The sequence below is a fragment of the Erythrobacter sp. W36 genome, from assembly GCF_057364935.1.
This window is the reverse complement of sequence record NZ_CP200281.1, coordinates 3079629-3136052: the sequence shown is the minus strand read 5'-3', so window position 1 is coordinate 3136052 and position 56424 is coordinate 3079629. Positions and strand designations below refer to the sequence as shown.

Genomic DNA, 56424 nt, shown 5'->3' with positions numbered 1-56424 from the left:
CGAAAGAGCGTCTGGATGAAATTCGCAACGCTCTGCTAGAGGCGGCAAGTGATGAGAAACAGCGCCAGTTGGAGAAGGTTTGAGGTTGGCTTGAGCTAGGCGCCTCAGCCACCAAACTAACCGCGCGCCATCACCAATAGCAGAGCGATTTTGCGGCAATCAAAGCCCACGAAAGCCCATTCAAAGGTCGCATCAGAAATCGGGTTCCATAGTCCGTCAAACCGATTGCTCAGAACCGTGCGCTGCGCTGGTTGAAAGGCGTTGATGAACGCGTTTGCGCAAGTCCCTGCTCGCTCTGCGCCCAGCCAAGTTTGCCGCTGAACCATCTCGCGTTCAAATGCATCTGACATCACTGTGGTCGCGGCTCTTGCACCGCTGGCATCCTCGCTCGCATCGAGCATTTCCCAGTTGAAGCCGATTTCCTTGAAGCCAAATTGAGCGACCAACCTGTCGGCAATCACGCTCGGCGCATCGAAGCATTCCTCTAGCGATGCATATTCAAAGCGGACATCCGCCTGCGCGCCAAGCGGCTCCAGCCAGTCGGCACCAAAGGCGATTAGCTCAGACAGTTCGTCGGGCGCTGCGGCACTCATGGCGCTTTAGCCCCCGCGCGCGCCAAACAGGGCCGTGCCAACGCGCACATGGGTCGCGCCCAATTGCACGGCTGTCTCATAATCGCCGCTCATCCCCATCGAGAGTCCTGCGAGATCATTGTCCTGCGCAAGCTTATGCAGCAGCGCAAAGAACGGCGCGGGCTCAATGTCCGCTGGCGGCAAGCACATCAGGCCCGCGACCGGAATACCCGCGTCGCGCGCCTTGGCGAGCAGATCCGGCACATCAGCAATAGCGCAGCCGCCCTTTTGCTCTTCAGCGCCAATATTGACTTGGATAAAGCACGGTACTTTCCTGCCCGTCTTGTTCATCGCCTTGGCCAAAGCCTTCAGCAGGCTTGCCCGGTCGAGGCCGTGAATACAGTCGAACAGCTCCACCGCATCCTCCGCCTTGTTCGATTGCAATTGGCCGATCAGATGCAGTTCCACATCAGGATATTGGTCACGCAGGGCGGGCCATTTGTCCTGCGCCTCTTGCACACGGTTTTCGCCAAACACGCGCTGCCCCTCTTCAAGCAGCGGCACAATCCGCTCTGCTGGATGGGTTTTGCTGACCGCGATCAGGGTCACATCCTCGGTCTCGCGCCGAGCGATCTTGCACATCTTGGCAATTTTGGCCTGCACTTCGCCAAGCGGTGTTTGAGCTATTTCCATATCGTCTTGTCCTTTGCCCGCGCTATAGCGGAGCCATGGCGTCACACCAGACCATCGCTGCTCAGCTTGCCCAATTTGTGGCTCATTTCTGATGCCCGCAATGATGCCGGGCTGGAGCAGGCGCTCAGCGCATTGCCGCGCGGCAGCGGGTTTATCTATCGCCATTATCACTTGGATGATCCGGCGCGGTGGGAGCGTTTTTGCGCGCTCCGCAACGTCGCAAAAGCGCGCGAGCATGTGATCATATTGGCCGATAGCGCTTTAACTGCGCGGGAATGGGGCGCGGATGGCATTTACGGCCCGCCCCGATCACTGACCCCGCGCCGCTCAGACATACTGCATCTCGCCACCGCGCATGACCTCCATGAGATTGGCCTTGCGAACCGCTTTGGCGCGGACGCGGTGCTGCTTTCGCCAGTGTTCCCAACCCGCTCTCATGCCGCAGCGGCAAAGTGCTTGGAACCGCTCGTTTTCAACGCCTTAGCCAGTATTGCCACGCGCCTGTCATTGCACTCGGCGGAATGAACGCGCAGCGGGCAAAGCGGCTTACATGCCGCAATCGTCCGGCCCGCTGGGCCGCGATCGACGGGCTATCTTGAAGCAATAGCCACTGGCCCCCGCCGTCGGCGCCCTCCAACAGTTTCACCGCACTATCGCTCTTGGCTTGACCCCGAGTCCTCGCTCTGCGATTCTTGGGCGACCAATTCAAAGGACGCGAGAATATGGCGACACGGGCCATCAATACCAGAAAAGCCAATCCAGACTGGCGGGCCGCTTTCCGCCGGTCGATGCGCCGCTTTGCGCAGATGACTGGCGCGGCCGCGCTGATCGGGACGCTCGGCTTTCTCTCGCTCTCGCTCGCCAGCTACACGCAAACCGACCCCAGCCCATCCACCGCCGCCGCTGCCAATGAAGTTAGCAATTGGATGGGCGTATGGGGCGCATGGGCGGCCGACCGGGTGCTGTTCGCATTTGGCCTCACCGCAATCCTGCTCTTGCCGCTGCTCTATATCTCGGCGCGCAAATTGTGGCTCGATGTTGAAAACGGCGATGAAGAAGAGACCACGCGCTGGTGGCTGCCGACCGGGCTACTGCTGATCGCAATGGTCCTGCTCTCAACCGTGCTCTCGCTAGCCTTTGACGGGACAGGCGGCACTTTGCCGGCGCAATTGGGCGGTGTTTCAGGCCTGCTCGGAGCCTCCGCAATCGAGGCCGTCGCGGCAAGATTTGGCGAGGGCGCGGAAGGCTGGGTCATCCTCGGCCTGGCGCTCGCCTCGCTCGCCGCCGGTGTTGCGCTGCTCACGCGTATCTTCGCGATTGATTGGCGGGCGCTGCTGACCCTGCCAGACTTTGTGCGGGGCAAATTGCTCGCGCGCGTGCCCGGCTTTGGAGCCTTACCCGATGGGCCGGACCTGTCGCTGCCCAAGCTTTCTGGCGAGCCCAAAAAGGCCAAAGCCAAGGGTAAGGACAAGGCCGAACCGATCATTGAACCATCCCCGCGCCGCGCACCAGAAATCACCGATCCCTCCGCTCCGCCGAAGCGCGCGGCCATGGCCAAGACGAAACAGCGCGACATGTTCGCGACTTACGATCTGCCCAGCCTCGATCTGCTCACTCCGCCGCCAGAAGACTTTGCGCCCAAGCTCGATAAGCTGGCGCTGGAGCGCAATGCGCGCCTGCTCGAAAACGTGCTCGACGATTTCAACGTGAAGGGCGAAATCACTGCCGTTCGCACTGGCCCCGTCGTCACCATGTACGAGCTGGAACCTGCACCGGGTATCAAGGCCAGCCGCGTTGTTGGCCTGGCCGAAGATATCGCGCGCAACATGTCGGCCATTTCGGCCCGCGTTTCGCCGATCCCGGGTAAGACCGTAATGGGCATTGAGCTGCCCAATGCAGACCGCCAAATGGTGATGCTGAAAGAGCTCGCCGCCTGCGCCGATTTTGCTGAAAGCAAGGGCGCTTTGCCGATGATCCTGGGTAAGGATATCGCCGGTGAGCCGATCATCGCCGACCTTGCCGCCATGCCGCACCTGCTGGTCGCAGGCACCACCGGCTCGGGTAAATCGGTTGGCCTCAACTGTATCCTGCTCTCGCTGCTTTACCGCTTCACGCCAGCGGAATGCCGCATGATCCTGATCGATCCTAAGGTGCTGGAGCTGGCGAGTTACGACGACATCCCGCACTTGCTATCCCCCGTGGTGACAGAGCCGCATAAGAGCGTGCGCGCGCTTAAATGGGCGGTTGAGGAGATGGAGCGGCGTTATCGCATGATGTCCTCGGTCAACTCGCGCAATATTGGCAATTTCAACGAAAAGGTCAGCGCGGCTGCCGCCAAGGGGACGCCGCTTGGCCGCCGCGTACAGACCGGGTTTGATCCAGAAACCGGCGAAGAGCTGTATGAAGAAGAACAGCTCGATTATGAGCCATTGCCGCTGATCGTGATTATCGTCGACGAGCTCGCTGACTTGATGGTCACCGTGGGCAAAGAGATCGAAGTTCTGATCCAGCGCCTCAGCCAGAAATCGCGCGCCGCCGGTATCCATCTGATCATGGCCACGCAGCGCCCATCGGTCGACGTCATCACCGGCGTGATCAAAGCCAACTTGCCGACCCGCATCAGCTTTAAGGTCACCAGCCGGATCGACAGCCGCACCATTCTGGGCGAGCAAGGCGCAGAGCAACTGCTGGGCAAAGGCGACATGCTGTACAAGCCGAACACTGGCGCGATGATCCGGGTCCATGGTCCGTTTGTGTCGGACGAAGAGGTCGAGGCGGTAGCCGATTTCTGGCGCGCTCAGGGCAAGCCTGACTATGTCGATGCGGTCACCGAAGAGCCGGAAGACGGCGGCGGATTTGCCTTTGAAGACGAGATGACAGCCAGCGATGATCCGGCCGAGCGCAAATATCGCCAGGCCTGCCAAGCGGTGTTTGAAGCGCAAAAGGCCAGCGGTTCGTGGCTGCAACGGCAAATGGGCGTCGGCTACAACACGGCGGCGAAATGGATCGAGCGGATGGAGAGCGAAGGCCTGGTCGGCCCGGCAAACCATGTCGGCCGGCGTGAGATTTACCGCGATCAGGACGGCAACCCGCTCTAAGGCGGCTGACCATGCCCGATGAAACCACGCAGCTGGGCGAGCGGGGCCACGCGATCATCCTGTTCGATGCTGAATGCGTGCTGTGCTCAGCCAATGCGCGCTTCGTCCTGAGGTTCGACCGCGCGGCTCATTTCCGCCTCGCCTCGATGCAAAGCGATGTCGGCGCCGATCTGTTTCGGCGTTTCGGCATTGATCCAAGCGATCCCGACACAATCATCGTGGTCGAAGAGGACAAAGCTCGGCGCGACAGCGATGCGGTGATCGCTATCTACGAAGGGCTGGGCTGGCCATGGAAGGCCGCAGCAGCGCTGCGCATATTCCCGCGCGCGCTGCGCGACCCGGTCTACCGTCTGATCGCGCGCAATCGCTATAAAATCTTTGGCAAGCGCGAGACCTGCTGGCTGCCGCCAGAGCATTTGCGGGACCGCATGCTGTGAAGCGCGCGCTGATAATCGGCGGCCTTTCGTAACCCCCAAAAGCAAAGGGCACGGTCCGGCGTCATGCTAGACCGCGCCCCAAGTGCATATTGTGTCGCTGATTACTCGCCTGCTGGCGCTTCCAGTTCAGCCTTGGTCAGTGTCAGAAGGTCGGTTACCCGCGCTTCGTTTGCTGCCATCACGTCAGCTGGTGATGCGACCAGGCCGATCTTGGCAAGCGGGCCGTCAGCTTTCCAGTTCTTCACCCACTCGGCGAGGTACAGGTCGAGGCCTGGGATCGCGTTCATGTGGTTCTTCTTCACGTAAACATAGAGCGGACGCGCACCGGGATAGGCGAAGCTGGCGATGTTGTCGTAGGTTGGATCGACATTGTTCATCGGCAGGCCTTTGACCTTGTCGGCGTTCTCTTCGAGGTAAGAGAAGCCGAACACGCCAACCGCGCCCGGATCATTTTCGATCTTTTGAACGATCAGATTGTCCTGCTCGCTCTGGTCAACATAGGCGCCGTCGCTGCGCACTTCGGTGCACACTTGCTGATGCTTGTCTTTGTCTTCTGCCTTCAGCGCTTCCATTTCTGGATTGCTGTCACAGCCAGCCTCAAGCACCAATTCCTTCAGCGCGTCGCGCGTGCCGGAGGTTGATGGCGGGCCGTAAACCAGGATCGGTTCCGCTGGCAGCGATGGATCAACATCGGCCCAGGTCTTGGCGGTCTGTTCGCCGCCATATGGGCTTTTCGCCAGCGCTTCGTAGACAATCTTAGGCGTGAGGTTCAGCGAGATACCGTCTTGCGCAGCGGCAAAAGCAATCCCGTCGAGGCCAACTTGCAATTCGATAACGTCAGCAACGCCGTTCGATACGCAGGTCTCAAACTCGCTGACCTTCATACGGCGCGATGCGTTGACCATGTCTGGTGTGCTGGCGCCTTCGCCGGTGCAGAACAGTTTGATGCCGCCGCCAGAGCCGGTGGATTCGATCAATGGTGATTTGTAATCAGGGTTCGAGCGAGCGAAGCTTTCAGCCACTTGCTTAGCGAACGGATAGACCGTCGATGAGCCAACCGCGCGGATCGAATCGCGGGCACCGCCAGCGCCGCCTCCGCTTTCGCTGCAACCAGCGACTGCGACCGAGGCCATAAGAGAGATTGCAATTGTTTTAGTGAGTTTCATCAGGATGGTCCTTGATAGAAGAATTCATGGGCGCGCTATGCGGCCTATGTGACATGCTTATGACAGCAGCAGGCAGGGCGCCGATACGCGCCGCGCCGTGCCGCCGCCGCGAAATTAAAAGTCGATCTGAGCGCGAACGCCGAAGGAATCGACCCCGTAGGACGTATCGCCCGTTGCCGTTGGCAGAACCGCATCATTGTACTGCAGGCGGCCATAATTTGCGAGCAGCATGGTGTAATCGGTCGGCTTCCACACCAGCGACAGGAAGTATCCGTCTTGCGTGCCGCCAAAGACACCGCCATCATTCAGATCAAGCCGGTCATAGCGGGCGTTAATCTGCAGCGAACCCATACCGCCTTCACCAACCGGATTGGCCGGTTTGGTGCGGTCAAACTTGCCGCCCTTATAACCGCGTGTATCGCCCGAGGTGAGAAAATAGCCAACCTCGGCATAGCCGCCGAAGAAGCTTGGATCGTCCATGCCAACCGGCATTTCGAGGTTCTGCCAATATCCCTCTACCGCCGCGTGGAAGCGGCCCGAGATAATGGCGCTTTCCAGGCCAAAGCCGGTTTCGCTTTCTGCGCCCAGATTGCCGGTGTTGATGAAGCGTTCGCTGGTGAAGCCAACGAGTGGACGCTGGCGATAGCGAACCGTGCTGCCATCTTCATAAGAGCGATAGTGCAGTGAGCCGCCAAGGTGCAGCTGAGCATCGCCAAGCTTTGGCATGTAGACCACGCGGCCATCGGCGCTCCAATTCTGGTTGGAGAGGCGGTCCATATTATCGGTGAACACGCCGCCTTGAACCAGAACATCGCCCGCGCCGTAGGTGACGCCGACGCCGACGCGGCGGATGAAGTTGAACGCATCGGTGTAGGCCGCACGCTCAATGAAAGAGGTGTGCAGGCTGCTGGTTAGCTCTTCCAGCCCTTGGAAATTGTTGAACTGGCCGACCTGAATATCAACGTCGCCAGCTTCGTAAGAGATGATTGCGTCGGTGACGGTGAGATCGCTGTTGGCGACATCGACTTCGAACTTATAGCCAAATCCGCCCGGCATATCGCCAGAAATGCCAAGACGCGCGCGGCGCACATCATTGCCAAAGCCTTCTTCGGCTCCGGTTGAGTTCGGCGCGTTGATGAAGCCCGCATCATATTGCAGGCGCCCGCGCGGCTTAAAGCTCCAGCCGCCATCCGCTTTGATCTGCGGCGTGCCTTTAAACTCAATGCTGGCTGCGTCTTGCTCTTTCTGGGTCTCTTGGACCGCAGCAATTGCTGTGCCGGCAGATACTGCTTCGGCTTTTGCCGCGACGGCCTCGGCCTCGACATCTTCCAGCTCACCTTCGAGCTGATCAATGCGAGCGGCCATTGCCGCCATTTGCTCGCGCATTTGCGCCATTTCTTCGCGCAGATCGCCGCTGTCTTGAGCGCTGGCAGGGGCGGAGACCACCATGGCGCCAGCCAGTGCAATAAGTGAAACGTTACGTGTCATCGGATTCCCTAACCTTTGCAGATTCGAGACGCGTCTATGACCGGTATGCGACGGATTAGTGACAATCGCCGCCGTAACTTTTCAACAGGGCGAATAATGCGGCGGCGCTGCACGGCTGACCGGTGCAAAGCGCCCCGCGCCACCTGAGCGCAGCCCCACTAAACCAATACTTGCGAATACTTATACGCACTCAAAAAAACGTCGGATTTTCTTACAAGGCTTTAACCTGCTCTAAGGGGTTTTACCGTAGTTAACATCTCGTGACACGGGTTTGGGTTAACGATCTTTTCTTGGCGCTGATTTTCGCGCTGGTCGCCGCGCTGGGCATATCACCTGCCGCAGCGGCAGAAACGCGTGCGCCCTGCATCGTCTCGGGTGTCCTGGTTGACGCGTCGGGCGAAACTCCAAAAGTTAACGCCGCAGCGAACACGGAGCAGAACTGGAATTGCAAACCCTTAACCAATGAGCCCGCTGGCGGCGATTGGACATTGCGGTTCGACGTCGCGGAGGGCGAAACCGCTCCCACAGTGCTCTACACCCGTCTCGGCCATTTCGATCAGCTCGATCTGGCGGTGCAAGACGCCAATGGCCGCTGGACTTATGAAACCAAGACGATGGCCGACATGGAAAGCGCCATCGGCTCTCCTCACATCTACACGGACCTACCCAGCAGCGCCGCGCCGCCGCGCCGAGTGCTCGCGGCCTTCACCGGCAATGGGCACGGGCCGACGCTCACCCGGGCCGAGCTGCTCGATGAAGCGCCGGGCCTTAGCGAGAGCGATGTCGCGGCCCTACTCGCATTGGCCGCCTTGATCGGCGTGCTGCTGATCCCAATCGCGCTCGACGGGGCGTTTTTGCTCGTTTTGCGCCAATCCTTCCTCGCCTGGCACATTGCCCTCTCGGTGGTGTTCGCAGTGATGATTGCGACGCGGGCCAATCTGTTTGGCCTGCTGATGCCGATGAGCGCCGAGGTTCTGCGCGTCAGCCTGATCATGAGCATGGGATTGGGCGTGGCGGTCGCGCTGATGTTCACCCGCAGCTTTATCGAGCCGGGCAAGATCTCCGCCAAGCTCCACCGTATCATTCCCTATGCCGCCGTTTGGACCGTCGCTGTCAGCATCATCCATGCGGCCTCTTTCGAAGTGCTTCGCCCGCTAGGCGGAAACTTCCATTCCTTCAGCATGGCCGTGCCGATCATCGTATTGGTCATGGCCTTGGTCGACGCCTGGCGCCGCGGCAGCCGTTCGGTGAAGTTCCAGCTGTTCGGCTGGGCACCGATGTTCTTGGCGACCTTCATTCAGATTGTGACCCACGTCTTCCCGCTTGGCGTGCAGCAAGACGCGCTGCCGATTTTCTACATTGGCATTTTGTCAGAGGGCATCGGCACTGCGCTGGGTGTGGCCGACCGCTTCCTGCAAATCCGCCGCGAGCGCGACCGCGCGCTGCGCGATGCGCGAGAGCTGACACACCTGTCAGAACATGATCCGCTCACCGGCCTGCTCAACCGCCGCGCGGTGGAGACCCGCTTTGATGATCTGCGTGAACAAGGCTTTGACACCTTTGCATTGCTTGATCTCGACCGCTTCAAACAGGTCAACGACAAATACGGCCACCAGATCGGCGATGCCGCTCTAACCGCCTGCGCCGATGCCATTCGCGGCGGCGAAAATCGCGATTCCATAGCGGTGCGTCTGGGCGGCGAGGAATTTGTGATCCTGCTGCGCGGCAAGAACACGCGCCAGCGCGCCGAGGCTTTCCGTGAAGCCGTGCCAGTGCGTATCATGCACGATGTTGCAGGGCTAGACATGCCGGTCACCGCCAGCATGGGCCTTATCGAATTGCCGCGTCATGACACGACCATGATGACCTTCCACGACATGTATGCGCGCGCCGACATGCTGCTGTATGAAGCGAAGGCCGCTGGTCGCAATCGCATGAATTATGAGCGTCTGACCCTGTTTGCAGGCTCGCCCAACAGACGCACGCGAAAGAGCGCGGCCTAGCTGGCGCTTGAGGCTCGCCACGCACGGTAGCGCTTCGCCCGCTGCGCCGCGCGCCATTGATCGGCCAGCAGTGCCTTCACCGGCCAGCCGCCATCGCCCGGTGGTTTAGCCTTCGCCATGTTCTCCAATTGCGCCTTAGTCAGCGCCATTGTCGCCAGCGCTTTTAGCGTATCGCTCGACCAATTGGCCTCTGGCAAAGTCACATCAGCGTTCTGTTTGGTTTGCCAGTGGTTGGGCAAAGCCGGATCAGCAGCCATCGCCCGCGCAATGCCGAGCAGCTCCACACCAAAACCGTTCTCGTCCAGCGCCAGCGCCGCCTCTGCCACATCCAGCTTTGTGATCCCGCCCGTCACCATGATTGGCATGTCGGCGACCTTGGCAATATCGCGGGCGAAGTCGACGAAATAGGCCTCTCGCTTTTCGGTCGAACTGCTGGGCGCTTCTTCCTGCGGATTGCCTTGCATCGCCGGGCTTTCATAAGAGCCGCCGGACAGCTCAACAAAGTCGATGCCGCGCCCTTTCAGCCATTGGACGACCTGCCGCGCGTCTTCGAATTCAAACCCGCCGCGCTGAAAATCAGCAGAATTGAGCTTAATCCCAACACCAAAGCCTTTGCTCACCCGCGCGCGAACCGCATCGACGATTGCGAGCAGAAAACGCGCGCGGTTTTCGAGGCTGCCGCCCCATTCATCGCTGCGCTGATTGGTCAATGGTGAGAGAAACTGGCTGACCAGATAGCCATGCGCGCCGTGGATCTGAACGCCGTCAATGCCCGCCGCCTCGGCCAGTTCTGCTGTGTCGGCAAAGCGCGTGATGATCGCCGCTATCTCGTCCGCTTCGAGCGCGCGAACCGGCGCAAAAAGCGAGGAAAATTTACCCAGGTTCAGCTCCACGCCTGATGGCGAGACAGCGGTTTCGCCGAGGCTCTTATACAGCTGCTTAGCCCGGATGGCTGATCTGTAGCCAGAATTGACCACCGCCCGATTTGGCCAGTTTGGCCCAATGCTTGAACGGGGCAAGATCGGTGCCGTTTTGCAGGACAACGCCGCCCGGCCCGGTCAGCGCAGATGGGTCAACCATGACATTGCCTGACAGGATCAGGCCCGCGCCGCCATCGGCCCATTGCTGGTACAGGCTGAACAGCTTCTCGCCCGGCAATTGGCCGGGTTGGACCGCCAGGTTCTCCTCCATCGCCGCCTTGCAAATGCGATTGGGCAGGACCGTGCCATTGGGCAGCGTCAAAGGTTCAAAAAGTAGGCTGGTCATGAATTCTCACTGATTTGAAATGGAGCGATGACTTCGGGGCGCACGCGGGCAAGGCGCTGGTTCGCGCGCTCCAGCATGGCCCATGTGGTGCGGGCCGCGACGATCACTTTGCCGCTGGCATCGCGAAACTCGACAAGGCGGTCTGACTTTGCACCGTTGGGCGGATCGGGGATCCAGGTGGTGCCCTCACAGCTCTCGCCACTGGGAATATTGCCGCGGTAATCAATCTCATGCCGGATCACGACCCAGAAGAACGCCTCGACATGCGCAGGGTCAGCCGCCGCCTCCCAATGCGCGGTTGCAAGGTCCTGGATCCACTGGACCCAGACCGAATTGTTCACATGGCCGAGCTCATCAATGTGCTGAGGCTCAGCGGTAAAGGCGCGGGTGAACTTTCCGGTCACTTGGCCGCGCGGTTGCTCGCTCAATTGCCCGCCTTTTCCGTTGCTTCGTCCGTCATCCCCATCTGCCACAGGATGAAAGCAAACTCCTCCGCCGTTTCGCGTAGGGAATTCCACCGGCCCGATTGGCCGCCATGCCCGGCGCCCATATTGGTCTTCATCAGCAGGATGTTGTCATCGGTCTTCGTGTCGCGCAGCTTGGCGACCCATTTGGCTGGCTCCCAATAGGTGACGCGCGGATCGTTGAGGCCGGCAGTCACCAGCATGGGCGGGTAATCCTGAGCTGTTACCTGATCATAAGGTGAGTAGCTGAGGATATAGGCGAAGGCCTGCTTACTCTCGATTGGGTTGCCCCATTCCTGCCATTCGCCCGGCGTCAGAGGCAGGCTTTCATCCAGCATTGTGTTCAGCACATCGACGAACGGCACGTGGCTGACAATGGCGCCATATTGTGCCGGGTCTTGATTGATGATCGCGCCCATCAATTCGCCGCCCGCCGAGCCGCCGCTGGCGGTCACTTTGCCCTCTGCGGTGTAGCCCTGAGCAATCAGTCCGCGGCCGACATCGACGAAGTCGTTGAAGGTGTTGGTGCGCTCATTGAGTTTGCCCTGAAGATACCAGCGCCGCCCGAGGTCATCGCCGCCTCTGATATGGGCGATGGCATAGGCAAAGCCGCGATCAACCAGACTAAGGCGCGTGGTCGAAAAGCCCGGCGGCACGGCATAGCCATAGGCACCGTAGGCATAGAGGTGGAGCGGGCCGGGACCTTCCATTCCTTGCGCGGCAAGCAAGTCCTTGCGGTCTTTCCGATAGACGATACTGACCGGCACCATGGTTCCATCGCGGGCCTCAACCTCCAGCCGCTCTGTTGCGTAAAGGCTGGCGTCATAACCGCTGGGGATTTCCTGCTGCTTCAGCAGAGTTAGCCCAGCGCTCGCCACATCATAATCATAGACCGAATCCGGCGTGACCATGCTCTCGTATGACAGGCGCAGTTTCGACACATCATACTCAGGATTGTTGGACAGCCCTGCGTTATAGCTCGCCTCGGGAAAGGCGATGGGTTTGGCCACGGTCGGCGCATCATATTGCCGCAGCTGGATCTGATCGAGGCCGTTCAAGCGCCCCTCGGTCACGAAGAAGTCCTTAAACAGCTCAAAATCAGTGAGGTAAAACTCGTTTGAGCCCGCAATCACCGTTTCCCAAGTGCCCGGCGCATCAATGCTGGCCTTGGCCAGGCGGAAATTGATGTGCTCATCATTGGTCCAAATGAACAGCTCGCCATCGCGCACGTCGACCGAATATTCGACGCCCTTTTGCCGCGCCTTCACGAGGATCTGCTCGCCGGTCGGATTGTCCGCGGGCACGAGGCGCACTTCGCTGGTCTCATTATCGCCGCTGGCAATCACCAGCCAATCTTCCTGCGCGGTCAGGCCGGTGCCAACAGAGAAGCTCTCATCGGCTTCCTTGTAGAGCACAACGTCATCATCCGATGACGTGCCAATGACGTGCAATTTTGCTTCGAGTGTGCGCCATTCTTCACTCGAAGGGCCGTAAACCAGTGCGGTGTCATTCGCGACCCAGGTCAGGCCGCTGCGCAGGTTCGGGATCTCATCGGCCAGCAGCTCGCCAGTCTGCAAATCCTTGATCCGCGCGGTGTAGCGTTCTGCCCCGCTGGTATCAGTGGAATAGGCGAGGTATCGGCCATTCTGGCTGATCGAGGCCGCGCCCAGACGGAAATATTCAAGCCCCTCAGCCAGCACGTTCTCGTCCAGGATCAGCTGCGCCTCAGCCGCCTCCCCATCTGCCACCGCTTTGCGGTAATGCTTGCGATATTGCGCGCCCTCTTCAAACTCTGACCAATAAAGGTAGTCGCCATCCTTTTGCGGAACCGTGCTGTCGTCTTCCTTGATGCGCGCGCGCATTTCGGTGAACAGCGCCTCGGTGAGGCCCGCTTGCGAGCCCATATTTGCCTCAAACCAGGCATTCTCCGCCTTCACATAATCCAGCACATCCTCATCATCGATCACCGGATAGGATTGGTCTTTGAGCCAGTGATAGGGGTCAGAAACCGTGATCCCGTGGTGAGTGAATGTGTGTTCGCGCTTTTCCGCAATCGGCGGAGAGGTTGGGGCCGTCTGGCCCGTTTCACTGGTCACGTTGGATTGGTCCTCTTGGGTCTTTACCTGGGCAGATTGGGCCTGGGCGGATTGGATCGGCAGTACGGCCAGCGCGATTGCCAGCGTGAACCCGCAGGCCGACACGCTCGAAAGCGAGGGTATACGCATGCTTGCCATGGATAGAGCCGATCCTTTGCCAAATTATCGCAGCGCTTTAAACACCGCGCGCTGCAAACTATGCTATTGTCATAGCCGAACGATTGCGCGTCGCAAGCGCATGGCCCTTTAGGAAACGACCAAATGCTGATGCAAACCCACGAAGCCCGCCTGTCTGCCCTGCGCGAGGAATTGAAGCGCCGCGAACTTACTGGCTTTGTCGTGCCAATTTCCGATGAGCATATGAGCGAATATGTCGGCGACTATGCTCAGCGGCTAGCCTGGCTTACCGGGTTCGGCGGATCGGCCGGTTTTGCCGTCGTCACTCTGGATCATGCCGCGATGTTTGTGGATGGCCGCTATACGGTGCAAGTCCGCGATCAGGTCGACGGCGCGCTCTATGAATATTGCAGCATTCCGGGCGACAGCTTCACCGCATGGCTGGCCAAACACGCCGAGCAAGGCGCGAAAATCGGCTATGACGCGTGGCTGCATACGGCAGGCTGGGCGAAACAGACCGGCACGCAACTGAAAGACAGCGGGTTGGAACTTGTCGCGACAAATGGCAATCCGATCGATGCCGTTTGGCAGGACCAGCCAGAGCCCTCGCTAGCCCCCGCGATTGCCCATGAGGATGCCCATGCGGGCGCCAATTCAGCAGAAAAGCGCGCGCAAATCGCCGATTGGCTGAAGGAAAACGGCCATGATGCGTTGGTCGTCTCTGCGCTCGATTCGATTGCCTGGCTGCTCAATATTCGCGGCCAGGATGTGACCCATACGCCGGTTACCTTGTCCTATCTGGTCGCCCATGCAGATGGCCACGCAGAGCTGTTTATTGCGCCTGAGAAAGTCACTCCGGAGCTGACCCAGCACCTGGGCAATGCGGTGACGATCCGCGCGCGCGATGAGTTTAGCGCGGCGCTCAGCGAAATGGGCGGCAAGAGCGTGAGCGTCGATCCCAATTTCGGGGTGGCGGCCATTGCCCAGACCCTCACAAAGGCGGGCGCGAAAGTGGCGCTGAAAGCCGACCCGACGATCCTCGCCAAAGCGATCAAGAACCCAGTCGAACAGCAGGGTCACCGCGATGCTCAGGCGCGTGACGGTGCGGCGGTTGCCCGCTTCCTGCGCTGGCTGGAGGTGACCGCGCCCAGCGGCGAGGTTGATGAGCTGGGCGCAGCAGCAAAGCTGGAAGAATTTCGCCGAGCAGCACAGCGGTCTGCGCGATCTCTCGTTCGACACGATTTCAGCTGCCGCAGGCCATGCCGCTCTGCCGCATTACAAGGTCGATGAAGACAGCAATATCACCATCCCGCCCGGCAGCATTTATCTGGTCGATTCTGGCGGGCAATATTCCGATGGCACCACCGATATTACCCGCACGGTGTGGATCGGCACCGCTGATGGCGCCGCTCAGCCGAGCGAAGAAATGCGCGACCGCAACACGCGCGTTTTGAAAGGGCATATCCAGATCGCGCAGGCGGTATTTCCTCAAGGCACGAGCGGCGGACAATTGGACGTGCTCGCACGGCAATATCTGTGGGAGGCCGGGGTCGATTATGCCCACGGCACCGGCCACGGCGTCGGCAGCTTCCTCGCCGTGCATGAGGGGCCTCAGCGCATTGCCAAGCCATTGGGCGGGCAAGCAGGCACCAATCACGAACTGCACGCTGGCATGTTCCTCTCCAACGAGCCGGGCTATTACAAACCCGATGCCTTTGGCATTCGGATCGAGAATCTGGTGCTAGTCGAGGAACGTGCAATCGACCGCGCAGAGGGCACCTATCTGGGCTTTGAAACGCTCACGTTCGTGCCGCTCGATCGCAAGCTGATCGACAAGGCGCTGCTCACGCAAAGCGAGATCGCATGGGTCAACAGCTATCACGATCAAGTGCGCGCTTTGCTAGCGCCGCAGCTGGATGGCGAAGACCTTGCATGGCTGGAACGGGAATGCGCGCCGCTGTAACTGGCGGTATGCAAAGGCGAATTTGGCACGCTTGCGAGCGGCTTTTTGTTCCTGTAATGTTCTAACCATCGAGTCGCATTGGCACTAAGCCGATGCGCGCAGCGTTGAGGAGGAACAAACATGATCGGCTATGTAACCCTGGGCACCAATGATCTGCCGCGTGCGGCGGAGTTTTATGACACCATCGCAGAGCAATTTGGCGTTGGCCGGATGATGGAATTTGAGACATTCATCGCCTGGGGCGCAATGGGCGGCGCGCCGGGCGTGGCCGCGACCAAGCCATTTGACGAGCAAGAAGCGACTCCTGGCAATGGCACTATGGTGGCATTGCAAGTCGAGACACCGGAGAAGGTCCAGGCGGTCTATGACGTGGCGATAGCGAAGGGCGGCAGTGACGAAGGCGCACCAGGGCCGCGCGGCGATGATGGCTTTTACGCGGGCTATTTCCGCGATCCTGACGGCAATAAACTCAACGTCTTTTGCATGACCCAAGGCGGCTAAATCTCAGCTGGAGGAGCACATCATGACCGCGCGCAAATTGAGCGAAGCTTTCATCCATTTAGGGCTAGGTGCAAAGTCCGAACCCCAGCCACCTTTTTCTGGGATGGAATGGTATGCCGATTACGGCGCGCGGCATGGCGCAGACGGGCCGGAGGGGCGGCTCGTCTCGCAGTATAGCTTTGCTGAAAGCTGGGACGTGTGGGAGATGCATCCGAAGGGCAGCGAAGTGGTGATCTGCACCGCTGGTGAGATGGTGCTGACCCAGGAATTTCCTGATGGAAAGGTGGCTAAAGTGCCGCTTGGCGCAGGCGAATATGCGATCAATCCTCCCGGTGTTTGGCACACTGCGGACGTGACAAGCGAAGCGACCGCCATCTTCATCACCGCCGGAGAAGGCACTGAACACCGCCCGCGTTGAGCATACACCATAGCTGCGGACTTGCCGCCAGATGAACGCCCGTGCCCGCCTGATACAAAGCGCGACAATTTGCCCGTGATCCGAGATATTCCTGCGACATACGAGGTCTAGAAGAGGTCTCATGAGCCGCGGTGGACGCATAAAGCGATCATACCCCAGCGTGGATAGGCCAGGTCACCCCAGTGACTGGCCTATGGCTGGCCTTCACTTCCTCCCTGCGAAGAGCCAAGCCAGTGCGCCGCCGCGGTTCTTCTGATAGACCTTCTATAAGGAGCAAGACGCATGAAAAAGATCACTCTCACATTGTCCGCTGCGGCGCTGGCACTCGGTATTGGCGGCGCAGGCGTTGCCATGGCTGACCATCACGGCGGCAAAGGCAAAGCAGACGCCAACGGCGACGGTGTCGTCTCACTGGAGGAAATGAAGGCGAGGAGCGCTGAACGCTTTGCCCGCATGGACGCCAATTCTGACGGCGTTTTGAACGCGGATGACCGCACGGCCAAACGCGCAGAGCGCTTTGCCGCCGCCGACACTAATAATGATGGCGAGCTGTCCGAAGCTGAAATGACCGCAGCGCGCGAGGCACGCGATGCAAAGCGTGAAGAACGCCGAGCGCAGCGCCGCGCCATGCGCGCTGAAAAACGCTTCACCCGCCTCGACACCGACAACAGCGGCGGCGTAAGCCAGGCCGAAATGGATGCGGCTAAGGAAGCGCGCGAAGCACGGCGCGGTGAACGGCGCGGCGGCGACAGAGCCGCTCGCGGCGGACGCAGAGGCGGCGACCGCACGATGCGCATGATGCGCCGGGCCGACACCAATAATGACCAAGCGGTAAGCCGCGCCGAATTCGACGCCGCGATTGAGGCCAGGTTTGCTCGGCTGGATGCCGATGGTTCCGGCACAATCACCGCCGAGGAACGCGAGGCAGCCCGCGATGCCCGCCGCGCTCAGCGTCAGGAACGCCGCGGATCACGCTGATAACGCCGCGACTTGGCGCAAAGCAAAAGGCCCGGCCCGCTCGCCGCTCACTTACGAGTTGCGCAGCGGGCCGGGCCGCGCCATTCCCGCATAAGCACCGACTATGACCGACCCGGCCCACACCTCGATCCTGCTCGTCGATGACGAGGCAACCCTGCGCGAGCCGCTGGCCGAATATCTGAGCGGTCAGGGCTTTGCTGTCACCGAGGCGCAAAGCGCCGCCGCGGCGCGCACCGCGCTGCTCAAGGCCAAGCCTGACATCGTCTTGCTTGATATCATGATGCCGGGTGAAGACGGCCTCTCGCTATGCCGCCATCTGGTTGAAACCCAGCAATTGCCCGTCATTCTACTCACCGCGCGCGGGGAGCCGACCGACCGGATCGTCGGTCTGGAACTGGGCGCAGACGATTATGTCGTGAAACCCTTCGAACCGCGCGAGCTGGTGGCGCGCATCCGCTCTGTCCTGCGCCGCGCTCAGCGAGGGCCCGCCGCGCCTGTAGATGCTGGGGACCTCCACTATGGCTTTGAAGGCTGGTCGCTTGACCCCCTAAAGCGCAAACTCATTGATCCTGCGGGCGTCACCGTGCCCATTTCCACCGCAGAATTCCGTCTGTTGCGCGCTTTCCTCGATCATCCGCGCAGCGTGCTCGACCGCGATCAATTGCTCGACATGGTCCAGGGGCGAGAGGCGCATTTGTTTGACCGGGCGGTCGACAATCAGGTGAGCCGCCTGCGCCGCAAGATCGAGGCCGACAGCCGCGATCCGCAATTGATCCTGACCGTGCGCGGCGGGGGTTATCGCTTTGCCGCTCAGGTCAGCCGCTTTGCGCCTGATACGTCTGAATGAAGCGCCTGCTGCCTCAAAGCCTGCTGGGCCAAGTGATGCTGGTGCTGGCGATTGGCCTAATGGCTGGGCAGGCGATTTCGGCCGCCTTGCTTTACCGCGCGGTCGAGCAGCGCCGCGAGACCGGCCTTGTCAGTGCGCTCGCGTTTCAACTGGTGGCCGAAAGCGGGCGATCAAATCTGGCGGAGAGAGAAGCCCGCCGGGCCGAGCGCCGCGAGGCGCGCAGAGCGGACCGGATTGCACGCGGATTGCCGGTGAGGGACCGCCGCGCTGACGGCGAAGGCGAAGGTGGAGGCAGGCCATTTGCGCGGCCATTCAGGCTGGGCGTTGAATACACCGAAGAGCTGCCGATTGGCGTCGATGAGCCGCGACTGCCCGATTATGAGAGCGCGCTGCGCGAGGTTCTGACCCAGCAAGAGGTGGAGGCCGGATATATCATCATCGCGCGGCGGATTGCGGGCGACGATCCCTATGTAAAAGAGCGGATGCAAGACCGCCCGCGCCTGCGCTCGCCCGGATGGGAGGAGCGCCCCATATTGGTCGCCGCCGTGCAGCGCGCCGATGAAGCCGGATGGTTGATCGCCCGCGTCCCAGAGCCGCGCGCGCCGCGCAATGCGATTGGCTCAATCCTGGTGCAAACCGCCCTCATCTTCGCCATCTTGTTTGCGCTGCTCTATTTCGTGCTGCGGAGGATCACCCGGCCCTTGGCGGCGCTGACAACGCGGGTCACCGACTTTTCGCGCCAGCCTGATCAAGCGGTGAAACTGGAAGAACGCGGACCCGGCGACATGCGGCGTTTGATCGCGGCGCATAATACGATGGAGGCGCGCATTGCCGCCTTGCTGGACGAGAAAGACTTTATGCTCGGCGCGATCGGCCATGACCTTAAGACGCCTCTGGCGGCCTTGCGCGTGCGGATTGAAAGCGTGCCTGACGATACCCAGCGCGAGCGCATGGCGGACAGCATTGAGGACATCACCAACACGCTGGATGACATTCTGGTGCTGGCCCGGGTGGGCCGGGTGAACAACGGCTTTGAGGATGTCGATCTGGCGGCGCTGACGACCAGCGTGGCCGAAGAATTCGAAGATCTGGGCGAGCCGATCACGCTCGAAGATCCGCCCCGTCTGGTCGCCCGCGCGCAGGTCACTTGGCTCAAACGGGCGCTGCGCAATCTCATCGCCAATGCCTTGCGCTATGGCAAAAGCGCGACGGTCTCCGTTCTCGAAGAGGGTGAGGCGGTCATCTTGCGCGTCGATGACACGGGCCCCGGAATTCCGCCGAGCGAGATTGAGGCGATGATGGAGCCGTTCACCCGCGGCGAAGCCTCGCGCAACCGTGCAACAGGCGGCGCGGGCCTAGGCCTAACGCTGGCGCGCGCTATCGCTGAACAGCACGACGGGACGCTCACACTTTCCAATTTGCGCGACGGTGAAGCGGTCATGGGACTGCGGGCAGAGATTGCGCTTCCAAAGGGCGAAAACACCGGGCAAGGATAGCGCCAAACAGATCAATTGGAGTTCCCCCTTGCCCCACACTCTCTATGCCGCCCCGCTCTCGCTCTATTCCGGCAAGGCGCGCAGCTACCTCGATTGGAAGCAAGTGGATTACACCGAGGTGCTCTCCACCCCGGATGTCTATTCGAAGATCATCATCCCCAATGTCGGGCGTCCGGTCATCCCGGTGATGCAGAAAGATGATGGGTCGATTCTGCAAGACACCACGCTGATCATCGATCATTTTGAGGCCAGCGAAGGCGGGCCGTCAGTCTATCCCGAAACGCCGCGCCAGCGCCTAGCCGCGCTGCTGCTGGAATGTTTTGGCGATGAATGGCTGGTGATCCCGGCGATGCATTACCGCTGGAATTACAACGAAGAGTGGGTTTACGGCGAATTTGGCAAGACCGCGCTGCCGGATGGCACGCCGGAGGAGCAATATGCGACCGGCAAAGAGCGCGGCAGTATGTTCCGCGGCTTCGTCCCCATGCTTGGCATCAATGAGGCGACAATCCCGGCGGTTGAGGCGAGCTATGAGGCTTTGCTGGCTGATTTGGACGCGCATTTCGCGCTGCATCCCTTCCTATTGGGATCGCGGCCTTCGATCGGGGACTTGGGCCTGATCGGACCGCTCTATGCCCACCTTTACCGCGACCCGGCATCGGGCGAGATTATGGAGCGATTGGCTCCGCGCGTGGCCGAATGGGTCCGCCGCATGGTCGATGTGAAGGAGCCGCTTTCGGGCGAGTTCCTGCCCAATGACGAAATTCCCGAGACGCTGCTGCCGGTGCTGGCGCGCATGATGAGCGAGCAAGTGCCCTATCTTGCGAAAGTGGCGGAGATGTTTGGCGAGTGGCTCGCCGCCAACCCGGAAACGGAGATCCCGCGCGCCGTCGGCATGGCTGGTTTCACGATTGAGGGCACCAAGGGCCAGCGCATCGCTGCACCCTTCAGCCTATGGATGCTCCAGCGCGGGCTCGATTATCTCGCCTCGATTAAGGGCGCCGACCGCGAGGCCTGCGAAGCAATGCTGCGCTCAGCCGACAGCGAAGCGCTGCTCGATTTCAAAATGCCCGCGCGCCTAAAATTTGAAAATCACGTTTTGAGCGTTTGAGGCGTTTCCCAACTTAGCGCCAATTTGATCGCGGGAGATTTGGCTCGCAGGTGTCGGCGAAAATTGATCCGTTTCAGAACCGGCGCGCAGCGTGCTTACAGCACGTGAGCACCGGAAGCGCAGATCGGGTCAATTTGCAGCAAGCATGCGGGCCAAAGCCCCGTGATCAACGCATTAAGCCGCCGATGAGGTTGCGCACAAACCGCCCAGCGACTGGTCCAGCCAAATCAGTTGCGATTGACCCGACGGCTGATTTGATCCCGGATTTCATCGGGTTTGCGCGCGATTTCTTGCCCAGGATCGCAGACGCTGCAGCCCCCGCCATTCCGCCTGCAGCCACTTTGGTGCCGCGCGACAAAGCCTTTTCCCACATGCTCTTGGTCTTGCGCGGGCGCTTGCGCACCTCTTCCTCGCCTTGTTCCTCGACTTCTTGCGCGGTCTCAGCGGCATCGGCGCTTTTCGCGGCCAGAATTTCCTCGGCGCTTTCGCGGTCGATCGCCTCATCATATTTGTTTTCAAACGGGCTGATCGATTGGATGATCGCGCGCTCTTTAGCCGTAACCGGGCCGAGGCGCGAACGCGGCGGCTTGATCAGAGTGCGCTGTACGATGGTCGGAGCGCCGTCTTCGTCGAGGGTTGAGACCAGCGCCTCACCCACTTTCAGCTCTGTGATGGCTTCCTCAACATCGAGGTCGGGATTGATCCGGAAGGTCTCCGCCGCCGCTTTGATCGCGCGCTGATCGCGCGGGGTGAATGCACGCAGGGCATGCTGCACCCTATTGCCCAGCTGGCCCGCGACCTCTTCAGGAATATCGATCGGGTTTTGCGTCACAAAGAACACACCAACGCCTTTTGAGCGGATCAGGCGAACGACCTGCTCAATCTTCTCCTCCAGCGCTTTGGGCGCATCGTCGAACAGCAGGTGCGCCTCATCAAAGAAGAACACGAGCTTGGGTTTTTCAGGATCGCCCACCTCGGGAAGGCTCTCAAACAGCTCAGCCAGCAGCCACAGCAGGAAGGTGGCGTAGAGCTTCGGACTGCGCATCAGCTTATCCGCCGCCAGCACATTCACGATACCGCGCCCGGTCTCATCGCATTGCAGAAAGTCGTCGATTTCCAGCGCAGGCTCGCCAAAGAAGTAATCCGCACCCTGCGCTTCAAAACTCAGTAGCTGGCGCTGGATCGCGCCGACCGATTGCTTCGACACATTGCCATATTTGCCCGAGAGCTCCTTGGCGTTCTCATTGGCCCATTGCAGCATGCTTTGCAGATCGCCGAAATCGAGCAGCAGCAGGCCGTTGTCGTCAGCATGACGAAAGATGATTTGCAGCACGCCTTCCTGCGTGTCGTTGAGATCAAGCAGGCGGGCGAGCAGCAGCGGCCCCATTTCAGAAATGGTCGTGCGGATTGGATGGCCTTGCTCGCCGTACAGGTCCCAGAAGACCACCGGATTGTCGGAATAATCATAGTCGTCCATGCCGAGCTCTTTGGCGCGGCCTTCAAGCTTGTCGGCGTGCTTGAACTTTGCGCTGCCAGGCATCGCAATGCCAGACAGATCGCCCTTCACGTCGGCCACGAACACCGGCACGCCATTGACGGAAAAGCTCTCTGCCAGCCCCTGCAAGGTGACCGTCTTACCCGTGCCGGTAGCACCTGCGATCAACCCGTGACGGTTCGCCCGGCTGAGTGCGAGATGCTGGTTCTCGCCATTGCTGCCCAGCCCCAGAAAGATTTCGCCTGGTTTATCGCTCATGTTCGCAAAACGCCCTTTTTTATCATTTTGTCTTGCCGAATGTGTGAAGTGACAGGGCCAAGCGGTCAAGGTGTCGCTTGCACGCGGCAACGTATGCAGCGACATAGGTGGTCGACTTGAAGCGTGGATGCTCTAAAGGCTGGGCATATGGGTGAGGTGACTGCGTTTATTCTGCTGGACGATGCGCGCGAGGAAAATGCAGACAGCGCCGCCGCCGCGCCTGCGCGTCTGTATGAAAACCCACGACAAATCTTTGCCGCTCATCGCCCAGACGAGGTGGAACGCGCTCTGGCTGATGCGCGCTCTGCGCAGGCTGAGCATGGCGGAGAGCTCGCTGGCTACATCGCCTATGAAGCGGGCCTCGCGCTCGAGCCAAAGCTTGCAAAACTCGCCGCCAGCCGCAGCGGCGCAAACGGTCCGCTGGTGTGGTTCGGTCTGTTTGATAAGGCGGAGGAAATCCCCGCTGGCAATGTGCCGGGCTGGCTGGCTGCGCGCGCTGAGGACAGCGGCGCTGACGCAGGCGGCGCGGGCGCGTCTTCGATCGGTCCGCTCGACCCTCAGCTGTCGCCCGGCGGATACGCCAAAGCGTTCGAGGCCCTGCAAGAGGCAATCCGCGCAGGCGATATTTATCAGGCCAATCTCACCTATCCGCTTGCCGGATCATATCGCGGCGATCCGCTGGCGATCTATGCTCAGCTGCGCAGCGCCGCGAGCGCTGGTTATGGCGGGATCGTATTTGACGGCTCGCACTGGCTGCTGAGCTTCTCGCCGGAGCTGTTCGTGGCGCTCGATGGCAAAGACGCCAAAGCCAAACCGATGAAGGGCACACGGCCGCGCGGGGCTGATGTGGCCTCCGATGCGGCGCTCGCGGATGATCTGGCGACGTCGGAGAAGGACAAAGCGGAAAACCTGATGATCGTTGACCTGATGCGCAACGATCTCAGCCGCATTTCAGAGCCCGGCAGCGTGCGCGTCGACAAACCCTTTGCGGTCGAGAGCTATCCGACATTGCATCAAATGGTCTCCACCGTCCGCGCCCGGCTGACCCCGGACAATGGCCCGGTTGATCTGGTGCGCGCTCTGTTTCCTTGCGGGTCGATCACCGGCGCGCCGAAAATCCGCGCGATGGAACTGATCGGTGATTACGAGCGCGATGCGCGCGGGCCCTATTGCGGCGCGATTGGCCGGATTGATGCGGACGGCTCGGCCGCCTTCAATGTCGCCATTCGCACCCTGCGTCTGACCCCGATCGAGAATGCGCAAGGCAATGCCGTGCTGGGCGTGGGCTCAGCGATTGTCGCCGATAGCGAGATGATCGCTGAGCGGCGCGAGAGCGAGGTGAAAGCTGGATTTGTAAGGCGCGCCTCGCCCGATCACACGGCCCCGCAAGTGGACTTGATTGAAACCATGCGGTTTGAACCGGAAAGCGGGATCGACCTGCTGGAGCTGCATCTGGGCCGCATGAAAGCGAGCGCGGCGACGCTTGGCTTTTCCTTTGATCGCCATGCTGCGCGCAATCAGATCCAGGCGCTGTGCTTTGATCTGGAGGCGGCGTGCAAGGTTCGACTGCTCGTCTCGCGGCTGGGCTCGCTCGCTTTGGAAACAGGCCCGCTGCCTGCGCCCAAAGACAATGACTTTGAGTGCATCGCTCTGCCTCTGCCGCTGGACCCGTCTGATTGGCGGTTGGCGCACAAGACATCCGATCGCAGCTTTTACGAAGACGGGCTGTCTGCTGCACGCACTCACGGCGTGGATGAAGCCATCTTTGTGCGCGACGATGGCCTCGTCACAGAGGGCAGTTTTAGCAATATCTTTGTGGCGAAAGACCCAGGCGATAAAGATGGCGTGCTGCTGACGCCGCCCGCCGCGCTCGGTCTGCTGCCCGGAATATTGCGCCAACATCTGATCGCTGAAGGCCGCGCGGTCGAAGCGCAGCTCACACTTGCCGACCTCGAAAATGGTTTTGTGCTAGGCAATGCCTTGCGCGGGCTAAACCCAGCCCGGCTCAAACTTTCATAAAGGCGCCCTGCCCAATGCTCCCGATATTGTTCGAAGATGGCGAGGCGCTCGTGATCGATAAGCCTGCCGGCCTGCCAGTGGATCGTCCGCGCCGCGGCGGACCCTGCCTGTTCGATCACCTCGATGAGCTGAAGTTGGGGTTTCAGCGGTTGCCGCATGCGGTTCACCGGCTGGATACAGACACCAGCGGATGCCTGCTGCTGGCTCGCAATCCCAAGGCGCTCAAACGCTTCAACAAGGCGTTTGAAAACCGCGCCGTATCCAAGACCTATCTGGCCGTGCTCGACGCGGTGCCAGCGGAAACCTCTGGCACGATTGAGCTCGCACTCTCCAAGATCAGCTCAGCGGAAAAGGGCTGGCGCATGATAGCGGCGAAAAAGGGCAAGCCTGCGATCTCGCATTGGGAGGTGCTGCAGACCATTGGCGAGGGCGACAAACAGCGCTCGCTGATCCGCTTTCGCCCGGAGACAGGACGCACGCACCAATTGCGGGTCCACGCGCTGCTGGGCCTCGGCGCGCCGTTGCTGGGCGATCCGGTCTATGGCCCGGTGCGCGGTCAGAACAAAGGCGCAGGCCGCACCATGCTGCACGCTGAAACCATTGGGATCGCGCGCAGCACCAAGCCGACGATCACCGCCCATGCTCCCTTTCCAGAGGATTTCGTGCGCGCGGGCCTGACCGCGCCAGAGCCGCCCGAAGTTACCGAACCCACCATCAACGCCGAACAGGACGATGGATAAAGACCTGCTCGAACGCGCGCACGCCCAAGCGCAGGAGAGCTTCCTCGCAGGCTCCGGCCCCGGCGGGCAGAACGCCAATAAGGTTGCAACCGAGGTGCAGCTGCGCGTCAATATCTATGCGCTGCGCCTGCCGCCTCCCGTGTTCGCGCGGCTCAGAACACTTGCGGGCAGCAAGCTGACGGCGGCGGGCGAACTGCTGATCACGGCGCGCGAACACCGCACTCAGGAGGCCAATCGCGGCCTCGCCCGAGAGAAGCTGGAGAACCTGCTGGAAGAGGCCCATAAACAGCCCAAACGCCGGGCGAAAACCCGGATCAACCGGGTGGGCAAGACCAAGCGGCTCAAATCGAAGAAAGCGCGCGGCACAGTGAAGGCCAATCGCGGCAAACCCAGCCGCTCTGATTGGTAGGCTCAAGCCCGCGCCGAATAGTCAGATTTGCTTGACTCTGAGCGGTGAATCGATAAATGGCGCGGCTTGCAAGGCGATGCTCCGCGCGTCGCCTGATTTTTTCGGCTCAAACGCGCTTAGTTGGGTGGGCCCATCAGATAGAATTAGGATAACGCGATGGCGAAGCCCGCAACCGTCAAGATCAAGCTCGTCTCGACCGCCGACACGGGTTTTTATTACACAACCAAAAAGAACCCGCGCAACATCACCGAAAAGATGGTGTTCCGTAAGTACGATCCGGTTGTTCGTAAGCATGTCGAGTTCAAAGAAGCCAAAATCAAGTAAGCTTCTGACCGCAGCTCTGCGCCGGGCATTTGCCCAGCAGATTGCCAGCGGTGCTTCCAGAATTTCAGCGGATGCGCCCCGCATAAGGCGCCCACTACCGCGCTTCGGCGCGGTTTTGCGTTGTATGGCTCAGGCGGCGCTGCATCTGGCGTGCTTAACCCCTTGCAAAACGCTCAGTTCAGCCGCAGTTCAACGCCAACCCATTAATCGCATAGGTTATGAGTATGAACCTTTTTAGATTTTCAAAACCGCTTGCCGCCACCGCCGCGAGCGCAGCCGCCATTGCCGCCGCTTTTGGCTTGCCTGCAGAGACCAGCTTTGCCCCCGCACCGCCTGCCTATGCGCAGGCAAATGACCTCGACGTGGCCGCTGGCGCATTGCGCTCCATCTCGACCATGAAGGCCGATTTCTCGCAGATTGACCGTCAGGGCAATGTGATCGCGGGCGAAATGACGCTGAAACGGCCGGGTAAGATCCGCTTCGAATATGAGAAGGGGACCGATCTGCTCGTCGTCTCCAACGGCAAATCGCTCTATTTGATCGATTACACCGTTGATCAGGTCGAACGCTGGCCAATCAAGAACTCGCCGCTTGGCGCGCTGCTTGATCCCACGCGCGATGTGAAGAAATTCGGCAAGATGATGCCCACCGGCAATGATGATGTGATCAGCGTCGAAGTGCGCGATCCCAAACGGCCCGAATTTGGCGTGATCAATATGATCTTTGTGCGCGATGGCACTGCGCCCGGCGGATGGCAGCTGACCCATTGGGTCGCGCTTGATTCGCAGAATCACCGCACCACCGTTCGGCTAAAGAATCATCGCTATGGAATGTCGGTTGCAGACAGCGCTTTCCGATTCAGAGATCCGCGCAAATCATCTCGTCGACCGGGTTGAACGGTTTAACCGCGTTTAGTTGTAGGAATACGACAAACCCCGGCACATATTCATTTACCTGTAAGGCGAATACGCGTAATTTTCTTTTGCAAGTCAGTTGAGGGCGGGTTTCCCCCTGTTGCCCCAACCCTCGTTCAGACTGATTTGTACAAGCGTGACGAACGCTCACATGGAACCCTCGCCCCATTGCCCCCGGGGTGAGGGTTTTTTGTTGGATATTCGCCTTATGCTTGCTGCGAATTGTGAGCCGTTCGACTTCCGGTGCTCACGCACAAAAGTGCGCTGCGCTCCGGTTCCAACGGCTTATAATTCTCGCTGGCGCCTAAGCCAAATATCTGCCGGGCTCATTCCCAGCCAAACGCGCTACGGATGATGTCGTAGACCACATTCTGTTCGATCACGCCGCGCGCTTTTTCCGCGCCGGGGCCTTGGGCATAGAGCGCGACGTCTTCGTCGGCGTGCGTCTCGCTGCGAAGCGGGATTGCCGCTTGCTGCTGCGCATTTACGCCGGTTTCCGGCGCGGGTCGCTCACTATGATCATGCAGCGCGCCCGGACCATTCCAATATCCCAGTGTCGTGTACGGCTTGCCATCCTGCGCCAGGGTCGGCTCGTCTGGGTTGGAAATGTCGCCTTCTGGCGGGACAACAAGGCCCAGAATGTCATTCCCGCGCCGCGGATAGCCAGCGATGGTGAACACGTGGCTGTGATCCGCCGTCACCATGATCAGCGTTTCTTCCGGGTCGGTATTTTCGATTGCGTATTGGATCGCATTGGCAAACTCGACCGTTTCTTCCAAAGCAAAGCCCGCCTTGCCCGCGTGGTGGCCATGATCGATCCGGCCGCTTTCGACCATGAGATAATAGCCCTGTGGATCAGTTTTGAGCCGCGCAATCGCCTGGCTGGTCATTTCGGTCAGGGTTGGCTCGCTCGCGCCCTTGTCACTGCCGTCCATCCGCTCGGCCATATAGGTCATGTGGCTGCCCGAGAAGAGGCCCAGCACTGGCTTGTCGGTTGGAGCAGCGGCCAAGGCGTCTTTGTCGCGCACAAAGGTGCCGCCGGTGCGCGCGGCCCATAGGCCTGGGAGGTTGGCCGTGGCCTCCGAGCGGCGCCCGCCGACGTCACTGCCGTAAAACGCGCCGAGCCCTCCGCCCAGGGCGACCTCAAAGCTAGAGCCGATCAGCTGCGTCGCAATATCCTTGCAACCCTTCCCGCGCTCTTCCTCTGGGATCGCAGCATCCGCCTCCCAATTGCGGTCGGCGCTGCGCGCATAGACGCTCGCCGGTGTTGCATGGGTAATGCGCGCGGTGGAGACGATGCCCAGGGCAAGGCCGCGCTGCTTCACTTCTTCGCCGAGCAGTGGCAGCGGATTGGCCAAGGCAGAGGCGCAATCGGCCCGCTTGGCCTCCGGTCCGACGCCCAGCACACCAATGCTGGTTTTCTTGCCCGAGTGCATTGCGGTGGCCGTGCCCGCGCTATCGGGCACTTGAGCGTTGGTGTTGTAGGTCTTCACCAGCGCGACATTGTCAAACTTTTCAAACGGCAGGACATATTCCTCGCCCGATTGCCCGCGCTTTTGCCCGGCATAAATCCGCGCGGCAGTGATCGTTGAGATGCCCATGCCATCACCGATAAACAGGATGACATTCTTGGCTTTCTTCTCAGCCGCGGCGGGAGCCGCCGCCGCTTCCTGAGCGGCCAAGTCCGAGGCATTCGGCACATATTTCTGGCCGCCATTGTAAACGCAGCCGCCCAGCGGCAACGCCGCCCCAGCAAGGATCAAGCCGAAAGTGCGGGTGAGTGTCATAATTGGGCCTCCGAGAAACAATGCGTCCTCGCTATCCGCATCTGATGCTACAGGAAAGTGAAACTACAGCATGATCCATCGCTTTTCTCTCATCGCGGCTTGCTAAGGCGATATCTGCGAACCTAAAGCAATCGCATGATCTCTATCGCCACTTGGAATATCAATTCTGTCCGCCTGCGCCTGCCCCAGGTTGAGCGCTTTCTGACCGAGCATTCGCCTGACGTCCTGTGCCTGCAGGAAATCAAATGTCAGGAGCATCAGTTTCCCGCCGATGCACTGGCGAAGCTAGGGTACGAACACATCGCTGTGCACGGACAGAAAGGCTATCACGGGGTGGCCACCATCAGCCGGGTGCCGCTGCGCGAATATTCCCGCCACGATTGGCAGGCAAATGGCGAGGCACGCCATGTCGGGGTAGAACTGCTCGATGCGCCAGATGGCAAGGCGATGATGTGCCTCGACAACGTCTATGTGCCCGCTGGCGGCGACGTGCCCGACCGCGAAGTGAACGCCAAATTCGGCCAAAAGCTCGATTTTTTAGCCCGCATGACCGATTGGGCAGGCTCGATTGAGCAGCCGACAATGATCGTCGGCGATTTCAATATCGCTCCGCTGGAAAGCGACGTTTGGGGCCACAAACAGCTCCTAAAAGTCGTCAGCCACACCCCGCTGGAGGTGGACACCTTGGACAAGTTCAAGGCGGCCCATGATTGGGTTGATGTCGGGCGGGAGTTCATCAAAGATCCAGAGCGCTATTACAGCTGGTGGTCCTATCGCTCGCCCGATTATCGCAAGAATGATCGCGGGCGCAGGCTCGACCACATGTGGGCGAGCCCGGCGCTCGCGGCCAAGGCATCGGGCCACCGCATCGTGGAAGATGCGCGCAGCTGGGAAAAGCCATCCGATCACATTCCGCTCATCACAGAGTTTTCGCTCTGAGCGAGGGGCCTGCCTCTGATCCCTCACCCGCTCGGCGCGCGGCGCAGGCGGTCGATGCTCTGCGCCATGGCTGGCCGATCATATTCTACGACTACCGCGAGCCGCCTGTTCGGTTGTTGCCAGTTGAAACGGCGATCGCTCGCGAAGCGAGCTCGAACCATATGCTGATATCGGCGGCAAGGGCTACAACCCTAAAGCTTGCCAATCAGCGTGACGCGGCCGTTCCCCATGCTCCCGTTCTGATCCGAGGCGCGGAGTCGTTTGACCTGAACGCCGCTTTGCCGATTGCCGATCCGGGCCTCGATCTGCGCAACCCATTGAAGGGGCCATTTCGTGCCAAAACGCTGGCATGGGAGAAAACAGCTCAGGTCGCGATGGAGCTCGCAAGGATCGCAGGGATATTGCCCGCCTTTCTGGTCGATCCAAAAGATGCCGGCGAGGCGCATCCCATCGCGCCATCCGACTTGGCCGATTATTCCGAAACTGGCGCGCTCAGCATCGCTACACGGGCGCGGCTGCCGGTGAGCGCGAGTGAAACGGCAGAGATAGTCGCCTTCCGTTCCAGCGCCGATACGCGCGAGCATGTCGCTCTGATCATTGGCACGCAGAGCGGCGACAAGCAGCCTTTGGTCCGGCTCCATTCGGAATGCCTGACCGGCGATATCCTCGGCAGCCTCAAATGCGATTGCGGGCCTCAGCTCGACGCCGCGCTGGCCGCAATGGCCGAAGAAGCGGCATCGGGCGGTTGGGGCGTGCTGCTGTATTTGCGGCAAGAAGGCCGCGGCATCGGCCTCATCAACAAGCTGCGCGCCTACAGCCTGCAAGACGCCGGGTTCGACACGGTGGAGGCCAATGAGCGCCTGGGCCTACCCGATGAAGCGCGTGATTTTCCTGTCGCCGCGCGGATGCTGGAGCTGTTGGGTGCGCGCGCCATCCGCCTGATGACCAACAATCCGCGCAAGGTCGAGGCGCTGACCGCAGCGGGCGTCACCATCAGCGAGCGCGTGCAGCACCAGCTGCCCGACAACCCGTTCAACACGCGATACCTCGCGACCAAGCGCGACAAATCAGGGCATTTGCTGAAATGACCGCGATCACGATCCGGCCCGAGGCACCCGGCGATGAAGGCACGATCCATGCGATTACAGAGCAGGCCTTTCGCCCAATGCCGTTCAGCAATGGCAGCGAGCCCGGCATTATCGATCAATTGCGCGAGGACGGCGACCTGACGCTGTCTCTTGTCGCTGAGGATGCAGCGCAAATCGTCGGCCACATTGCCTTCTCGCCGGTGACCATCGCGGACGGCGCCACTGATTGGTATGGGCTCGGCCCGGTCGCCGTGCGGCCAGAATTGCAGCGGCAGGATATTGGCGGACGGCTGATCCGGCGCGGGATTGCCGATATGCGAGAGCTTGGCGCGAAAGGCATCGTCCTGCTCGGCAGCACCGACTATTACCCGCGTTTCGGCTTTAAGCATGAGCCGCAGCTCACCTATGCAGGCGGCCCAGCGGAATTCTTCCAATGTCTGCTGCTGGCAGGTGACCTACCCAAAGGCGAGGTCAAATTTTCGCCCGCATTTGGGTGAGTCCTAGAGACCTAGCGCTCCTGATATTGCTTCACGCCGTCCATCAAGCGATTGCCCGACATCACCACTTTTGATCCGGTCCAATCGGCCAAAAACGCGCTGGAGCGGCTGAGGCCGGGCACAAAGCGCGCCTCATTGTTTTGAACCCGCAGACCGTCGGATGGATGCAGTACAGTTTCTGCACCAAGTGCGATGAAGGCAGAGTAGTTCTCTTTATCGCGGCCTTGCACAAACCAATTGCCAGTGATCGTGCCGCGCGCGCCGGCGGGCAGGTCGATCATGTAATTGGTGCCGCGCCCGCTCGCATCGTCGAACGAATTGCCCCGGATCGTCACCTTGCCAGAGCGTGCCTTCACATAATGCCCGCCGGTTCCTCGTTCAAAGCGGCTGTCGACCACCGATAGCTCGCCGTAATTGCCGACATAGATCGAATGCGCGCAGCCAGCCGAATGCTCGCACGTGCCGAGCCCGCTAAAGGTGGAGCGGGCAATATAGATAAACCCGCGCGCATCATCAGCTGTGAGAATGCCTTGCTGGCTATCCTCAAAACGCGAATAGGCGATGTTGAGGCTGCCGCGTTCCAGCCGAATACCGGCACCGTTACCATCGCCGACAGAAATGCCGCGGAACGTGATCCCGCGAATCTCTGCGCCCATGCCGCGCAGCACCAATGCCGCTTTGCCTTCGCAGGCGGTGCGTTCAAAAACGGCGCTGCCCGCCTTTTCTGCCGTGTAAGTGATGACGCCTGCTGTCTGAACTGCGCATTGGCGGTACGTGCCGGGTGCGACCGAAATGGTTGCCTTGCCTGACCCTACCGCGTTTACCGCGCTTTGCAGCGATCCATAGGAACGCCCAGTCTCTACAATCGTGAAGTCTCCGCCGCCCTGCTGAGCGACAGCAGAAGGGGCACATAGGGCGAGAGCGATGGCGGATGCAGCAAGTTTGTAGGTCATGGATGAAGCAATAGCAGCCCCTTGGCTCAGCTCCGCCGAGCAATCGCTCAGCGTCCCTGCGCGGTACAACTATCGGCCAGAATGTTGAATTGGCGCTTGGCGAGCGGGGGCACAGGCGGCTACACCATCGCCGGGCACGGTGGGGACACGCCCTACCAAAACAAATCAGGGTCACTCAGGAGGAAAACCCATGAAGAAACTAACAAGCATGATCGCGGTGGCTGGTGCCACCCTCGCACTCGCCGCCTGCGGCAGCGCGGACGACGCATCGGTTGATGCAACCGCTGACACGGTTGAAATGCCAGCCGATGATGCGCTCGAGCCAATCGTAGAAGAGCCGGTTGAAGATGCCGCAGCGGTTGCTGAAGACGTTGATCCAGCCGATACCGCAGTTGACGAGGCAACCGCCACCGAAGCTGCCGATGCAGCCGCAGTGGTAGCCGACGAAGCAGCCGCCGCTGCTGAAGCCGCCGAAGCGGCTGGCGCAAGCCTGGATGAAGTCGTGGACGCAGCGGAAAATGCTGCTGAAGCAGTTACCGAGTAATCCACTCAATGATCGGGAAGCGGGCATTGGCAAGAAGCAGCGCAAGCAGCCGCGCCGCCGCCCGCTTCCCATTTTGGCGCGCCGCGATAGGCGTGCCGCTTGTCCTGGCTCTGGCCGCTTGTGGCGGCGGAGGCAGTGATACGGGCCCCGGCGCGGTAAGCGAAGGCGAGGCCCAAGCGCTCGATGAGGCCGCTGAAATGCTGGATGAGCGGCGCCTGCCGCCAGAGGTGCTGCCCACGGCTGCACCTGTTATTCCAGACCCATCTGAAACAAATGGCGAAAGCACGGGCGAAATCGCAAGCGACAACCCGCAATAGCTCCCCCGCATAAGCGCCAAAGGACGATACCGATAATGAGTGCAGGCCAAGCCAACGCTGGAATGGATCACGACACGTTTGAGCAATTTGCCGAGCAGCTCGACCGCTATGTCAAAGAGCGCCTGATCCCGGCGGAGAATGACGTCATCGAAAACGATGCGATCCCGCCAGAGATCGTCGATGAAATGCGCGATATGGGCCTATTCGGGATTTCCGTACCCGAAGAATATGGCGGCGCTGGCCTCAACACCCGCCAATATGCACGCGTCGTCAACGCCATGAGCTACGCCGCGCCCGCCTATCGCTCGATCTTCTCAATCAATGTCGGCATGTTTGCGAGCGCGCTCAAGAACGGCGCCACCGAGGCGCAGCGGGCCGAATGGTATCCGAAACTGGTCGAAGGCAAGATCGCTTGCTTTGGCCTCACTGAACCGGGTTCGGGCAGCGACAGCGTCGGCCTGCAAACAACCGCGACCCCTGATCCCGATGGCAATGGCTGGGTGCTGAATGGCACCAAGCGTTACATCACCAATGCACCGCATGCCGATGTCGCCTTGATCATGGCGCGGACCGAGAAAGAGAACCTGCCCAAAAACGCCCATGTCAGCGCCTTTCTGGTGCCGATGAACACCCCAGGCATTTCCACCGGATCGCCGGATAAGAAGATGGGCCAGTCCGGCAGCCATATCTCCGACATTATGCTCGATGATGTGAAGGTGCCGGGTGATGCTTTGCTGGGCGGCGAAACCGGCAAGGGTTTCCGCTTTGCCATGCAAAGCCTCGACAATGGCCGCATTTCAGTGGGCGCGGCAGCCACCGGCTATGCCCGGCGCGCGCTCAATTCTGCCCTGCGCTATGCCAATGAGCGCCAGGCCTTTGGCGAGCCAATTGCCCGCTTCCAATTGATCCAAGCGATGCTGGCCGACAGCGAGACCGAGATTTACGCCGCCGAATGCATGATGCGCGATGTGACCGAACGCGCGGATCGCGGCGAGAATATCATCACCAAAGCGGCCGCGTTCAAAGTCTTCGCATCGGAAATGTGTGGCCGTGTGGTGGACAGAGTCGTGCAGATTTATGGCGGCGCGGGCTATCTCGCGGAATATGACGCAGAGCGCTTCTATCGCGATGCGCGGATTTACCGGATTTACGAGGGCACCACACAAATTCTTCAGCTTCAGATTGCCAAGCATATGCTGCGCGAGTGGAATGCGGCTTCTTGATCTGCGTGCCGTAGCCACCCTCGCCCTCCACCCTTCCACCCGGATGGTATCCCGGTAGGCTCCGGGTGGAAGGGTGGAGGGCGAGGGTGGCTACGGCCCAAGCCTTTGATGGATATCAAAGGCGCACCCAATAAGGATTCAAATGTACCAACTCCTCAATGACCTCTCGATCGTCGAAGTCTCCAGCTTCGTCGCATCGCCAACCGCTGGCCTGTATTGCGCGCAAATGGGCGCCGAGGTAATCCGCGTCGATCACAAGGCGGGCGGGCTTGATTACGACCGCTATATGCTGACCGAAGAAGGCCGCAGCCTGTCGTGGGAGAACCTCAACCGCGCCAAGAAATCGGTCGCGCTCGACCTTCGCTCCGGCGAAGGGCGCGAGCTGTGCGTGGAACTGGCCGCGAAAACCGGGCAGTGCATCACCAATCTGCCGGAAAAGAGCTTCCTCAGCCACGCCGCGATGCAAGCGAAGCGTGACGATATGATCAGCGTGCGCATCATGGGCTGGCACGATGGCAGGCAAGCGATGGATTTTACTGTCAACGCTGCTGCTGGATATCCGCTGATGACGGGGCCGGAGGAATGGGATGCGAAGACCGCGCCGCCGGTTAGCCAGCCGCTGCCAGCATGGGACTTTATCACCGGCGCTTATTCGGCGTTCTCGCTGATGACCGCGCTCCACCATCGGACCGCCACCGGCCAGGGCAGTGAGATGCGCGTGCCATTGGGCGATGTCGCGATTGGGACGATGGCGAATTCGGGCACGATGGCGGAGATGCTCTATCGCGGATCGGACCGCGAGCGGCTGGGTAATGCGATTTGGGGCGCGTTTGGACGTGATTTTCAGACCAAATGCGGCACTCGCTTTATGGTCGCCGCGCTCACTCCCAAGCAGTGGACTGGCCTGGTCAAGGCATTTGATGTGTCGGCACAAATCACAGCGCTGGAGCAAGAATTGGGCGTTGATTTCAACGCCGGTGACCGGCCCCGGTTTGAGAACCGCCACCGCCTGTTCGACCTGTTCCAAAGCGCAGCGGAAACCCAAGACTATGCGGCGCTTTCTGCCCGCATGGCGGCAGAGGGTTGCACCTTCGAGAAGTATCGCTCTCACCATGAGGCCTCAACCGACCCGGTGCTGGTGGACGACAATCCGCTGTTCGGCCCCTCGCCTGCGAACCCATCGGGCTTCGAATATCCGGCGACCCGCAGCTTTGCGAATATGCCAGAGCATGAGGCGGGAGACCCCGCACCTGCGCCTTTCCTAGGCCAGCATTCCGAAGAAGTGCTCGCTGAGCGACTTGGCCTTTCATCGGGCGCAATTGCTAAGTTGGTGGACGCCGGGACTGTGGCCCTCTCAGATAAAAACCGCGCCTAGAAACCGTGTGTACTGAGCTTGTCGAAGCACTGCACTTCCTTCTAGCTGCGTAAACAAAGTGAAGAGCAGCCCTTCGACAAGCTCAGGGCAAACGGAGATTTGAATGTCGAGAAGAGCAGCCATCGTTTCCCCCTTCGCACCCCCGTGGGCAAGTTCCTGGGCGGGCTCTCCAGCCTGGACGCCGGGCAATTGGGCGCGGTCATTCTCAAGGCTCTGATAGACCGCAGCGGGATCGATCCGGCCCGCGTCGACGACGTCGTCTTTTCCCAAGGATACGGCAATGGCGAAGCACCCGCTATCGGGCACTGGGCCTGGCTCGCGGCGGGCCTGCCGCTCGAAGTCCCGGGATATCAGCTTGACCGCCGGTGCGGCTCTGGCCTGCAGGCAGTCGCCAATGCGGCGATGATGGTTGAGACCGGCATGGCCGACGTCGTGGTCGCGGGCGGGTGCGAGAGCATGTCGAACGTTGAGCACTACACCATCCAAGGGCGCGGCGGCGCGCGCATGGGCGACATCACCCTGCATGATCGCTTGTCACGCGGGCGGTTAATGAGCCAGCCAATCGAGCGCTTTGGCGTGATCACCGGCATGATCGAGACCGCAGAAAACCTCGCCAAGGATTATGAAATAACCCGTGAGCAGGCCGACGCTTTTGCCGTGCGCAGCCACCAGAACGCCGCCGCCGCATGGGAGGCCGGCAAGTTTGACGAGCAATTGGTGACGGTCGATGTGCCGCAGCGGCGAGGCGACCCCATCACAGTCGCGCGTGACGAAGGCTTTCGGGCCGACGCCACAGAAGAGAGCCTCGCCAAATTGCGCGCGCTCGACCTGAAACGCGATCCCGACGCCATCGTCACCGCCGGCAATGCCAGCCAGCAAAACGACGCAGCGGCGGCGTGTCTTGTGGTGGCCGAGGACAAGCTTGAGGCATTGGGCCTGGAGCCGAGCCTGTGGTTTGGCGGATGGGCGGCGGCGGGTTGCGACCCGAGCCGCATGGGCATTGGCCCGGTTCCGGCAACGCAGCGCCTGTTCGAACGGCGCGGCTACAGCTGGGGCGACATCGATATCGTCGAGCTAAACGAGGCCTTTGCGCCGCAAGTGCTGGCAGTGCTTAAGGGCTGGGGTTGGTCTGAGGATGATAGCCGCCGCGAGATCCTCAACGTCAATGGCTCGGGCATTTCGCTCGGCCACCCCATCGGCGCGACCGGCGGGCGCATTCTTGCTGACATGGCGGCTGAGATGCATCGGCGCGGTGCGCGCTACGGGCTGGAAACGATGTGCATCGGCGGCGGCCAAGGCATCGCTGCCGTATTTGAGCGAGCAGCTTAATGAGCAAATGGGACGCATGGATCGGGCGCGAACAGCGCAGCGCTGACCGGCTCGATAAAGGGCTGGCCGCGCGCTGGCTGGCGACTTTTATGCTGGACGACCCAAGCCGCCCGCTCCCTCCACCCTTCCACCCGGAGCCTACCGGGACACAATCCGGGTGGAAGGGTGGAGGGAGCGGGCGGCTTGGGATTCCAAAACTTCTCCCCCAAGGCATACACCTAGCGCTGTGTACGCCCGATGCGCCAACCGCGAGTCTTGGCGAAGATGGCCATCCTGCCCGTGATGACAGCGAGGGCAGCTTCCTACCGCCGGTGCCAATGCCGCGCCGGATGTGGGCCTCCAGCGCGATCAAATTCGTCTCGCCGATACCACTTGGCGCGAGCATTGCCCGCACCAGCCGAGTTTTGTCCGTAGATGCCAAATCGGGCGGATCGGGCGAGCTGGTGTTCGTCAATATCGGACATGAGACGAGCGCAAACGGCACACTCGCCGTCAGCGAAACGCAGACCTTGGTTTTCCGCGAGGCTGCACCCGCAGATGCGCCGCTATCGCCGCCAAAGCTTAGCGAGGGCACGTTCGATCCATCGGAGTGGGACGCGCACCGGGAGCTAACGCCGGACCCGCGCCTGCTCTTTCGCTACTCAGCGCTGACCTTCAATTCGCACCGCATCCATTATGACGCGCCCTATGCCGAGGCGCAGGAGCGCTATCGTGGCTTGGTCGTGCATGGGCCGCTGACCGCGTCCTTGTTGTTACAATTGGCGGCGCGCGAGCTGGGTGAAAACAAGCTGCGCAGTTTCAGCTTTCGCGGGGCTTCGCCAGCGGTCGCGGATGAGCCGCTGCATCTGGTGATGCGGCGGTCCGAGGATGGCTATGAAATGGGCGCCTTTGCCGCCGATGGCCGCCAAGTCACAAAGGCGAAGGCGAGCACTTAAGCCCGCCTTAGTCCTGCTTCGGCGGCCGCCCGCGGCGGGCCGGCTCGCTCTTTTCCAGCTTAATCCCGCGCGCTGACAAAGCCTCGCGCAGGAGCATTTCAATCTCGGCATTGGCGGAGCGCAATTCGGCGGCAGCGAGGCGTTCTATCGCCGCATGCACCGCCGGATCGAGTCTCAGCGCAAATGCCTTTTTCTTCGGTGCAGCCATGGCTGCCTCCCGTGGTCACGGTTTATTGGTAGAGGGTACCGGCGTTGACGACTGGCTGAGCTTCGCGGTCGCCGCACAGCACGATCATCAGGTTGGAAACCATCGCCGCGCGGCGCTCATCATCCAGTTCGACGATGCCATCGCTAGAGAGCTTGGACAGCGCATCCTCGACCATGCCGACCGCGCCAATCACCACTTTCTTGCGCGCAGCAATCACCGCATCGGCTTGCTGGCGGCGCAGCATGGCGCCTGCGATTTCCGGCGCGTAAGCGAGGTGGGTGAGGCCCGCTTCATCGACGATAATCCCGGCAACGATGAGCCGCTCATTAAGCTCCTCGCGCAGTTCCGCGTTCACGATATCGGCGCTGCCGCGCAGGGTCGTTTCATCCTCATCCGACATATCGTCATAGGGATGGCGCGCGCCCACGGTGCGCAGTCCCGCCTCGATCTGAATGTTCACAAACTCTTTGTAATCATCGACATCAAACACCGCTTGCGCGCTGTCAGAGACACGCCACACGACATTGCACGCGACCTCAATCGGATTGCCGCGCAGATCGTTGATCTTGACCTTTTCAGAGTGAATGTTGTGCGCGCGCACGCTGACTTTCTTCTTGATCATCCAAGGCCAGACCCATTGCAGGCCCTCGTCGCGCACGGTGCCGCGATATTCGCCGAACAGGGTGATCACCGCCGCCTGATTGGGTTGGATCATGAAAAAGCCGATCGAACCGATCAGGACAACGATGATGCCCAGCGCGATTGTGCCGACAAACGCCAGCTTTTCTGGCTTGGTCGAGCCGATATCGGGCACCAGGCTAAAGATGGTGAAGAGCGCCAAGACCGCGACCACGGCCAGCACCGCGAGCATGACGTAGCCATTATAGGCCGATCCCGCTCGCTCGCTGCTGCGGGTCATAATGTTGGTTGTGTCGGACATTCCATGCCTCCTTTGATATAATTATGATATCATATTTATATCATGGGGCAGTTTTGTCAATCTGAATCGGGAAAGTCCGTAATCGGCTGGATCACGCCATAGCTTTCCGCCTTGGGCGCGCTGCTCAGCTTTGGAAAGTCGATCTCTGGCGGCTCAACATGCGTATCCGGCAAACGGTCGAGCAGATCGCGAATCAGAGTCAAACGCCCGCGCTTCTGATCGTTGAAATCCACCAAGGTCCACGGCGCATTGTCGGTATGCGTTGCGCGCAGCATGGCCTCGCGGGCGCGGGTGTATTCATCGTATTTCTCGCGCGCAGCTAGATCGACTGGCGACAATTTCCAGCGTTTGAGCGGGTCTTCCAACCGCTCGGCCAGGCGCTCCTCCTGCCGTTCCTGATCCGTCGTCAGCCAATATTTGAACAACAGAATGCCATCATCGGTCAGCATTTTTTCAAACACGGGCGCCTGCTCCAGAAAGGCGGCGACCTGAGCCTTGTTCGCATAGCCCATCACATCTTCCACGCCCGCGCGGTTGTACCAGGACCGGTCGAACAGCACGATTTCGCCTGCGCAGGGCAAATGCGCGATATAGCGCTGGAAATACCACTGCGTCTGCTCTTCATCGGTTGGCTTGCTGAGTGCGACTGTGCGGCATTGGCGCGGGTTGAGCTTGTCTCGCACCGCCCGGATCGCGCCGCCTTTTCCAGCCGTATCGCGTCCCTCGAACAGCACCACGATCCGCGCGCCTGTCGTGCGCGCCCAGCGCGCCATTCCAACCAGCTCCTCGGTCAGCGGCTCCAGCGCCTCGCGAAATTCCTTACCCTTCATGCGCCTGCCTCCCTTAAGCGATTTACCCTTGCACTATCGCGGTGGTAGTCCAAATCTGAAGGCTATGGCTACACTAAGCGAACCTGAAACCGATTTTGCGCGCCTCCCCGATCTGCCGGAGGACGTTTTTACCGCGCCGCTCAAGAAACCCGACCATTTGGGTGAGGATTGGATTGAGCCGGTGCAGGCGCATTACCGATCAGAAGATCACGCGATCTGGAACGATCTGTTTGCGCGTCAGATGAAGGTGCTACCCGGACGCGCGGCTAGCGCCTTTATGGCGGGCCTTGAAAAGCTCGACCTGGGGCGCGGCGGCGTGCCGGAATTTGGCAAATTGTCAGAGGAACTGAATGCGCTCACCGGCTGGACAGTCGTGCCGGTCCCCATGCTGATCCCGGATCACGTATTCTTCTGGCACCTCGCCAATCGCCGCTTTCCAGCGGGCAATTTCATCCGCACGCGCGAGACCTTCGACTACATCCAGGAACCCGACGTGTTCCACGATGTGTTCGGCCATGTGCCGATGCTAACCGACCCAGTGTTCGCCGATTACATGCAGGAATATGGCCGCGCCGGGTGGAAGGCGATGCGCTACAACCGCCTAAAGGCGCTGGGCGCGCTCTATTGGTACACGGTTGAGTTCGGCCTGCTCGAAGAGACAGATGGCATCAAGGCCTATGGCGCAGGGATATTGTCCGGTCCCACAGAGGTGGTGTTTGCAACCGAGGCGAAGAGCCCGAACCGCATCATGCTCAATGTCGACCGGGCGATGCGCACCGATTATGTGATCAGCGATCTGCAACCGACATACTTTGTGATTGAGAGCTTCGAAGACCTCTATCGCCAGACGGTGGAGCGCGATTTTGACCGGCTCTATCGCAGCTTAGCTGCCAGCTTCACCTATGCGAACAGCGCGGTGATCGATGTCGACAATGTGGTGAACCGCGGGTCACAGGAATACCACCTGCGCGGTGGGCGCGGGAGCAATGCGGAGCCTATTTGACCTCAAACGCCGCAGCGGCTGCATCCGCAGCCTTGGCTTTTCCTCGCTCATGCGACCGGAAGGTCGCGTCGCTGCGGGCGGGCGCAAGGCCCTTGCACTCGCCTTCGGCTCGCGAAATCCCGCTCAGCCGCGCATCTTTTTCTAGAACTTCACGACAAAGACGAGGTTGTAGGCCGCGAGCACGACCAGCGCAGCGAGCGCGGCCACGCCCAGCGCCAGCCAGCCGAGCGTCCCAAACAAAGCGCCGCCATTCATAACCAGCCCGCCAATCGCGCTCGCCAGCAGGCCCAGCCCGATATTGCGAAAAATGCCGCCCGCATCCTCTGTGCGGGCGAGGATTGACGCGAACCAGCCAAGCAGCGCGCCCATCACGATCAATATGAGAATTGCCATTAGTCGCTCCCTTTCCCTCCGGCCCGCTTAAAACAGCGCGAGCAATGCAACACCCATTGCGATGCGATAGATCACAAAGACCAGCATTGATGCCTTCTTCAGGAAGTTCATCAGGAACGCCATTGTCAAAAATGCCGCGATGAATGTGAGAACACCAGCAATCAGCGCGTCCCAAGCCAGCGTTGCCCCAGCCTCAAAAATCTCAGGCACAATCAGCACACCGGCTCCCGCAACCGCAGGGATCGATAGCAGGAAGGAAAAGCGCGCCGATTCAAACCGGCTGTACCCCAGCGCGCGGGCCGCCGTCATGGTAACGCCCGACCGGCTCGTGCCCGGTATGATCGCCAGCGCCTGGGCGAGGCCAACGAGCAAGCCGTCGCGCCACGTCATGTTTTCAAACACCTTATCCTCGCGCCCAAAAAAATCAGCCACGCCTAGCAGGATACCATAGAAAATAAGGTTGAAGGCGATCAGATCGGTGAAGCGGATCGAGGCCATCAAATCACCATCAACAATGGTGACGCCAAACACGCTTTCCGCAATTCCGTTGAACAGGCCCATTTTGATCGACAGGCCAAACACCACCGCCGGGATCGTGCCGAGCACAATCCACCAGAACAATTTGCGCGCCTCTGGGGCCTGCCCAATCCCAATGCTGGCAAATCCGCCGCGCGCGAGCACGACCACATCCTTGAAGAAATAGACGATGATGGCGAGCAGAGACCCGACATGGACCGCGACATCGATCAGCGGGCCTTGGTCCGAAAAGTCGGTCAGATAGGGGATCAGGATCAAGTGGCCTGACGAGGAAATCGGCAGGAATTCCGTGATTCCCTGGACGACCGCGATCAGGAGTAATTGAAGGAAAGTCATGACGTCACTGCCTTGGCATGCGTCGGTGCCAAGTCAATTTTTTTGTTGAATTTCACGCTGAGAACCACGCCAGCCCGCACCCTCCACCCTTCCACCCGGAACAGTTTCGGATACGATCCGGGCGGAAGGGTGGAGGGTGCGGGCGGCTAGGTCGTCACGAACAAAAGCCGCGTCGCTGCGGGCTGCCCGAAGACAGCCCGATTCAGCTCAATTACCAGATTTTCACGCGCTCTTCTGGCGGGATGTACATCGCATTGTTTTCGGTGACGCCGAAAGCTTCGTACCAAGCGTCGAGATTGCGTACGACGCCGTTCACCCGGTATTCCTCTGGGCTGTGTGCGCCGGTGCGCAGACGCAGGCGGTAGTTCTCTTCACGCTGCGCCGAGCGCCAAACTTGCGCCCAGGCAAGGAAGAACCGCTGATCGCCGGTGAAGCCGTCGATCACGGGCACATCTTTGCCTGCTGTGGCGATCTTATAGGCGCGGTAAGCAAGCGACAGCCCGCCAACATCGCCGATGTTTTCGCCCAGGGTCAGACGGCCGTTCACACAGGTTTCGCCTTCATCGAACGGGCAGAACGCGCTGTATTGCGCGACCAAAGCATCGCCGCGCTCGTCAAAGGCGGCGCGGTCTTCGTCGGTCCACCAATTGCGCAGCTTGCCGGTGCCATCAGACTTGGAGCCTTGGTCGTCAAAACCATGGCCAATCTCGTGCCCGATCACCCCGCCAATCGCGCCGTAATTGACCGCAATATCGGCGCTCACGCCAAAGAATGGCTGCTGCAGAATGGCAGCCGGGAACACGATCTCGTTCTTGGTCGGGTTGTAATAGGCATTGACCGTCTGCGGGGTCATAAACCACTCGGTCCGGTCAATCGGCCCGCCCAGCTTGGAGATATTGTCAGCAAGGTTCCAAGCCCCCGCCGCAATCGCATTTTCCAGCGGATTGTCAGCGGTCATCTCAAGGCCAGGATAGGTCTCAAGATTGTCGCGGTAACCGATCTTGGGATCGAAGCTATCGAGTTTTGTTTTGGCCTCAACCTTGGTTTCCGCGCTCATCCAATCGATCTCTTCGATGGATTGCGCCATGGCGAGGCGCAGATTGGCGACCAACTCGTCCATCGCGGCTTTGTTTTCAGCCGGGAAATAGCGCTCGACATAGCTCTTGCCGACGAGCTCACCCAACGCACCCTCGGTGGCATCAATCGCGCGCTTCCAACGCGGGCGCTGCTCTGGCGTGCCGCGCAGTTTCTTGCCGAAGAATTCAAAGCTCGCCGTGTCGAAACGGGTCGGCAGGACAGCGGAATTGTTTGAGAGGAATTCCTTGATCGTCCACGCCTGCAGTGTCGCCAAATCGGTTTCGGACAGCACTTCAAACATGCCGGGCAGGCCTTTGCCGATCTTGGCAACGGTTGCCTCATCCAGGCCCAGTTCCTTGATCCGCTCTTCGCTCGGCGGGATAGTGCCCACGACATAGATCGGCGATTTTGACAGGCCGATTTTGTCCATGATCGCGCCAACCGGAATGTCGCCCGCCATTGCGGCCATTTCTTCCTTGGTCACGGCGTTATAGGTGAGGTCGCGGTTGCGGCTGACGGTGCGGTCCCACAGCACTTCTTTCGCGAGCCGTTCTTCGAACGCATAAACCGCCGCGGTTGCGCCCGCTGGATCGGCATAGCCCGCCTCGCCAAACAAGAAGGTGAGATAATCCTTATAGAGCTTGATCGTCTCAAGCCCTTTCTCGCTGGTGTCGGTGTAATAATCTCGGTCTGGCAGACCAATTCCGCCCATGCCGATATAGGCAACATAGCGGTCTGGCTGCTTCGCATCGACATTTACAAATCCGCCGATTGGCGATGAATAACCAGGCGAGGCCCACAGCATTGCAAGCTCATCCATCGAGCTCGCCGCGATGATCTTGTTGAAGTAAGGCTGTGCCGGGGCAAGGCCGGCGGCATCAATCGCGGCGGTGTCGAGGAAGGCATTGTGCGCATTCACGATCCGCTGCTCATCATTGCTAAGCGTGGCCGGGTCTTTTGCGACCAGCTCGTCAATCAGAGCCTTCACATCGGTTGTGCTTTTCTCGCGCAGCAGGTTGAACGCGCCAAAGCGGCTGAATTCTGCTGGCAGAGGGTTCGCATCGAGCCATTTCTGATTGACGTATTTGAAGAAGTCATCACCCGGATCAACGTCGGTAGAGATCAGCTGAGGATCAACGCCCCAAGCGCCAAAGCTCATGGTCGGCGTGCTGGGCTCTTGCGCGGCGTCCGCTGCGCCTTCCGCGGCTGTGTCGTCCAGCAGCGTTTCGATGCCAGTGTCCGCGTGTCCATCGTGCGCGCCGCCTGCGAGCGCTGGATTGGCGCACATCAGGGCGGCAAGCCCCGCGCTGAGAAGAGCTGTTCGTTTGATCATAATACCAGTCCCGTGGTTATCGTTGTTCAAAATTGTCCTGCAGCCTCTTTAAACTGCGGAGCTGAGCAGAGTCGACGTTTGTCCGATTGCGGTCGCAATTGGTCGATTAGTTGGTGGTTGAAGGTATTGATCGGCGTGCCGTAGCCGTCCGCCTCCCCACCCGGCCACCAATGGTAACCACCAGAATATGGTGGCCGGGTGGGGAGGTGGGCGGCTACGGCCTACTAAACATCAAGCCGCTTGGTTGCTCGCAAATTGGAGCTTCGCGAGCCGCGCATAAAGACCGCCCGCCTTCACCAGTGCGTCATGCGTGCCTTGCTCAGCAATCTTGCCTTCATCGAGCACGATGATCCGGTCCGCTTTGCGCACGGTCGCTAGCCTGTGAGCGATGACCAGAGTTGTGCGGTCGACCATCAGCTGATCCAGAGCTTGCTGTACCAATTGCTCGCTTTCGGCGTCGAGCGCGCTGGTCGCCTCGTCCAGTAGCAGGATCGGCGCATCCCTTAGGAGCGCGCGCGCAATTGCCAGACGTTGCTGCTGACCGCCCGACAGCTGCGTTCCGCCTTCGCCCAGATCCGTGTCCAGGCCCTTGGGCAGATCGCGCAGGAAGCTTTCCGCATTGGCAGCGCGCGCGGCCTCCCAAATCGCCTCGTCATCGGCATCCCACCGGCCATAGCGCAGATTGTCGCGGGCATTGCCGCTGAACAGCACGCCGTCCTGCGGCACCAATGCCAGCCGCTCGCGCAGATCAGCGGGATCAGCTTTGGTCAGGGGAATCCCGTCCAAGCGAATGGTGCCAGATTGCGGATCGTAAAACCGCTCAACCAGCTGGAAAATGGTCGACTTGCCCGCGCCCGATGGGCCGACAATCGCGACCGTCTCGCCCGGCTCAACCTCCAAGGTAAAGTCATGCAGAGCGGCCACTTCTGGACGGCTGGGATAGCGGAAAGTGACATTGCGAAACGACAGATTACCGCGCGGCGGCACGGGCAGGGCCTGCACGCGCTCTGGGCTGGCAATGGTGGGCTTTGCATCGAGCAATTCGGCAAGACGGCTCGCTGCGCCAGCCCCGCGCAATAGGTCACCATACACCTCTGTCAGGGCGCCAAATGCGCCAGCCACAAGGCCGCCGGTGATCACAAAGGCGAAGATCGTCCCGCCAGAAATCGAGCCATCGCTGACCGCAATGGCGCCGCGCCACATCAGCAAAGTGATGGCGCCAAAGATCAGCATGATGATGACCGACGTCATGGCCGCGCGGATCATAATCCGTCTCTTCGCGGTGCTGAATGTCGCCTCCACCGCCTCGCCAAAGCGGTCCGCCTCGCGCGCTTCCTGATTGAAGCTTTGCACGATCTTCATGCCCGCCAGAACTTCGGTGACCATAGCGCCGACATCGGCCACACGGTCCTGGCTGGTGCGCGAAACATTGCGCAGTCGCCGCCCGAACACTGTAATGGGTATGATCACTGCCGGGATCACCAGCATCAGGCCGAGCGTCATTTGCGGCTGGAGGTAAAAGAGCAGCGCCGTACCGCCGATCGCCATCAGAGTGTTGCGCAAGGCGATCGACACGGTGGTGCCGACGACCTGCTCAATCACTGCGGTATCGGACGTCATCCGGCTGGAGATTTCTTTCGGGCTGTTCGCCTCATAGAAGCTGGGAGCCTGGCGCAGCAGATTGCGCTGAACCGCGCGGCGGATATCCGCGACCACGCGCTCGCCAATCCAGCTGACGAAGTAAAATCTCAGCGCCGTGCCAATGCCCAGCACCACGACAATCATCAGCAGATATTGAAATGCAGAATTGATCTGCTGACTGGTCGCCCCGCCGCTAAAGGCCTCGTCAATGATCACTTTGAAACGCCAGGGGATCGCCAAAGTCGCCGCGGCCGTAATCAGCAATGCGATCAGCGCCAATGCGACTTGCGTGGGGTATTGCGCGGCAGTGGAATAGATCATCCGCAGCGGGCGCAGTGATTTTGCCGGTTTCTCCGCAGCCTCGCTCGCAAGCTCATCCGCGCGCGCTTTACGCCCGCGACCAAACAGCCCGCGCCTTTGCGGCTGAGCGTCTTCTGCTTGTGTGAGATCCCCGTCCATCGAACCGCTCATCTAGGGACAAACCAGCCGGTTTTCACGTGCAAAAATCGCACATTCCCACTGAAACCGCCCAAAACCGGTGGAATCGTAAAATATTGTGCATTGCACAATTGTTCATAAAGGCCCACCTATACCCCTCAAGCGCCCAGCGAAGAGGCGCCTTCTTTATACGAGTTTTGGCTCGATACGGGTTTTGGACGGCCCGACGATCTCAGCAGCGGCATTCGCGCTGAGCCACAACAGGGGAACGACTTGCTTTACCACGCCTATGAATTGCAGCGCAGCTGGATGAATTCAGTGAGCTCAATCGCATCGATCAGCTCATCGGTCATGGCCAATCCGGCCAATCCCTTTGCCAAAATGGGCATGATGTCGATGACGGCCAATGCGCTCGACGTGTTCGCCCACGCGACGGCCGATTATGGCAAGCCCGCCTTTGGCATCACCGAGGTCGACGTGGACGGCACCGTCTGGCCGGTGATCGAGGCGACCGTGGTCAACCGCCCGTTTGGCGATCTAAAGCGCTTCCGCCTTGATGGGGTCGAGGATGATCGCCCTAAAATGCTGATCGTTGCCCCGATGAGCGGACATTACGCCACCTTGCTGCGCGGCACGGTGGAGCGGATGCTGCAGAAGTTTGAGGTCTACATCACCGATTGGGCCGATGCGAAGACCGTACCCATGCACGAGGGGCATTTCGACCTCGACACCTATATCGATTACCTCACTGAATTCCTTGAGTATATCGAAGCGGTGAAGCCGGGCCAAAAAACCAATCGCCGCCCGCATATGCTAGCTGTGTGCCAGCCCTCGGTCCCCGCCTTTGCGACGACCGCGCTGATGAACCAGCACAAATCCCCCGCTGCGCCAGCGACGCTCACCATGATGGGCGGGCCAATCGACACGCGCGAAAGCCCAACCAGCGTCAATGATCACGCGATGAAGCGCCCGATCGAATGGTTCCGCAATTCCGTGATCGCCACCGTGCCGATGAAATATCGCGGCGCCGGGCGTAAGGTCTATCCTGGCTTTATGCAGCTGTCCGCGTTCATGAGCATGAACCTGCAAAGCCACATGATGAGCCATTACGAGATGTTCAAGCATCTGACCGCGGGCGATGATGACAGCGCGAACGCGACCAAAGACTTCTACGACGAGTATCGCGCCGTGTGCGACATGACGGCGGAGTTTTACCTGCAGACAGTCGAGGAAGTGTTCCAGAAGCACTCGATCCCGAACGGCACGTTTGAGCATAAGGGCGAAGTCGTCGATCTGACCCAGATTACGGACACCGCTTTGCTAGCCATCGAAGGCGAGCGCGATGACATTTCAGGGATCGGCCAAACTAAGGCCGCGCTGAAACTCGCGACCGGCCTGTCAGAGAAAAAGAAGCGCTACTACATGGCCGAGGGCGCCGGACACTACGGCATCTTCAACGGCAGCCGCTGGCGGACCAAGGTGGCGCCGGTGGTGGAAGAATTTGTGGCGGCGCATAGTTGATTAACCGGCAGAGTATGCCGTTCGACTATGCGCAGTTGCGGGGTTCAGGCCCGCATCGTATTCTCGGCTTACCATGCAGGACTTGGCCGATCTTTCTGACCAATTGCGCGATCGCGGCTTGGTAAGGCTCGACGGTTTCATTCCGCGGGCAAGAATAGACAGAGCGCGAAACGCAATACTCGATCTGGCGCGCGAACATGGTCTGCTGATCGACGGCGTGTGGGATAGGTCGCATAGCCGGTTTGGCCTGCCGAAACCATTTCGCGCGACGTTGAACCAACTCCACTCATCGGAGGCCTTTCCTCAGCTTTTTGGGGATGAACTGATCACGTTGACGAGTGATTTGATTGGCGAAGCGGTCGTGCCTTTGGCTCCAGCTCAGCAAATCCTATTCACTCTTCCGGCTCAGGGTGATTGGATCATCCCGCATGATGTCTGGCATCTCGACGTGCCGCGCCTCGGAAAAGACATATCGCCAGGGCTACAGGCATTCACATTCCTTGATGATGTTCAGCCCAGAGGCGGGGCAACACTGGTCATCACGGGTTCGCATCGTCTTCTCAACGATTCCGGACACCTCCCGTCAAAGAAGGTCAAACAGCTCTTGCTCAGGGAAAACTACTTCCAGCACCTGTTCAGCCGAGACCGGCCTGCCTCGTCACAACTCAAAGAATTTGTCGGCAAAATTGGCGACGTCGACCTCGAAGTGGTTGAGCTCAGCGGGCGTGCCGGGGATGTTTATCTCATGGATTTGCGGATGCTTCATACACCAGCACCGAATGCCTCGGAGACAGCCCGCATGATGGTCACATCTCGGATGCCGCGTGTAAGCATTGCGGCACAAATCGGGACGCCCGCCTAACCCTCAACCCTCGGCGTTCTGAAAAACAGCCGCTTGATCACCCGCCGCGCCCATAGCAGCAGCAGGACTACCAGCACCAGCAGCACCAGCGCGATCCCGCCTGCCACCAGCGGATATTCATAGGCGACATAGAGCAGGCCGACGGTCGCGACGTCCTCTGCGCTGGAGACCATCAAATTGCTGACCGGCTCGGGCGAGGTGTTGACCACCGCCCGCGCGCTCGCCTTGCCGCCGTGCGCCAGAAAGCTCGCTCCGCCGCCTAGAAGAAACGCCACCACTTGCATCGCCGGGTCCGAGGGATCGACAATCGCCAGCGCCAGCAGCGCGCCGCCAACCGGACGCACCAAAGTGTGCACTGTATCCCAGATGGAGTCGAGCCACATCACCTTGTCAGCAAAGAACTCCGCCAGCGCACCAAGCGCGGCAATGCCCATCACCCAGGGGTTTTCGAGCACGCCCAAGCTGGCCAAATGCTCCGGGATCGGAATGGCATCGAGCCGCATCGCAAGGCCCGTTGCAAACACGCATAAATACAGCCGCCAGCCGCTCAAAAGGCTGACGCTCCCCGCAATCCCGATGATTTCCATGATCCCCATAGGCGGCAGCTTAGCCGCATTCAGCGTGTTTAGGAATGGCCGCCGCTATCCGCCCTCGGTCGCAGGCTGCGCCGCGCGGTTACGCGTGTCCGCGAGCAACGCATCCAAGGCAGCGCGCTTCACGTCTTCAGCCTCAGCGTCGACCAGGCTCGCTCCCGCTGGCTGCGTGATCCGCGTTCGAACCGCCTCGACAACCAAGCGGTTGGCATAGCTGTGCGCGTCCTCCGGATCATCGCCCTGATTGGCTTCAAATCGCTGGATCAAGCGGGTGCGGCTTTCGTTCGCGAGGTGCAATTCGACCAGCTTCGCGCGGTACTCCAGCTCCCAACCTGCGAGGCCTGGGAAGGCCGCATAATCGGCAAAATGTTGGCTCTCATGAGCCAGGAAACTGACCTCAAATCGCTCGTCTTCGAGGCTGCTCCAGCGCGGCACGACGACGTAAAGCGCGTCCTCATCGGCCCAGCCGCCCGTGCCGACCGTATCGCAGCCCAAATAGCTGCTCCAACCGCCGCTGCTAAAATCATCGAGATAGAGGACACGTGTTGTGACCTCTTGTTCGGGGAGCCGGACAGTGTGCATGCGCTCAGTCTGGCTATGCCAGATCATAAGCTCGCGCAGCCTGCCGGTCCGTCCTTGCAGGGAATAGGCACCTTGCGATTGAAGGCGTTCAGTGATGGCGGATTCGAGCAGCGAAAGATCGGAAGTTGGCTCGATGTTGAGCGTCTCAAACACACTGGCAACCAGCTGGGATTGGGCCGCATCGGCACTTGCGGGATCGCGCACGGCCTCTCGCCAGTAGGTTCGGAAATGGGCCAGCAGTTTCTCTTGGAGCGGACGCGCATCATCAAGCGCCTGGTCTTGCGCATCAGTGCCGGTCAGCCGCGCGAGCGCACATTTGCGGAATGCCTCATGTTCGTCTGAGAGGTTGTGAGGCTCCACTTCGGACAATATGCGAATGGCTTCAGGCCCGTCAGCGCGAACGATGGCGCCGCGCGCTTCGCGCAATGCCTGCTCTGCTTCCGGTGCAGTGTGACCGCTCGCGCAGGATGCCGCCATCACGAACGCCGCAATGGTGAGAAATTGGTTTGATACCGAATTCATCGAAGTGGTTCTGCCTGTCTGTTATGCTGCAGACTTCCTAACCGGGGCGTAAGAGCCGATCTTGAACCGAATTGACCTTGCGGAGTTTCGCGGGCGGTTGCCCCGTTAGAGCAGCGACAGAGCGAGACATATGCGCCTGGTCGGAAAAGCCAGCGGTGCTGGCAATGTCCGCAAGACCATCGGCGCCGTTCACGATTAGATCGATTGCCGCCAGTGTCTGAACGCGTTTGCGATAGCGGGCTGGACTGGTCCCATAGATGCGCCGGAAGCCGCGCGTAATTGTCTCAGGCCTCAGGCCGTTTGCCGCCGCCCACTCGCCTAAATGAACCGGGATCTTGCGCAGATCATTGGCGAGCAAATCGGGCCAGTCTGAAATCAAAGCCTGCTCGACTTTGGCGGGGGCGAGATGGCTAAGAAAGCCCTCATCGTTCGCGCTGATCGCCGACAATAGGGCATCGGGTCGTTCAACCGTAAACACGGGCGGCAATTGCAGGAAGTCTGGCAAAGCGAAGTTCACAACAGCTGATGGCATCTCAACGATGTTGCGATGCGCCTCGAAAGCGCGGTGATAGACAATATCGCCCGCCTGCGCTTTCCAGCGCCCAGTATCGTCGGCCTCTTCATATGAGCCAGACAGCACGAGCGCGGCATAGCCGCGGCGATGCTGGTGCCTGGGCCGCACACCTGGCTGAAGGCGCTGAATTTGCATGGATGGCACCTTGTTTTGGATGGGCGGACAAAAAAGGGGCGCAAGGACCATCTGTCCCCGCGCCCCTTTTTGTAGCAGATGCCAGAGGGTTTAGAACACCTCGAACATGCCCGCTGCGCCCATGCCGCCGCCGACGCACATGGTGACGACGACATATTTTGCGCCGCGGCGCTTGCCTTCGATCAATGCGTGGCCGGTGCAGCGTGCGCCGGTCATGCCGTATGGGTGGCCGATCGAGATCGAGCCGCCATTGACGTTGAGGATGTCGTTATCAATGCCAAGCTTGTCGCGGCAGTAGAGAACCTGAACTGCGAATGCTTCGTTGAGCTCCCACAGGCCAACATCTTCCATCTTGATGCCGGTTTGCTTGAGCAATTTCGGGATCGCATAGACCGGGCCAATGCCCATTTCGTCAGGCTCTGTGCCTGCAACCGCCATGCCGACATAACGGCCGAGCGGCTGGAGACCTTTTTGCTCAGCAAGCTTGGCTTCCATCAGGACGCTGGCAGATGAACCATCGGACAGCTGCGAGGCGTTACCGGCGGTGATCACCTTGTCCGGGCCCATCACTGGGTTCAGCGATTGCAGGCCTTCGATGGTGGTCGATGGGCGGTTGCCCTCGTCCTTGGTCAGCGTGTGCTCAACCTGGCTGATTTCGCCGGTTTCCTTGTCCTTCACCATCATGGTTGTGGTGACAGGGACGATCTCGTCGTCGAACTTGCCCGCTTCCTGGCCAGCGGCAGTGCGCATTTGCGATTGCAGCGCGTATTCGTCTTGCGCTTCGCGGCTGATGCCATAGCGCGACGCAACCATTTCAGCGGTGCCGAGCATTGGCATGTACACGTCTTTGTGCATTGCGATCAGAGAGGGATCAGGCGCAACGCGCATTTCCGGGGTCTGGACCATTGAGATGGAATCCTGACCGCCGCCGACGACTACATCCATATTGTCGACGATGATCTGTTTCGCCGCGGTGCTGATCGCCATCAGGCCTGAAGAACACTGACGGTCGATGGTTTGCGCAGCGACAGACACGGGCGCGCCGCCGCGAAGAGCGACCTGACGGCCGATATTGCCGGCCTGCGTGCCCTGGGTGAGTACTGCGCCCCAAACCACGTCGTCGATTTCAGCGGCGTCGATACCGGCGCGCTCAACGGCAGGTTTGAACGAAGCGGCACCAAGGGTGGCGCCAGGGGTGGCGTTAAAGCCGCCCTTATAAGCCCGGCCAATTGGGGTGCGGGCGGTGGAGACGATGACTGCGTCACGTGACATGGGGAATTCCTTATTCTCAATACCTAACCTGCGTCATTCCAGCGAAAGCTGGAATCTCAGGCGGCGAAGTGTGTGCTTTGTAGCTCTAGACCCCAGCGTTCGCTGGGGTGACGAGGTTAAAATTTAAACGAAGAACTGAGTGATCCACTCACAGATCAGAGCGGGCTTTTCTTCGCCTTCGATCTCGATCGTAATCTCGCAGGTCTGTTGCCACTGGCCCGGGCGCTTTTCGATCATCTCGGTCAGTTTCCAATGGCCGCGAATGCGCTTGCCCGAACGGACTGGGTTGATGAAGCGGGTTTTATTGCCGCCATAGTTCACGCCCATCTTCACGCCATCAATCTTCGGCATATCCGAGTTGGCGGACAGGTAAGGGATCATCGAAAGCGTCATAAAGCCATGCGCGATGGTGCCGCCGAACGGCGTCATCTTGGCGGCTTCTTCGTTGATGTGGATGAACTGGTGATCACCGGTCGCATCAGCGAACATGTTGATCTTTTCTTGGGTCATTTCGACCCATTCACTGCTGCCGAGGTTTTCGCCGACCTTTGCGGCCAGATCTTGGGGGGTCATACTGGTGTCTCCTGCCAAAATTACGCGCTTCTCACCCGAATCCGGGCGCGGCGCTTAGGAGGAGTAATGGCGCATCATTGCACGAAGCGCAATGAGGTTTCCGTAAACGTCAACTTGCCGTTACGGCATTGGCACCAGCCGCGCTGGTTTGTCCGCTCACATGCGCCTTACGCCGCGCGGTGGCGCCGATTTCGCGCGGCTTTTCCGGGCCATTTTTGAAACGCTTCGAATCGAGCCTGCGGCAATAGGAATAGAGCGCGATTTGAAGGCCGATCAGCTTGTAGAACATCGGCTGATAGGCGATCCCCTGGAACAGCGCGCCGGTAAGGTAGATCAGGCTGGCCAGCTGCAAAGCGACGGCCAAGGGCGCAATCCACCCCTCGCGCTCGCTGCCCGCATCTTTCCAGCGGCTGCGAATGCGCTCCATTTGCCAAACGCCCAGCCCCTGCAGCCAAAGCCAGATTATGAGGCCGGGCCAGCCCTGCTCACCCAGCATTTCAAAGATGGATGAATGGAAAGCGCGCGCCTCATCCGTCACATCGCGGTATTGAACCGAGGTCGTGTTGCCGACTTCTTCGCGCACGGGAAGTTCATAGGTGAAGGAATTGCCAAGATAGGAATTGAACCCGCCGCCAAATGGCTTTTTCGAGGCGTACTCATAGGTCCAGGTCCACACCGCCACGCGGGTCGAGGCGCTTTCATCCCCGCCCGGTTGAGCAATGGTGGCCATACGCTCGTAATAGCTTTGCGGCAGGAACGGCAGCGCGATAACGCCCAGCACGCCGCCAGCCGCCATGAACAGCAAGCGCCGTTTGACATAGCGCAGCAGCAGCAAAGCCAGCACCGCAATACAGACCAGGCCAGTGCGCGCCTCTGTGCCGATTGGCACCAGCAAAGAGGCAAACGTAAGGCCTGCCGCGAACACATTCACCGACCAATGTTTGGGCAAAATCGTGCCAAATCGCACCAGCCACCAGATCAGAGGGATCAGACCAATCGCGACCGTTGCCAGGGTGGAACTTTCATACAGGCCGCTGTTGTCATTGACGAAGAAATTGAGGTTCTCATATCCGCCGCCGCCCAGCACGGTTTTCATCCCCGTGCCGATAACAATGGTTGCCACCGATAGGACAATGACCAAGGCCAACGCCTCCAGCCGCAAACGCGTGGTGATGGTCAGCGGCATGAAGATCGCAAACAACAATGCCTTCCACACCCATTCCCATTTTTCCTGTGCCGCCTCAGGAAATTCGGCGCTTTGAGTGGTCCACCAACAATAAACGAGCAGCGCCAGCATCAAGGCCTGACGCAAAGAGAAGCGCGCGCCTTCCTTACGATCGAGCAGCAGCCAACCGCCAAAGGCCGCGCCAAAAGCGATGAAGGACACCGGGATCGAGGTGATGATCGAATAGCCGATCCGCTGCGGCGCGAGAATGTCGATATAGACATAGAGCAGCACCCACAAATAGGGGCGCCTGAGGCCGAGCAGCAGGACAAAGCCGATGAAGGCGAGGAAGATGAGATCGAGCATTAGGTCGCTGTCTCATCTGTCTCGGGCTGGCCGGGACTGGCCGTTTCGCCGCGCGCGGCCTGTTTGCGGGCCGCCAGCGCATCTTTGCGCCGCTGTTCTTCCGCCGCCTGATTGTCGGCAATCGCCGGATCCACGTCCAGATCATCGCGCCACACCAAGCGCAGCAGCACAATGGCAAGCAAGCCATGGCCGAGTGCAAGGGCGAAATAGTCGATCATTCTACGCGTGTTTCCCGCATGATTTATGGCAGGCACAATCGCCCACAATCAGGCGCTCTAACCAAACGCAGTTGACGTCCCGTTAAGGACAATCAGGCATAGCGCCCTTATCATGCGCGTCCTTCACGTTCTCGACCATTCGCTGCCGCTGCATTCCGGCTACACCTTTCGCACGCGCGCCATCCTAAAGGCGCAGACGGCGATGGGGATTGAAGTGCGCGGGATCACGGGCCTGCGCCACAGCGATGAGGGCGCTCTCACCGATCCAGAAGTGGTCGATGGCCTGACTTTCCACCGCAGCACTGGGATGGCTGGCGGACCGCCGGTGATCAACGAAATCCGCGAGATGACGCATTTGTCGCTCTCCATTCAGGAGCTCGCCAAGAAATGGCGGCCTGACATCATTCATGCCCATTCCCCGGCCCTGTGCGGCGGGGCGGCCTGGCGCGCATCACGTGCGCTGGATGTCCCGCTCGTCTATGAAATCCGCGCCTTTTGGGAAGACGCAGCGGTCGGCAATGGCACGGGGCGCGAGGGATCGATCAAATACCGCATGACCCGCGCGCTGGAGACGCAAATTGTGCGCCGCGCCGATGCAGTCTTCACAATTTGCGACGGCCTGCGCAGCGATTTGATCCGGCGCGGGATCAATCCGGGCAAGCTTGGGATTATGCGCAATGGCGTGGATATGGCCATGTTCGGCGATCCGCCGCCGCGTGATGAGCGGCTGGCGAGTAAGCTGAATATCAGCGCTGATGCGCCGGTGATCGGCTTTATCGGCAGCTTCTACGCCTATGAGGGGCTGGACGATCTGATCGCCGCCATGCCCCGCCTGCGAGAGCAGCATCCGGGCACCAGGCTGCTGCTGGTGGGCGGCGGCGAAATGGAGGCTGAGTGGCGCGAGCAGGCGGCAAAGCTGCCTGATCCCGAGGCCGTGATCTTCACCGGCCGAGTGCCGCACTCTGAAGTGGAGCGCTATTATTCGCTGATCGATGTGCTGGCCTATCCACGCAAGCGCAGCCGCCTCACTGATCTTGTCACTCCGCTAAAACCGCTGGAGGCCATGGCTCAGCAGCGCATTGTCGCCGCATCCGATGTGGGCGGCCACCGCGAGCTGATCACGCATAATGAGACCGGCTTCCTCTTCCCGCCAGACGATCCCGCCGCCTGCGCCGATGCGCTGGCCAATATGCTGAACGCACGCGAGAGCTGGAACGGCGTGCGGATGCGCGGGATAGAGCATGTCCGCCGCAGCCACGACTGGGCGCAAAATGCCAAACGTTATCGGGACGTTTACCAAAGCTTGCTAGCCAACCGGGAAGAGACGCCAAGCGCCATGGACGGCGTCGGCGCGAACAAACTTGGGGCGAATGGGTAAGATGGGCTTTCGCGAAGAATTGCACAGCAAAAGAGAAGCTGCGCGTGAACACGCCGAAATCGCCGCA

General features: G+C 60.2%; 54 protein-coding genes and 2 pseudogenes (2 of these 56 running past the window's edge). 31 read left to right on the top strand and 25 right to left on the bottom strand.

The window, feature by feature from the left end; all coding sequences use genetic code 11:
- Positions 1–83, top strand: the final stretch of a protein-coding gene (locus tag AC0V6U_RS15430; RefSeq protein ID WP_472644011.1) for a [protein-PII] uridylyltransferase. The gene continues 2698 nt to the left of window position 1, outside the view; the window shows 83 of its 2781 coding nt (coding positions 2699–2781); its start codon lies off the left edge, out of view; it ends in the stop codon at positions 81–83.
- A 33-nt stretch (positions 84–116) separates the two neighbouring features.
- Here AC0V6U_RS15430 and AC0V6U_RS15425 read toward each other — a convergent pair whose 3' ends face one another.
- Positions 117–593: a hypothetical protein gene (locus AC0V6U_RS15425; RefSeq protein WP_472644010.1), complete on the bottom strand. Its 477-nt coding sequence runs from the start codon at positions 591–593 to the stop codon at positions 117–119.
- A gap of 6 nt (positions 594–599) precedes the next feature.
- Positions 600–1265, bottom strand: a complete 666-nt coding sequence (locus AC0V6U_RS15420) for a YggS family pyridoxal phosphate-dependent enzyme (RefSeq protein ID WP_472644009.1) — start codon at positions 1263–1265, stop codon at positions 600–602.
- 75 nt (positions 1266–1340) lie between these two features.
- On the opposite strand from AC0V6U_RS15420, the gene AC0V6U_RS15415 reads away from it, so the two are divergent.
- From AC0V6U_RS15415 to AC0V6U_RS15405, 3 genes are all read left to right on the top strand, one after another.
- Entirely contained in the window at positions 1341–1790 is a 450-nt protein-coding gene (locus AC0V6U_RS15415) for a thiamine phosphate synthase (protein ID WP_486169517.1), read from the top strand.
- A 197-nt stretch (positions 1791–1987) separates the two neighbouring features.
- Entirely contained in the window at positions 1988–4363 is a 2376-nt protein-coding gene (locus tag AC0V6U_RS15410; protein WP_472644007.1) for an FtsK/SpoIIIE family DNA translocase, read from the top strand.
- 11 nt (positions 4364–4374) lie between these two features.
- Positions 4375–4800, top strand: coding sequence for a thiol-disulfide oxidoreductase DCC family protein (locus tag AC0V6U_RS15405; RefSeq protein ID WP_472644006.1), 426 nt, complete (start codon positions 4375–4377; stop codon positions 4798–4800).
- A gap of 101 nt (positions 4801–4901) precedes the next feature.
- Here the strand turns inward: AC0V6U_RS15405 and AC0V6U_RS15400 are convergent, their stop codons facing one another.
- Entirely contained in the window at positions 4902–5966 is a 1065-nt protein-coding gene (locus AC0V6U_RS15400) for a substrate-binding domain-containing protein (protein WP_472644005.1), read from the bottom strand.
- Between the two features lie 114 nt (positions 5967–6080).
- Positions 6081–7454 (bottom strand): OprO/OprP family phosphate-selective porin, encoded by a 1374-nt coding sequence (locus AC0V6U_RS15395; RefSeq protein ID WP_472644003.1) that lies wholly within the window; start codon positions 7452–7454, stop codon positions 6081–6083.
- A gap of 290 nt (positions 7455–7744) precedes the next feature.
- On the opposite strand from AC0V6U_RS15395, the gene AC0V6U_RS15390 reads away from it, so the two are divergent.
- The gene (locus tag AC0V6U_RS15390; RefSeq protein WP_472644002.1) at positions 7745–9457 is read left to right on the top strand and encodes a sensor domain-containing diguanylate cyclase; all 1713 of its coding nucleotides are present in this window, start codon (positions 7745–7747) and stop codon (positions 9455–9457) included.
- Here AC0V6U_RS15390 and AC0V6U_RS15385 read toward each other — a convergent pair.
- The 4 genes from AC0V6U_RS15385 to AC0V6U_RS15370 are packed head-to-tail and all read right to left on the bottom strand — an operon-like array spanning position 9454 to position 13421.
- A complete protein-coding gene (locus tag AC0V6U_RS15385) occupies positions 9454–10434 on the bottom strand; it encodes an oxidoreductase (protein WP_472644001.1) in 981 nt (326 codons plus the stop codon). The genes AC0V6U_RS15390 and AC0V6U_RS15385 overlap by 4 nt on opposite strands.
- Positions 10397–10723 (bottom strand): oxidoreductase, encoded by a 327-nt coding sequence (locus AC0V6U_RS15380; RefSeq protein ID WP_472644000.1) that lies wholly within the window; start codon positions 10721–10723, stop codon positions 10397–10399. Before AC0V6U_RS15380 ends, AC0V6U_RS15385 begins: the two co-directional genes overlap by 38 nt.
- Positions 10720–11151, bottom strand: coding sequence for an acyl-CoA thioesterase (locus AC0V6U_RS15375; protein WP_472643999.1), 432 nt, complete (start codon positions 11149–11151; stop codon positions 10720–10722). The genes AC0V6U_RS15380 and AC0V6U_RS15375 overlap by 4 nt, the downstream gene beginning before the upstream one ends.
- Positions 11148–13421, bottom strand: coding sequence for a S9 family peptidase (locus AC0V6U_RS15370; protein WP_472643998.1), 2274 nt, complete (start codon positions 13419–13421; stop codon positions 11148–11150). The genes AC0V6U_RS15375 and AC0V6U_RS15370 overlap by 4 nt, the downstream gene beginning before the upstream one ends.
- Before the next feature lie 123 nt (positions 13422–13544).
- Here AC0V6U_RS15370 and AC0V6U_RS15365 point away from each other — a divergent pair.
- From AC0V6U_RS15365 to AC0V6U_RS15335, 7 genes and pseudogenes are all read left to right on the top strand, one after another.
- Positions 13545–15363 (top strand): annotated as a pseudogene (locus AC0V6U_RS15365) (aminopeptidase P family protein).
- A gap of 120 nt (positions 15364–15483) precedes the next feature.
- On the top strand, positions 15484–15864 hold the full coding sequence (locus AC0V6U_RS15360; protein WP_472643997.1) for a VOC family protein: 381 nt from the start codon (positions 15484–15486) through the stop codon (positions 15862–15864).
- A 22-nt stretch (positions 15865–15886) separates the two neighbouring features.
- On the top strand, positions 15887–16282 hold the full coding sequence (locus AC0V6U_RS15355; protein ID WP_472643996.1) for a cupin domain-containing protein: 396 nt from the start codon (positions 15887–15889) through the stop codon (positions 16280–16282).
- Between the two features lie 282 nt (positions 16283–16564).
- On the top strand, positions 16565–17260 hold the full coding sequence (locus AC0V6U_RS15350; RefSeq protein WP_472643995.1) for an EF-hand domain-containing protein: 696 nt from the start codon (positions 16565–16567) through the stop codon (positions 17258–17260).
- 103 nt (positions 17261–17363) lie between these two features.
- Positions 17364–18107, top strand: a complete 744-nt coding sequence (locus AC0V6U_RS15345; protein WP_472643994.1) for a response regulator — start codon at positions 17364–17366, stop codon at positions 18105–18107.
- Positions 18104–19603, top strand: coding sequence for a sensor histidine kinase (locus AC0V6U_RS15340; RefSeq protein ID WP_472643993.1), 1500 nt, complete (start codon positions 18104–18106; stop codon positions 19601–19603). The genes AC0V6U_RS15345 and AC0V6U_RS15340 overlap by 4 nt, the downstream gene beginning before the upstream one ends.
- 28 nt (positions 19604–19631) lie before the next feature.
- On the top strand, positions 19632–20714 hold the full coding sequence (locus tag AC0V6U_RS15335; RefSeq protein WP_472643992.1) for a glutathione S-transferase family protein: 1083 nt from the start codon (positions 19632–19634) through the stop codon (positions 20712–20714).
- Between the two features lie 166 nt (positions 20715–20880).
- Here the strand turns inward: AC0V6U_RS15335 and AC0V6U_RS15330 are convergent, their stop codons facing one another.
- A complete protein-coding gene (locus AC0V6U_RS15330; RefSeq protein ID WP_472643991.1) occupies positions 20881–22467 on the bottom strand; it encodes a helicase HerA-like domain-containing protein in 1587 nt (528 codons plus the stop codon).
- A gap of 147 nt (positions 22468–22614) precedes the next feature.
- On the opposite strand from AC0V6U_RS15330, the gene pabB reads away from it, so the two are divergent.
- The 5 genes from pabB to AC0V6U_RS15305 all read left to right on the top strand — a co-directional run bounded on the left by pabB (position 22615) and on the right by AC0V6U_RS15305 (position 26855).
- Positions 22615–24486: an aminodeoxychorismate synthase component I gene (gene pabB, locus AC0V6U_RS15325; protein WP_472643990.1), complete on the top strand. Its 1872-nt coding sequence runs from the start codon at positions 22615–22617 to the stop codon at positions 24484–24486.
- Between the two features lie 14 nt (positions 24487–24500).
- Complete coding sequence (locus AC0V6U_RS15320) at positions 24501–25226, top strand: RluA family pseudouridine synthase (protein ID WP_472643989.1); 726 nt, start codon at positions 24501–24503, stop codon at positions 25224–25226.
- Positions 25219–25635, top strand: a complete 417-nt coding sequence (arfB, locus tag AC0V6U_RS15315) for an alternative ribosome rescue aminoacyl-tRNA hydrolase ArfB (protein ID WP_472643988.1) — start codon at positions 25219–25221, stop codon at positions 25633–25635. The genes AC0V6U_RS15320 and arfB overlap by 8 nt, the downstream gene beginning before the upstream one ends.
- 156 nt (positions 25636–25791) lie before the next feature.
- Positions 25792–25959: a 50S ribosomal protein L33 gene (gene rpmG, locus AC0V6U_RS15310; protein WP_472639973.1), complete on the top strand. Its 168-nt coding sequence runs from the start codon at positions 25792–25794 to the stop codon at positions 25957–25959.
- Positions 25960–26183: 224 nt separating this feature from the next.
- Positions 26184–26855, top strand: coding sequence for a LolA family protein (locus AC0V6U_RS15305; protein ID WP_472643987.1), 672 nt, complete (start codon positions 26184–26186; stop codon positions 26853–26855).
- Positions 26856–27199: 344 nt separating this feature from the next.
- On the opposite strand, the gene AC0V6U_RS15300 is transcribed toward AC0V6U_RS15305, so the two are convergent.
- Positions 27200–28660 carry an alkaline phosphatase gene (locus AC0V6U_RS15300; protein ID WP_472643986.1) on the bottom strand — a complete coding sequence of 487 codons (1461 nt, stop codon included), beginning with the start codon at positions 28658–28660 and terminating at the stop codon, positions 27200–27202.
- Positions 28661–28795: 135 nt separating this feature from the next.
- Here AC0V6U_RS15300 and AC0V6U_RS15295 point away from each other — a divergent pair, with 135 nt between their 5' ends.
- The 3 genes from AC0V6U_RS15295 to AC0V6U_RS15285 are packed head-to-tail and all read left to right on the top strand — an operon-like array spanning position 28796 to position 31184.
- Positions 28796–29599 (top strand): exodeoxyribonuclease III, encoded by an 804-nt coding sequence (locus AC0V6U_RS15295; RefSeq protein ID WP_472643985.1) that lies wholly within the window; start codon positions 28796–28798, stop codon positions 29597–29599.
- The gene (gene ribA / locus AC0V6U_RS15290; RefSeq protein WP_472645787.1) at positions 29548–30687 is read left to right on the top strand and encodes a GTP cyclohydrolase II; all 1140 of its coding nucleotides are present in this window, start codon (positions 29548–29550) and stop codon (positions 30685–30687) included. The genes AC0V6U_RS15295 and ribA overlap by 52 nt, the downstream gene beginning before the upstream one ends.
- Positions 30684–31184, top strand: coding sequence for a GNAT family N-acetyltransferase (locus AC0V6U_RS15285; RefSeq protein ID WP_472643984.1), 501 nt, complete (start codon positions 30684–30686; stop codon positions 31182–31184). Before ribA ends, AC0V6U_RS15285 begins: the two co-directional genes overlap by 4 nt.
- Positions 31185–31195: 11 nt before the next feature.
- Here the strand turns inward: AC0V6U_RS15285 and AC0V6U_RS15280 are convergent, their stop codons facing one another.
- Positions 31196–32137, bottom strand: coding sequence for a right-handed parallel beta-helix repeat-containing protein (locus AC0V6U_RS15280; protein ID WP_472643983.1), 942 nt, complete (start codon positions 32135–32137; stop codon positions 31196–31198).
- Between the two features lie 190 nt (positions 32138–32327).
- Here AC0V6U_RS15280 and AC0V6U_RS15275 point away from each other — a divergent pair, with 190 nt between their 5' ends.
- The 6 genes and pseudogenes from AC0V6U_RS15275 (at position 32328) to AC0V6U_RS15250 (ending at position 37860) form a co-directional block, all read left to right on the top strand.
- Positions 32328–32681: a hypothetical protein gene (locus tag AC0V6U_RS15275; protein ID WP_472643982.1), complete on the top strand. Its 354-nt coding sequence runs from the start codon at positions 32328–32330 to the stop codon at positions 32679–32681.
- Between the two features lie 26 nt (positions 32682–32707).
- Positions 32708–32998, top strand: a complete 291-nt coding sequence (locus tag AC0V6U_RS15270; protein WP_472643981.1) for a hypothetical protein — start codon at positions 32708–32710, stop codon at positions 32996–32998.
- A gap of 35 nt (positions 32999–33033) precedes the next feature.
- Positions 33034–34221, top strand: a complete 1188-nt coding sequence (locus AC0V6U_RS15265; protein ID WP_472643980.1) for an acyl-CoA dehydrogenase family protein — start codon at positions 33034–33036, stop codon at positions 34219–34221.
- Positions 34222–34363: 142 nt separating this feature from the next.
- On the top strand, positions 34364–35596 hold the full coding sequence (locus tag AC0V6U_RS15260) for a CoA transferase (RefSeq protein ID WP_472643979.1): 1233 nt from the start codon (positions 34364–34366) through the stop codon (positions 35594–35596).
- A 103-nt stretch (positions 35597–35699) separates the two neighbouring features.
- Positions 35700–36925: pseudogene (locus AC0V6U_RS15255) on the top strand (acetyl-CoA C-acetyltransferase).
- Positions 36925–37860: an HTD2 family dehydratase gene (locus AC0V6U_RS15250; protein ID WP_472643978.1), complete on the top strand. Its 936-nt coding sequence runs from the start codon at positions 36925–36927 to the stop codon at positions 37858–37860. The pseudogene AC0V6U_RS15255 and the gene AC0V6U_RS15250 overlap by 1 nt, the downstream one beginning before the upstream one ends.
- A 7-nt stretch (positions 37861–37867) precedes the next feature.
- On the opposite strand, the gene AC0V6U_RS15245 is transcribed toward AC0V6U_RS15250, so the two are convergent.
- From AC0V6U_RS15245 to ppk2, 3 genes are read right to left on the bottom strand one after another with little or no spacing between them, the layout of a single operon-like run.
- A complete protein-coding gene (locus tag AC0V6U_RS15245; protein ID WP_472643977.1) occupies positions 37868–38068 on the bottom strand; it encodes a type II toxin-antitoxin system antitoxin in 201 nt (66 codons plus the stop codon).
- A gap of 22 nt (positions 38069–38090) precedes the next feature.
- A complete protein-coding gene (locus tag AC0V6U_RS15240) occupies positions 38091–39008 on the bottom strand; it encodes an SPFH domain-containing protein (protein WP_472643976.1) in 918 nt (305 codons plus the stop codon).
- Positions 39009–39064: 56 nt separating this feature from the next.
- The gene (gene ppk2 / locus AC0V6U_RS15235) at positions 39065–39838 is read right to left on the bottom strand and encodes a polyphosphate kinase 2 (RefSeq protein WP_472643975.1); all 774 of its coding nucleotides are present in this window, start codon (positions 39836–39838) and stop codon (positions 39065–39067) included.
- A 64-nt stretch (positions 39839–39902) separates the two neighbouring features.
- Here ppk2 and phhA point away from each other — a divergent pair, with 64 nt between their 5' ends.
- A complete protein-coding gene (gene phhA / locus AC0V6U_RS15230; protein ID WP_472643974.1) occupies positions 39903–40841 on the top strand; it encodes a phenylalanine 4-monooxygenase in 939 nt (312 codons plus the stop codon).
- A gap of 141 nt (positions 40842–40982) precedes the next feature.
- Here phhA and AC0V6U_RS15225 read toward each other — a convergent pair whose 3' ends face one another.
- The 4 genes from AC0V6U_RS15225 to AC0V6U_RS15210 all read right to left on the bottom strand — a co-directional run bounded on the left by AC0V6U_RS15225 (position 40983) and on the right by AC0V6U_RS15210 (position 46479).
- Positions 40983–41234, bottom strand: coding sequence for a hypothetical protein (locus tag AC0V6U_RS15225; RefSeq protein WP_472643973.1), 252 nt, complete (start codon positions 41232–41234; stop codon positions 40983–40985).
- Between the two features lie 27 nt (positions 41235–41261).
- A complete protein-coding gene (locus AC0V6U_RS15220; protein ID WP_472643972.1) occupies positions 41262–42107 on the bottom strand; it encodes an undecaprenyl-diphosphate phosphatase in 846 nt (281 codons plus the stop codon).
- Positions 42108–42318: 211 nt separating this feature from the next.
- Positions 42319–44517 carry a M13 family metallopeptidase gene (locus AC0V6U_RS15215; RefSeq protein WP_472643971.1) on the bottom strand — a complete coding sequence of 733 codons (2199 nt, stop codon included), beginning with the start codon at positions 44515–44517 and terminating at the stop codon, positions 42319–42321.
- Positions 44518–44748: 231 nt separating this feature from the next.
- On the bottom strand, positions 44749–46479 hold the full coding sequence (locus tag AC0V6U_RS15210) for an ABC transporter transmembrane domain-containing protein (RefSeq protein WP_472645786.1): 1731 nt from the start codon (positions 46477–46479) through the stop codon (positions 44749–44751).
- A 390-nt stretch (positions 46480–46869) separates the two neighbouring features.
- Here AC0V6U_RS15210 and AC0V6U_RS15205 point away from each other — a divergent pair, with 390 nt between their 5' ends.
- On the top strand, positions 46870–48117 hold the full coding sequence (locus AC0V6U_RS15205; protein WP_472643970.1) for a polyhydroxyalkanoate depolymerase: 1248 nt from the start codon (positions 46870–46872) through the stop codon (positions 48115–48117).
- Positions 48118–48199: 82 nt separating this feature from the next.
- A complete protein-coding gene (locus AC0V6U_RS15200; RefSeq protein ID WP_486169516.1) occupies positions 48200–48979 on the top strand; it encodes a phytanoyl-CoA dioxygenase family protein in 780 nt (259 codons plus the stop codon).
- Here AC0V6U_RS15200 and AC0V6U_RS15195 read toward each other — a convergent pair.
- The 7 genes from AC0V6U_RS15195 to AC0V6U_RS15165 form a co-directional block, all read right to left on the bottom strand.
- Positions 48976–49575, bottom strand: a complete 600-nt coding sequence (locus tag AC0V6U_RS15195; protein WP_472643968.1) for a DUF4126 domain-containing protein — start codon at positions 49573–49575, stop codon at positions 48976–48978. The genes AC0V6U_RS15200 and AC0V6U_RS15195 overlap by 4 nt on opposite strands.
- 45 nt (positions 49576–49620) lie before the next feature.
- The gene (locus AC0V6U_RS15190) at positions 49621–50676 is read right to left on the bottom strand and encodes a hypothetical protein (protein ID WP_472643967.1); all 1056 of its coding nucleotides are present in this window, start codon (positions 50674–50676) and stop codon (positions 49621–49623) included.
- Positions 50677–50713: 37 nt separating this feature from the next.
- A complete protein-coding gene (locus AC0V6U_RS15185; RefSeq protein WP_472643966.1) occupies positions 50714–51385 on the bottom strand; it encodes a helix-turn-helix domain-containing protein in 672 nt (223 codons plus the stop codon).
- A gap of 90 nt (positions 51386–51475) precedes the next feature.
- On the bottom strand, positions 51476–52657 hold the full coding sequence (locus AC0V6U_RS15180) for an acetyl-CoA C-acyltransferase (protein ID WP_472643965.1): 1182 nt from the start codon (positions 52655–52657) through the stop codon (positions 51476–51478).
- 123 nt (positions 52658–52780) lie between these two features.
- The gene (locus AC0V6U_RS15175; RefSeq protein WP_472643964.1) at positions 52781–53230 is read right to left on the bottom strand and encodes a MaoC family dehydratase; all 450 of its coding nucleotides are present in this window, start codon (positions 53228–53230) and stop codon (positions 52781–52783) included.
- Positions 53231–53339: 109 nt separating this feature from the next.
- The gene (locus AC0V6U_RS15170) at positions 53340–54761 is read right to left on the bottom strand and encodes a putative O-glycosylation ligase, exosortase A system-associated (RefSeq protein ID WP_472643963.1); all 1422 of its coding nucleotides are present in this window, start codon (positions 54759–54761) and stop codon (positions 53340–53342) included.
- Positions 54761–54979, bottom strand: a complete 219-nt coding sequence (locus AC0V6U_RS15165; protein WP_472643962.1) for a hypothetical protein — start codon at positions 54977–54979, stop codon at positions 54761–54763. Before AC0V6U_RS15165 ends, AC0V6U_RS15170 begins: the two co-directional genes overlap by 1 nt.
- Before the next feature lie 112 nt (positions 54980–55091).
- Between AC0V6U_RS15165 and AC0V6U_RS15160 the strand changes: the two genes are divergently transcribed.
- Positions 55092–56357 (top strand): TIGR04063 family PEP-CTERM/XrtA system glycosyltransferase, encoded by a 1266-nt coding sequence (locus tag AC0V6U_RS15160; RefSeq protein WP_472643961.1) that lies wholly within the window; start codon positions 55092–55094, stop codon positions 56355–56357.
- Positions 56350–56424, top strand: partial view of a hypothetical protein gene (locus AC0V6U_RS15155; RefSeq protein ID WP_472643960.1) — the start only. 1098 nt of this gene lie beyond the right edge of the window; 75 of the gene's 1173 nt are visible here — the first part of the coding sequence; the start codon lies at positions 56350–56352; its stop codon lies off the right edge, out of view. Before AC0V6U_RS15160 ends, AC0V6U_RS15155 begins: the two co-directional genes overlap by 8 nt.

Excerpts from the sequence above, each read along its gene's own strand:
- AC0V6U_RS15360 (WP_472643997.1), top strand. The coding sequence starts at position 15,484 with ATGATCGGCTATGTAACCCTGGGCACCAATGATCTGCCGCGTGCGGCG.
- AC0V6U_RS15245 (WP_472643977.1), bottom strand. The coding sequence starts at position 38,068 with ATGGCTGCACCGAAGAAAAAGGCATTTGCGCTGAGACTCGATCCGGCG.
- AC0V6U_RS15425 (WP_472644010.1), bottom strand. The coding sequence starts at position 593 with ATGAGTGCCGCAGCGCCCGACGAACTGTCTGAGCTAATCGCCTTTGGT.
- AC0V6U_RS15400 (WP_472644005.1), bottom strand. The coding sequence starts at position 5,966 with ATGAAACTCACTAAAACAATTGCAATCTCTCTTATGGCCTCGGTCGCA.
- AC0V6U_RS15160 (WP_472643961.1), top strand. The coding sequence starts at position 55,092 with ATGCGCGTCCTTCACGTTCTCGACCATTCGCTGCCGCTGCATTCCGGC.
- AC0V6U_RS15190 (WP_472643967.1), bottom strand. The coding sequence starts at position 50,676 with ATGAATTCGGTATCAAACCAATTTCTCACCATTGCGGCGTTCGTGATG.
- AC0V6U_RS15285 (WP_472643984.1), top strand. The coding sequence starts at position 30,684 with ATGACCGCGATCACGATCCGGCCCGAGGCACCCGGCGATGAAGGCACG.
- AC0V6U_RS15225 (WP_472643973.1), bottom strand. The coding sequence starts at position 41,234 with ATGGCAATTCTCATATTGATCGTGATGGGCGCGCTGCTTGGCTGGTTC.
- AC0V6U_RS15350 (WP_472643995.1), top strand. The coding sequence starts at position 16,565 with ATGAAAAAGATCACTCTCACATTGTCCGCTGCGGCGCTGGCACTCGGT.
- AC0V6U_RS15305 (WP_472643987.1), top strand. The coding sequence starts at position 26,184 with ATGAACCTTTTTAGATTTTCAAAACCGCTTGCCGCCACCGCCGCGAGC.
- AC0V6U_RS15320 (WP_472643989.1), top strand. The coding sequence starts at position 24,501 with ATGCTCCCGATATTGTTCGAAGATGGCGAGGCGCTCGTGATCGATAAG.
- AC0V6U_RS15180 (WP_472643965.1), bottom strand. The coding sequence starts at position 52,657 with ATGTCACGTGACGCAGTCATCGTCTCCACCGCCCGCACCCCAATTGGC.
- AC0V6U_RS15165 (WP_472643962.1), bottom strand. The coding sequence starts at position 54,979 with ATGATCGACTATTTCGCCCTTGCACTCGGCCATGGCTTGCTTGCCATT.
- AC0V6U_RS15370 (WP_472643998.1), bottom strand. The coding sequence starts at position 13,421 with ATGGCAAGCATGCGTATACCCTCGCTTTCGAGCGTGTCGGCCTGCGGG.
- AC0V6U_RS15260 (WP_472643979.1), top strand. The coding sequence starts at position 34,364 with ATGTACCAACTCCTCAATGACCTCTCGATCGTCGAAGTCTCCAGCTTC.
- AC0V6U_RS15410 (WP_472644007.1), top strand. The coding sequence starts at position 1,988 with ATGGCGACACGGGCCATCAATACCAGAAAAGCCAATCCAGACTGGCGG.
- arfB (WP_472643988.1), top strand. The coding sequence starts at position 25,219 with ATGGATAAAGACCTGCTCGAACGCGCGCACGCCCAAGCGCAGGAGAGC.
- AC0V6U_RS15345 (WP_472643994.1), top strand. The coding sequence starts at position 17,364 with ATGACCGACCCGGCCCACACCTCGATCCTGCTCGTCGATGACGAGGCA.
- AC0V6U_RS15240 (WP_472643976.1), bottom strand. The coding sequence starts at position 39,008 with ATGTCCGACACAACCAACATTATGACCCGCAGCAGCGAGCGAGCGGGA.
- AC0V6U_RS15395 (WP_472644003.1), bottom strand. The coding sequence starts at position 7,454 with ATGACACGTAACGTTTCACTTATTGCACTGGCTGGCGCCATGGTGGTC.
- AC0V6U_RS15355 (WP_472643996.1), top strand. The coding sequence starts at position 15,887 with ATGACCGCGCGCAAATTGAGCGAAGCTTTCATCCATTTAGGGCTAGGT.
- AC0V6U_RS15220 (WP_472643972.1), bottom strand. The coding sequence starts at position 42,107 with ATGACTTTCCTTCAATTACTCCTGATCGCGGTCGTCCAGGGAATCACG.
- AC0V6U_RS15170 (WP_472643963.1), bottom strand. The coding sequence starts at position 54,761 with ATGCTCGATCTCATCTTCCTCGCCTTCATCGGCTTTGTCCTGCTGCTC.
- AC0V6U_RS15185 (WP_472643966.1), bottom strand. The coding sequence starts at position 51,385 with ATGCAAATTCAGCGCCTTCAGCCAGGTGTGCGGCCCAGGCACCAGCAT.
- AC0V6U_RS15195 (WP_472643968.1), bottom strand. The coding sequence starts at position 49,575 with ATGGGGATCATGGAAATCATCGGGATTGCGGGGAGCGTCAGCCTTTTG.
- phhA (WP_472643974.1), top strand. The coding sequence starts at position 39,903 with ATGGCTACACTAAGCGAACCTGAAACCGATTTTGCGCGCCTCCCCGAT.
- rpmG (WP_472639973.1), top strand. The coding sequence starts at position 25,792 with ATGGCGAAGCCCGCAACCGTCAAGATCAAGCTCGTCTCGACCGCCGAC.
- AC0V6U_RS15250 (WP_472643978.1), top strand. The coding sequence starts at position 36,925 with ATGAGCAAATGGGACGCATGGATCGGGCGCGAACAGCGCAGCGCTGAC.
- AC0V6U_RS15420 (WP_472644009.1), bottom strand. The coding sequence starts at position 1,265 with ATGGAAATAGCTCAAACACCGCTTGGCGAAGTGCAGGCCAAAATTGCC.
- pabB (WP_472643990.1), top strand. The coding sequence starts at position 22,615 with ATGGGTGAGGTGACTGCGTTTATTCTGCTGGACGATGCGCGCGAGGAA.
- AC0V6U_RS15295 (WP_472643985.1), top strand. The coding sequence starts at position 28,796 with ATGATCTCTATCGCCACTTGGAATATCAATTCTGTCCGCCTGCGCCTG.
- AC0V6U_RS15210 (WP_472645786.1), bottom strand. The coding sequence starts at position 46,479 with ATGATCTATTCCACTGCCGCGCAATACCCCACGCAAGTCGCATTGGCG.
- AC0V6U_RS15275 (WP_472643982.1), top strand. The coding sequence starts at position 32,328 with ATGAAGAAACTAACAAGCATGATCGCGGTGGCTGGTGCCACCCTCGCA.
- AC0V6U_RS15380 (WP_472644000.1), bottom strand. The coding sequence starts at position 10,723 with ATGACCAGCCTACTTTTTGAACCTTTGACGCTGCCCAATGGCACGGTC.
- AC0V6U_RS15265 (WP_472643980.1), top strand. The coding sequence starts at position 33,034 with ATGAGTGCAGGCCAAGCCAACGCTGGAATGGATCACGACACGTTTGAG.
- ppk2 (WP_472643975.1), bottom strand. The coding sequence starts at position 39,838 with ATGAAGGGTAAGGAATTTCGCGAGGCGCTGGAGCCGCTGACCGAGGAG.
- AC0V6U_RS15280 (WP_472643983.1), bottom strand. The coding sequence starts at position 32,137 with ATGACCTACAAACTTGCTGCATCCGCCATCGCTCTCGCCCTATGTGCC.
- AC0V6U_RS15340 (WP_472643993.1), top strand. The coding sequence starts at position 18,104 with ATGAAGCGCCTGCTGCCTCAAAGCCTGCTGGGCCAAGTGATGCTGGTG.
- AC0V6U_RS15175 (WP_472643964.1), bottom strand. The coding sequence starts at position 53,230 with ATGACCCCCCAAGATCTGGCCGCAAAGGTCGGCGAAAACCTCGGCAGC.
- AC0V6U_RS15215 (WP_472643971.1), bottom strand. The coding sequence starts at position 44,517 with ATGATCAAACGAACAGCTCTTCTCAGCGCGGGGCTTGCCGCCCTGATG.
- AC0V6U_RS15405 (WP_472644006.1), top strand. The coding sequence starts at position 4,375 with ATGCCCGATGAAACCACGCAGCTGGGCGAGCGGGGCCACGCGATCATC.
- AC0V6U_RS15300 (WP_472643986.1), bottom strand. The coding sequence starts at position 28,660 with ATGACACTCACCCGCACTTTCGGCTTGATCCTTGCTGGGGCGGCGTTG.
- AC0V6U_RS15330 (WP_472643991.1), bottom strand. The coding sequence starts at position 22,467 with ATGAGCGATAAACCAGGCGAAATCTTTCTGGGGCTGGGCAGCAATGGC.